The organism is Pseudobutyrivibrio sp. C4 (assembly GCF_900111635.1).
Lineage (GTDB): Bacteria > Bacillota > Clostridia > Lachnospirales > Lachnospiraceae > Pseudobutyrivibrio > Pseudobutyrivibrio ruminis.
In genome coordinates, this window is record NZ_FOHF01000001.1 from 692058 (window position 1) to 749728 (window position 57671).

Annotated in this window: 56 protein-coding genes (2 of these 56 cut by a window edge); 7 read left to right on the forward strand and 49 right to left on the reverse strand. The window is 38.6% G+C overall.

Annotated elements, in window-relative coordinates; translation table 11 throughout:
* The 9 genes from BMY66_RS03265 to BMY66_RS03305 form a co-directional block, all read right to left on the reverse strand.
* Positions 1 to 529 carry the 5' portion of a YitT family protein gene (locus BMY66_RS03265; protein ID WP_044933882.1) on the reverse strand. It extends 323 nt beyond the left edge of the window, so only the first 529 of its 852 coding nucleotides appear in the window; it begins with the start codon at positions 527 to 529; the stop codon falls past the left edge of the window.
* 179 nt (positions 530 to 708) lie between these two features.
* Complete coding sequence (locus BMY66_RS03270; protein WP_090394104.1) at positions 709 to 1176, reverse strand: hypothetical protein; 468 nt, start codon at positions 1174 to 1176, stop codon at positions 709 to 711.
* 11 nt (positions 1177 to 1187) lie between these two features.
* Entirely contained in the window at positions 1188 to 1916 is a 729-nt protein-coding gene (locus BMY66_RS03275; RefSeq protein WP_090394105.1) for a hypothetical protein, read from the reverse strand.
* 17 nt (positions 1917 to 1933) lie between these two features.
* The gene (locus BMY66_RS03280; protein WP_090394106.1) at positions 1934 to 2371 is read right to left on the reverse strand and encodes an FtsB/FtsL family cell division protein; all 438 of its coding nucleotides are present in this window, start codon (positions 2369 to 2371) and stop codon (positions 1934 to 1936) included.
* A gap of 140 nt (positions 2372 to 2511) precedes the next feature.
* Positions 2512 to 4320 (reverse strand): methyl-accepting chemotaxis protein, encoded by a 1809-nt coding sequence (locus BMY66_RS03285; RefSeq protein WP_044933876.1) that lies wholly within the window; start codon positions 4318 to 4320, stop codon positions 2512 to 2514.
* 114 nt (positions 4321 to 4434) lie between these two features.
* Positions 4435 to 7464, reverse strand: a complete 3030-nt coding sequence (locus tag BMY66_RS03290) for a glycoside hydrolase family 3 N-terminal domain-containing protein (RefSeq protein ID WP_090394107.1) — start codon at positions 7462 to 7464, stop codon at positions 4435 to 4437.
* A gap of 121 nt (positions 7465 to 7585) precedes the next feature.
* A complete protein-coding gene (locus BMY66_RS03295; protein WP_090394108.1) occupies positions 7586 to 8881 on the reverse strand; it encodes an ATP-binding protein in 1296 nt (431 codons plus the stop codon).
* 2 nt (positions 8882 to 8883) lie between these two features.
* The gene (locus BMY66_RS03300) at positions 8884 to 9597 is read right to left on the reverse strand and encodes a LytR/AlgR family response regulator transcription factor (RefSeq protein ID WP_090394109.1); all 714 of its coding nucleotides are present in this window, start codon (positions 9595 to 9597) and stop codon (positions 8884 to 8886) included.
* Positions 9598 to 9774: 177 nt separating this feature from the next.
* Complete coding sequence (locus BMY66_RS03305) at positions 9775 to 10677, reverse strand: LysR family transcriptional regulator (RefSeq protein WP_090394110.1); 903 nt, start codon at positions 10675 to 10677, stop codon at positions 9775 to 9777.
* A gap of 199 nt (positions 10678 to 10876) precedes the next feature.
* Between BMY66_RS03305 and BMY66_RS03310 the strand changes: the two genes are divergently transcribed.
* Positions 10877 to 11998 (forward strand): 5-methyltetrahydropteroyltriglutamate--homocysteine S-methyltransferase, encoded by a 1122-nt coding sequence (locus BMY66_RS03310; RefSeq protein ID WP_044933868.1) that lies wholly within the window; start codon positions 10877 to 10879, stop codon positions 11996 to 11998.
* On the opposite strand, the gene BMY66_RS03315 is transcribed toward BMY66_RS03310, so the two are convergent.
* Positions 11995 to 12810 (reverse strand): Cof-type HAD-IIB family hydrolase, encoded by an 816-nt coding sequence (locus tag BMY66_RS03315; protein ID WP_044933866.1) that lies wholly within the window; start codon positions 12808 to 12810, stop codon positions 11995 to 11997. The two genes, BMY66_RS03310 and BMY66_RS03315, sit on opposite strands and share 4 nt — an antisense overlap.
* 110 nt (positions 12811 to 12920) lie before the next feature.
* Here BMY66_RS03315 and BMY66_RS03320 point away from each other — a divergent pair, with 110 nt between their 5' ends.
* Both BMY66_RS03320 and BMY66_RS03325 read left to right on the forward strand, forming a co-directional pair.
* Positions 12921 to 13388 carry a methylglyoxal synthase gene (locus BMY66_RS03320; RefSeq protein WP_044933864.1) on the forward strand — a complete coding sequence of 156 codons (468 nt, stop codon included), beginning with the start codon at positions 12921 to 12923 and terminating at the stop codon, positions 13386 to 13388.
* A gap of 78 nt (positions 13389 to 13466) precedes the next feature.
* Positions 13467 to 14624 (forward strand): MFS transporter, encoded by a 1158-nt coding sequence (locus BMY66_RS03325; RefSeq protein ID WP_044933863.1) that lies wholly within the window; start codon positions 13467 to 13469, stop codon positions 14622 to 14624.
* A gap of 2 nt (positions 14625 to 14626) precedes the next feature.
* Here BMY66_RS03325 and BMY66_RS03330 read toward each other — a convergent pair whose 3' ends face one another.
* The 20 genes from BMY66_RS03330 to BMY66_RS03425 all read right to left on the reverse strand — a co-directional run bounded on the left by BMY66_RS03330 (position 14627) and on the right by BMY66_RS03425 (position 33613).
* Positions 14627 to 15475, reverse strand: a complete 849-nt coding sequence (locus BMY66_RS03330) for a DegV family protein (protein ID WP_044933862.1) — start codon at positions 15473 to 15475, stop codon at positions 14627 to 14629.
* 96 nt (positions 15476 to 15571) lie between these two features.
* Entirely contained in the window at positions 15572 to 16957 is a 1386-nt protein-coding gene (amrA, locus tag BMY66_RS03335) for an AmmeMemoRadiSam system protein A (protein ID WP_044933860.1), read from the reverse strand.
* Positions 16958 to 16972: 15 nt separating this feature from the next.
* On the reverse strand, positions 16973 to 17809 hold the full coding sequence (amrS, locus tag BMY66_RS03340) for an AmmeMemoRadiSam system radical SAM enzyme (protein WP_090394111.1): 837 nt from the start codon (positions 17807 to 17809) through the stop codon (positions 16973 to 16975).
* A gap of 67 nt (positions 17810 to 17876) precedes the next feature.
* Positions 17877 to 18725 (reverse strand): FKBP-type peptidyl-prolyl cis-trans isomerase, encoded by an 849-nt coding sequence (locus tag BMY66_RS03345; protein WP_044933849.1) that lies wholly within the window; start codon positions 18723 to 18725, stop codon positions 17877 to 17879.
* A gap of 72 nt (positions 18726 to 18797) precedes the next feature.
* The gene (locus tag BMY66_RS03350) at positions 18798 to 19022 is read right to left on the reverse strand and encodes a hypothetical protein (protein ID WP_090394112.1); all 225 of its coding nucleotides are present in this window, start codon (positions 19020 to 19022) and stop codon (positions 18798 to 18800) included.
* 151 nt (positions 19023 to 19173) lie between these two features.
* Positions 19174 to 19593 carry a (deoxy)nucleoside triphosphate pyrophosphohydrolase gene (locus BMY66_RS03355; protein WP_090394113.1) on the reverse strand — a complete coding sequence of 140 codons (420 nt, stop codon included), beginning with the start codon at positions 19591 to 19593 and terminating at the stop codon, positions 19174 to 19176.
* Positions 19594 to 19611: 18 nt separating this feature from the next.
* Positions 19612 to 19845, reverse strand: coding sequence for a GlsB/YeaQ/YmgE family stress response membrane protein (locus tag BMY66_RS03360; RefSeq protein WP_074790715.1), 234 nt, complete (start codon positions 19843 to 19845; stop codon positions 19612 to 19614).
* A 103-nt stretch (positions 19846 to 19948) separates the two neighbouring features.
* Positions 19949 to 22378, reverse strand: coding sequence for an AAA family ATPase (locus tag BMY66_RS03365; RefSeq protein WP_090394114.1), 2430 nt, complete (start codon positions 22376 to 22378; stop codon positions 19949 to 19951).
* Complete coding sequence (locus tag BMY66_RS03370) at positions 22368 to 23000, reverse strand: hypothetical protein (RefSeq protein ID WP_090394115.1); 633 nt, start codon at positions 22998 to 23000, stop codon at positions 22368 to 22370. The genes BMY66_RS03365 and BMY66_RS03370 overlap by 11 nt, the downstream gene beginning before the upstream one ends.
* Positions 23001 to 23002: 2 nt before the next feature.
* Positions 23003 to 24577 (reverse strand): hypothetical protein, encoded by a 1575-nt coding sequence (locus BMY66_RS03375; RefSeq protein WP_090394116.1) that lies wholly within the window; start codon positions 24575 to 24577, stop codon positions 23003 to 23005.
* A gap of 191 nt (positions 24578 to 24768) precedes the next feature.
* On the reverse strand, positions 24769 to 26154 hold the full coding sequence (gene dcm, locus BMY66_RS03380) for a DNA (cytosine-5-)-methyltransferase (RefSeq protein WP_090394117.1): 1386 nt from the start codon (positions 26152 to 26154) through the stop codon (positions 24769 to 24771).
* A gap of 69 nt (positions 26155 to 26223) precedes the next feature.
* Positions 26224 to 27696 (reverse strand): Sau3AI family type II restriction endonuclease, encoded by a 1473-nt coding sequence (locus BMY66_RS03385; RefSeq protein ID WP_090394118.1) that lies wholly within the window; start codon positions 27694 to 27696, stop codon positions 26224 to 26226.
* Between the two features lie 13 nt (positions 27697 to 27709).
* Positions 27710 to 28396: a hypothetical protein gene (locus tag BMY66_RS03390; protein WP_090394119.1), complete on the reverse strand. Its 687-nt coding sequence runs from the start codon at positions 28394 to 28396 to the stop codon at positions 27710 to 27712.
* A gap of 20 nt (positions 28397 to 28416) precedes the next feature.
* Entirely contained in the window at positions 28417 to 29358 is a 942-nt protein-coding gene (locus BMY66_RS03395; RefSeq protein WP_242942669.1) for a DMT family transporter, read from the reverse strand.
* Between the two features lie 94 nt (positions 29359 to 29452).
* A complete protein-coding gene (locus BMY66_RS03400; RefSeq protein WP_033153853.1) occupies positions 29453 to 29773 on the reverse strand; it encodes a nucleotide pyrophosphohydrolase in 321 nt (106 codons plus the stop codon).
* Positions 29774 to 29902: 129 nt separating this feature from the next.
* Complete coding sequence (locus BMY66_RS03405) at positions 29903 to 30487, reverse strand: 50S ribosomal protein L25 (RefSeq protein ID WP_044933835.1); 585 nt, start codon at positions 30485 to 30487, stop codon at positions 29903 to 29905.
* A 220-nt stretch (positions 30488 to 30707) separates the two neighbouring features.
* Positions 30708 to 32000, reverse strand: coding sequence for a hypothetical protein (locus BMY66_RS03410; protein WP_090394120.1), 1293 nt, complete (start codon positions 31998 to 32000; stop codon positions 30708 to 30710).
* A 6-nt stretch (positions 32001 to 32006) separates the two neighbouring features.
* Positions 32007 to 32600, reverse strand: coding sequence for an ATP-binding cassette domain-containing protein (locus BMY66_RS03415; RefSeq protein ID WP_090394121.1), 594 nt, complete (start codon positions 32598 to 32600; stop codon positions 32007 to 32009).
* 84 nt (positions 32601 to 32684) lie between these two features.
* Positions 32685 to 33002, reverse strand: coding sequence for a thioredoxin (trxA, locus tag BMY66_RS03420; RefSeq protein WP_090394122.1), 318 nt, complete (start codon positions 33000 to 33002; stop codon positions 32685 to 32687).
* Positions 33003 to 33118: 116 nt separating this feature from the next.
* Positions 33119 to 33613 (reverse strand): helix-turn-helix domain-containing protein, encoded by a 495-nt coding sequence (locus BMY66_RS03425; RefSeq protein ID WP_090394123.1) that lies wholly within the window; start codon positions 33611 to 33613, stop codon positions 33119 to 33121.
* A gap of 165 nt (positions 33614 to 33778) precedes the next feature.
* On the opposite strand from BMY66_RS03425, the gene BMY66_RS03430 reads away from it, so the two are divergent.
* Together BMY66_RS03430 and BMY66_RS03435 are read left to right on the forward strand one after the other, a co-directional pair.
* The gene (locus BMY66_RS03430) at positions 33779 to 33976 is read left to right on the forward strand and encodes a PspC domain-containing protein (RefSeq protein ID WP_090394124.1); all 198 of its coding nucleotides are present in this window, start codon (positions 33779 to 33781) and stop codon (positions 33974 to 33976) included.
* 16 nt (positions 33977 to 33992) lie between these two features.
* On the forward strand, positions 33993 to 34208 hold the full coding sequence (locus BMY66_RS03435; RefSeq protein ID WP_083380679.1) for a hypothetical protein: 216 nt from the start codon (positions 33993 to 33995) through the stop codon (positions 34206 to 34208).
* Positions 34209 to 34263: 55 nt separating this feature from the next.
* On the opposite strand, the gene BMY66_RS03440 is transcribed toward BMY66_RS03435, so the two are convergent.
* From BMY66_RS03440 to BMY66_RS03525, 18 genes are all read right to left on the reverse strand, one after another.
* Entirely contained in the window at positions 34264 to 35073 is an 810-nt protein-coding gene (locus tag BMY66_RS03440) for a beta-keto acid cleavage family enzyme (protein ID WP_090394125.1), read from the reverse strand.
* A gap of 13 nt (positions 35074 to 35086) precedes the next feature.
* Positions 35087 to 35782: a FadR/GntR family transcriptional regulator gene (locus BMY66_RS03445; RefSeq protein ID WP_090394126.1), complete on the reverse strand. Its 696-nt coding sequence runs from the start codon at positions 35780 to 35782 to the stop codon at positions 35087 to 35089.
* 43 nt (positions 35783 to 35825) lie between these two features.
* Positions 35826 to 37103, reverse strand: coding sequence for a TRAP transporter large permease (locus tag BMY66_RS03450; RefSeq protein WP_090394127.1), 1278 nt, complete (start codon positions 37101 to 37103; stop codon positions 35826 to 35828).
* A gap of 2 nt (positions 37104 to 37105) precedes the next feature.
* Positions 37106 to 37594: a TRAP transporter small permease gene (locus BMY66_RS03455; RefSeq protein WP_090394128.1), complete on the reverse strand. Its 489-nt coding sequence runs from the start codon at positions 37592 to 37594 to the stop codon at positions 37106 to 37108.
* 61 nt (positions 37595 to 37655) lie between these two features.
* Positions 37656 to 38714 (reverse strand): DctP family TRAP transporter solute-binding subunit, encoded by a 1059-nt coding sequence (locus BMY66_RS03460; RefSeq protein ID WP_090394129.1) that lies wholly within the window; start codon positions 38712 to 38714, stop codon positions 37656 to 37658.
* A gap of 39 nt (positions 38715 to 38753) precedes the next feature.
* On the reverse strand, positions 38754 to 39431 hold the full coding sequence (locus tag BMY66_RS03465) for an aspartate/glutamate racemase family protein (RefSeq protein ID WP_090394130.1): 678 nt from the start codon (positions 39429 to 39431) through the stop codon (positions 38754 to 38756).
* A gap of 164 nt (positions 39432 to 39595) precedes the next feature.
* A complete protein-coding gene (locus BMY66_RS03470) occupies positions 39596 to 41020 on the reverse strand; it encodes a four-carbon acid sugar kinase family protein (RefSeq protein WP_090394131.1) in 1425 nt (474 codons plus the stop codon).
* A 9-nt stretch (positions 41021 to 41029) separates the two neighbouring features.
* Positions 41030 to 41383, reverse strand: coding sequence for a cupin domain-containing protein (locus BMY66_RS03475; RefSeq protein ID WP_090394132.1), 354 nt, complete (start codon positions 41381 to 41383; stop codon positions 41030 to 41032).
* Between the two features lie 924 nt (positions 41384 to 42307).
* Positions 42308 to 44089 carry an HD-GYP domain-containing protein gene (locus tag BMY66_RS03480; RefSeq protein WP_090394133.1) on the reverse strand — a complete coding sequence of 594 codons (1782 nt, stop codon included), beginning with the start codon at positions 44087 to 44089 and terminating at the stop codon, positions 42308 to 42310.
* 17 nt (positions 44090 to 44106) lie between these two features.
* The gene (locus BMY66_RS03485; RefSeq protein WP_090394134.1) at positions 44107 to 45099 is read right to left on the reverse strand and encodes a histidine kinase N-terminal 7TM domain-containing protein; all 993 of its coding nucleotides are present in this window, start codon (positions 45097 to 45099) and stop codon (positions 44107 to 44109) included.
* Between the two features lie 80 nt (positions 45100 to 45179).
* Positions 45180 to 46490, reverse strand: a complete 1311-nt coding sequence (locus tag BMY66_RS03490; RefSeq protein ID WP_090394135.1) for a sensor histidine kinase — start codon at positions 46488 to 46490, stop codon at positions 45180 to 45182.
* Positions 46483 to 47154 carry a response regulator transcription factor gene (locus BMY66_RS03495; protein ID WP_090394136.1) on the reverse strand — a complete coding sequence of 224 codons (672 nt, stop codon included), beginning with the start codon at positions 47152 to 47154 and terminating at the stop codon, positions 46483 to 46485. The genes BMY66_RS03490 and BMY66_RS03495 overlap by 8 nt, the downstream gene beginning before the upstream one ends.
* 12 nt (positions 47155 to 47166) lie before the next feature.
* Positions 47167 to 47763, reverse strand: coding sequence for a GTP pyrophosphokinase (locus tag BMY66_RS03500; protein ID WP_242839248.1), 597 nt, complete (start codon positions 47761 to 47763; stop codon positions 47167 to 47169).
* Positions 47764 to 47889: 126 nt separating this feature from the next.
* Positions 47890 to 48285, reverse strand: a complete 396-nt coding sequence (locus BMY66_RS03505; protein ID WP_143064495.1) for a hypothetical protein — start codon at positions 48283 to 48285, stop codon at positions 47890 to 47892.
* Positions 48286 to 48309: 24 nt separating this feature from the next.
* Entirely contained in the window at positions 48310 to 49998 is a 1689-nt protein-coding gene (locus BMY66_RS03510) for an amino acid ABC transporter ATP-binding/permease protein (RefSeq protein WP_044933815.1), read from the reverse strand.
* Positions 49998 to 51734, reverse strand: a complete 1737-nt coding sequence (locus BMY66_RS03515) for an ABC transporter ATP-binding protein/permease (RefSeq protein ID WP_090394137.1) — start codon at positions 51732 to 51734, stop codon at positions 49998 to 50000. Before BMY66_RS03515 ends, BMY66_RS03510 begins: the two co-directional genes overlap by 1 nt.
* A gap of 15 nt (positions 51735 to 51749) precedes the next feature.
* Positions 51750 to 53726: an amylo-alpha-1,6-glucosidase gene (locus BMY66_RS03520; protein ID WP_090394138.1), complete on the reverse strand. Its 1977-nt coding sequence runs from the start codon at positions 53724 to 53726 to the stop codon at positions 51750 to 51752.
* Between the two features lie 171 nt (positions 53727 to 53897).
* Entirely contained in the window at positions 53898 to 54440 is a 543-nt protein-coding gene (locus BMY66_RS03525; RefSeq protein WP_074790751.1) for a glutathione peroxidase, read from the reverse strand.
* 180 nt (positions 54441 to 54620) lie between these two features.
* Here BMY66_RS03525 and BMY66_RS03530 point away from each other — a divergent pair, with 180 nt between their 5' ends.
* A complete protein-coding gene (locus tag BMY66_RS03530) occupies positions 54621 to 55769 on the forward strand; it encodes a D-alanyl-D-alanine carboxypeptidase family protein (protein ID WP_177175567.1) in 1149 nt (382 codons plus the stop codon).
* A gap of 95 nt (positions 55770 to 55864) precedes the next feature.
* On the forward strand, positions 55865 to 56593 hold the full coding sequence (locus tag BMY66_RS03535) for an N-acetylmuramoyl-L-alanine amidase family protein (RefSeq protein WP_090394140.1): 729 nt from the start codon (positions 55865 to 55867) through the stop codon (positions 56591 to 56593).
* A 152-nt stretch (positions 56594 to 56745) separates the two neighbouring features.
* On the opposite strand, the gene cysK is transcribed toward BMY66_RS03535, so the two are convergent.
* Positions 56746 to 57671 carry the 3' portion of a cysteine synthase A gene (gene cysK, locus BMY66_RS03540; protein WP_074790757.1) on the reverse strand. The gene runs 7 nt beyond the window's last position, so only the last 926 of its 933 coding nucleotides appear in the window; its start codon lies beyond the right edge, outside the window — the gene reads right to left on this strand; it ends in the stop codon at positions 56746 to 56748.

Sequence of the window (57671 nt, forward strand, 5' to 3'; positions counted from 1 at the left end):
TTATTCCATAAAGCACTAAAGTCTTTTCTGTAAATAAAGCCTGCAATACTAAAATGCAAATATCAAATACCCACATAGCACCTGAAATAGGGGTTCCAAAGAACTTGTTTAGAACTATAGGTGGAATATCCATTCCTCCAGTCGATGCGCCTGTACGAATAACTATTCCCAGGCTGACACCTATTAAAAGTCCACCAAACACAGTGCAAAGCACTATATCATCAGTAGGCCTAAAATAAACTGCAAGTATTTCCGCTATATGAAGTTCTACTGGAAAACAGAAAGTTGAAAGTAATGAATTGGCCGCAAACCTGCGCCCCATCACCTTCCATCCGATAAGGAATAGACATGTGTTTATTACAAATACCACATGAGGGACCTTCCAACCAAGCATATGGTGAAAGAACAATGCTATACCGGTGCCGCCGCCAGTAATTAAGCCAGATGGCTCAATAAAAAAAGCAACTCCCAAGGCATAAATAAAATTTCCAAGTACTACAATCAATGCTGTCTTTAATATCTGCTTCATTTCACACCTGTTTTAATAAAAATAATTAGCGAATATAATCTTCGCAACAGGTTGGATTGTACACCATTTGCGGACATTTGTCAGCACAGCACGGTAACGCATTAGCAGACTAAAGTGCCTATAAAAAAATAAAGCTAGAATGTTACAACTACATGCTAGCTTTATTAATTATCTTCCATTTATTTATCAAACTTCAGGAAGTGCATGCGGCCATCTTCCTTCTTTACCTCGCGCTGAGGCTTCTCTCCTACCTCCGGGTTGAAGAAAACACCCTTGAGGCTGTTTGTGCGAGAACGAATGCAATCTGGACAATAGCGTCCGTAGCGGATGCTGCAGCCACAGCTTTCGCACTGCACATATACAGGGCTCCCCTCTGGAATCTCCAGACGGCCTTGGCGAAGCATGCCATTGATAATATCAACAGGCACATCTGTGTGCTCTGAAATAATGATGGCTGGTGTAGCACCATGCTCATCGATGTATTCCTTGACTCTGCCGAAATCATCTATTTCCTGATTCCCGCACTCAAAACACTCGTAGCGTCCCCCGCCTATATAGCGAATGCGGCCCTTGCATTTCGAACATCTATTAGGTTTTCTCTCAAGAAATTCTTTGGTGAATTTCTCTTGTTCAGCCTTTGTTCCCATTTAAAATCCTCTTATAAATCAAAATCGTTTGTGATGCTCTCGTCAAGAGCTACAGTATCAGCTCCTGCCCCTTCAAGCCCCTCTCTGATAAGTTTCCAGTTCTTTAAAAACCAAACTGTCTGAGCAGGGTGCTTGTATAAAGAAAGCATCTGTGCACCCTCGTACTTGTATGGATATACTAAAGGTATGTTGCTTGGTCTAGCTGTAGTAAAAAACAAAACATTCTTATATAGATGCTTTGTGAGTGCATTTGGAGTAACGCAGTAGAAAATGTTCTCTCCAAAATCGGTAGAGTACCAAAACTTCATGCTAGCTTGATCTACATCCGAAGGCTCCATACCAGTAACCTCGAATTCATTTACACGAAGCGACTTCATTTCAAGGTCCTCTTCGTCATCCTCTTTTGCTTTTTTAACGGCATCCTTCCATTTTTTGGCTTCTACAGGATTCATCAGACCAGCAAAGAATCTGTTTTCTTTTTCCGCCTTTTCTGAATCCTCTTCACTCTCGCTAGGATCCCTGCCTGTCTTTAACCAATAATTAATTGTATTAAGATTGTTTGTAAGTAATTTCACATGTGGTGCATACTGTTTGTCCATTTGCACCATCAGCTTAAGGTAGTATTCAAATTCTTCTCTTGCCGCCTGCAAAGCGTTCTTTCTTTTAAAGTAGAAAGGCAAACCCACAAGAGCAGAAATGCCTACAATAATAACACAAATATTAACTGCAACCCAATTCATAAATCATTTACTCCAAGTTAAATAAATAATATTGAATATCCAATCAGTCCTATCAGCACAATCAAAAGAATAGTATTTATAACGGTAAGACTAGTCAAAGTGGACATGCTTCTCTCCTGCTTTTTAAGTCTGTCCGCATTGTACACTTCTTCGATTTTTGCTGAAAAATCCTTGGTGACACTATCCAATTGCTTTTTCAATGGTGTGCCATAATCTAGAGAATCCTTTAGGTCATTAACCTTTGCCTCTAAAGATTTAAGTAATTTTTCATTACGCTCCTGATTGTCAGCCACCTGCTGTTTAATGTCATTATTATCATGACCAAAAAGCTCCAAGGTCTGCTGCATAGCGTAGATTTCCCCCTGAAGTCTATCAATCTCCCCACGAATGGATTCCTCGTCCATGCTTACATAACGATGCCTAAAAATAGGTTTTCCATTATATTCGTTTTGCATAAACTTCTCCCTTCTATGCGTATTATCCTGAATTTAGTTTACCACTTTTTTACAACAATTTGTATACTAAAAGACAAATTAATACTAAATCTAGAAAAGGCAGCTAGAGTGAACTAGCTGCCTTAAAATATACATATCTATTATAAAGAGAATTGTGCAACGAAATCCTGAAGCTCTTGAGCATTACCTGCAAGACGGTCAGAAGCCTGTGCAACCTCGTATGATGATGCAGTCTGCTCCTGAGATGCAGCTGATACATTTGAAGTCTCATCTGCAACTGAAATACTCATCTGCTCTATGTCATGGATATTCTTTGCGATAGTATCTGTTCCACCGGAAAGCTGTTCTACGATGGCGCTCATTGTATTGGATTCCTCAGAAATAGAGTTAACCATATTTACAATATTATTGAATGTTTCGCCCGCTTCGTTTACAAGCTCAGAACCATTGATAACCTCTTCAGCGCCCTGTTTCATAGCCTCTACAGCCTCTCTAGAATTGTTCATGATAGCTGCAATAAGCTCATTAATCTTCTGGGCTGCCTGATTTGATTCATCAGCAAGCTTTGAAATTTCACTAGCAACAACTGCAAATCCTTTACCCATCTCTCCTGCACGAGCAGCCTCAATTGAAGCGTTTAATGAAAGAAGGTTTGTCTGGCTTGCGATTTCTGCAATTGTTACAACGAATTCATCAATACTCTTTAATCTCTCACCAAGGTCATCTACTACTCTTGCAGAGTTCTCAACTGAATCCTTGATTGTGTTCATCATATCTGTTGCATTAGTCATATCTGCTGCTCCGTTGATAGCAGCTTCATTTGTTGACTTAATCATTTCAGAAGAACGATTAATTGCTTCCTTGAACTCCTTCATGTTTGTAACAAATGAATCTGTCTCTGAGCTAGCATCTGTTACTGCACTAATCTGGCCTGAGCATGAGTTTGCAACATTTGTACAAGAAGTTGCAACCATCTCACTGGCCTCAGCTGACTGTGAAGCAGATGCAGAAAGCTCTTCTGATGCTGATGCAACTGATGATGTTGTATCGGAAATCTGAATCATCAAATCTCGAATATTTTCATGCATCATATCCAAAGCCTCAGATATTGCGCCAATTTCATTATTATGGCTCTTCAGCTTTCGAACCTCTTCCATTGCTTCATTTTCTGTAAAGTCTCTATTAGACATTCGAATCATCTGATTAGCTGCTTTAGTTATAGGCTGTGTGATTTTGCCTCCTGCCAGGAAGGCTGCAACAGCACCTATAATAACAAGGACAAGCATAATTACTACAGTTTCTATGATAGTCTTCATCAGTGCTTCATGAGCATGTGCCTGATACTCAGCAATAACTACATCCAAATCGTCAACCCATACGCCAGTACCCATTACCCAATCAAATGGTTCATAGTAAGCTGTATAGTTAATCTTTGGAAGTTCTTCAGTCTCATTTGGCTTTGCAAACATAAGCTCGGTATAGCCACCGCCCTCTTGCATACCGTTTTCAATCATCATCTGAATATATTTATTTCCAGATGAATCTGTAGCATCCCATCTAGACTGACCTTCTGTATCTCTGCCTAAAAGAACTACATTCACACCTTTTGATGTATCAACCCAGAAATAACCGTTCCCATCATCATATCTAAGCTCGCGAATAATATCAGCCGACTCCTTTTCAGCCTCTGCCAGTGTCATTTCACCATTCTGGTATCTGCCATACATGACCGCACAGATACTCATTGCTTCTTCTGTCTCATGCTTTAATTTAAGCTTATCATCTTCAACAAGTCTCGATCTATAAACTTCAACCTGAGTATTGTTTGTGTTTACAGTATTGATAATAGAAAATACCGAAACAATAGCTGCAGAAAGTATTACAGATGCCATTACAACTCCAACAAGAATTGTCTTTAAACTACCCCTCTTCTTTGCTTCTCCTGCCATAGTAAAAGCCCCTCCTTAGCATAGTGACTACATCACTTACTATAGCATTTAATTTCTGACATTTTTGCGTTTTCACAGATAGTTCACTGATAATTCAAAATGTTGCACACAATATTATTTAGCTTTCTTTGCTGCTCTCTTCTCTGCCTTAGCCTGAAGCTTTGCAAGCTTTTTAGCAGTAGGCTTAAAAAGTCTAAATATCTTGTAAATCTCAAGAAGTATAAGAAGAACAAATAAAACATTTACAACACGCATAATGTGAGTTGTGATTCTTGTGCCATCTTTAATATGACTTCCCGGCATTGCTCCATTCATTGCCTTTGAATTAGCGATAATGTAAAGCATGTGATGCATAGCTTGTCTTGCATAATAGTATGTTGCAGCATCATTTTTATCAAAATCATATCTGGCTGCTGAAGGAAGTGAGGTAAGCTTCACATCTGCTCCTGCCTCTGTCATCTGGTAACCATCCATGAATACACCAGTATTGGCATTATCTGTCATAACAAGACCATCAAAAGCCCACTCATTTCTGAGGATACCTGTGATAAGACCGTAATCGCCACCTGCCCAAGTAGCACCAACTCTGTTGAATGATGTCATCACAGCCTGTGATGCTCTGATTTCCTTAGATGCATTTGCATAAGAGCCATCATCTTGTTTTTCAACATAATTGAGAGTAACGTCTCCTGCCTTCATGCACATTTCAAATGGAAGAAGGTAAATCTCACGGGCACTTTGTTCGTTAAGCCATGTTGCAATACTGTACTGACCATCTCTGTCACCACGATGATTCTCCTGATCATTAAATGCAAAATGCTTGATATATGTGTACATACCCTTTGAAGCTGCACCAATTACCTCATTTGAAGCAACAGTTCCAGAAAGAAAAGCATCCTCTGAATAATACTCACCATTTCTACCTGAGAATGGAGTACGATGAATATTCATTGATGGTGCATACCAACCATCCGCACCGCCAAGTAAGCCTTCATTTCCAATCATAGTGCCGTATTCCATTGCAAGTGATGGATTCCAGCACTGAGCCATTGTCATGGCGCTTGGGAACATTGCACTTGTTCCACCATAAATAAGACCTGAAGCAGTATCTGCATCAATATTGAATGGCTTTTCAATTGATTTGATATACTCGATTCCGTATCCGCTTACACCGATTGCATTGTAGATTTCATCAGCTGAAAGCTCATCCAATAAATCTTCCCAAAGCGGATCGTCGTAATCAAGACCACGCATATCAATGAGTTTAAGTCCATTATCTTTGTCATAAACAATCTCTGTATCAGAAAGAGTTTCTGGATCTACAGTAGTTCCTGATTCAAAACTATCTAACTGTGCTATCAACTCATCAGATGCAGTCTTAGTATATGTATAAGATGCACCGTCATCTCCATTGATTTCATTTCCCCAAGTGCTTATCTGGGCACTTGCTGTACCATCATGAGTTGGGAATGTTCCTACCCAATCGTTTCTAGTAAGGTATGTAGCATCTCCTTTAGCATCATCAAGCTGATTAGTGATTTCTTCACCTGAATAGCTATCCTTTGAATATGTAACAGTATCAACCTCTGTAATATCAGGTGTGTAAACTGATACAAACTCAGATGTAGGTTCATCTGTTGTATCCTCAAGCTTTGTATTAATAATATTGTTTACTGCCTCATGTGCATTCTTTGCTGCAGTAATATAGTAATCACCGGCATCAAATATATAAGTCTTTGCATTATTAGCATCGTATGCCTTTAACTGAGACTTATCGAAGCTAAGTGACATTGTCTGTGACTCGCCTGCTGCAAGCTCATTTGTCTTATCGTATGCTACAAGCTGTACAGAAGCTTTTTCAACGCCATTTTCAATATCGTAATCTGTGTAAGGACTCTGGGCATAGATTTCAACTACATCTTTGCCAGCCACATCACCTGTGTTAGTAACTGTGATTTCAATGTTACAAGTATCTCCATCCCATGATGTCTTCATATCAGACCATTCAAATGTGGTGTAAGACAATCCGTATCCAAATGGATAAACAACCTCTGAATCATAATCAAAGTCTCCTGCATTTTCACGGCCAAGAGTTACATCCTCGTATCTTGTCTCATAATACTTGTATCCAACGTAGATTCCTTCTTCGTAAGTAACATAGTTGTACTTTGTGAGGTCACCGTTTGAATCAGAATACTGATAATCACCAAAGTTCATAGCAGCTGGTGATTCAAGTGGATTTGCAGCAAAAGTATCAACTGTTCTACCTGAAGGATTAACCTGACCTGTTAAAATATAAGGCAATGACTCAATTGCTGTTGCTGAGATTACAGCCTTGATATTTGGATAATCTTTAACAAAATCAAGATCAAGTGCTGCATTTGAATTGCTCACAAGAATAACTCCATCAAAGTTGTCATTCAAATATGAGATGATTTCAAGCTCTGTGCTGTCTGGTTCCAGATATGTCTTTGCCTGATCCTGCGCATTATCAGCATGATTGTACATAGAACGAGGCATATCTCTTCCCTCACCTGCTACTCTCTTTAAGAAGTAAACAGGAACTGTATCTTTGATTGAATTCATTACCTCATCATTGGCTTGAAGTTCAGAAAGTGGTACTTCATTTATCGAAAAATCCTCACCATCACCAAATGATATAGAACCAGCCCCTAAGCCATAGCTTTCAGACTGCTCTTTGTAGTAATCAAAAAGTGTCTTATTGATAGATACATTTGCCGAATCAAAAATATCAGCAAGACTTCTACCACCCATCATACTATCATTTGCTGCTACTGTTGCTGAATTCACACTAAAGAAACTAAATGTAGTATCAGCTGTCTGAGGTAAAAAACCATCCTCATTTTCAAGCAAAATAGTTCCTTCATCAGCAATCCTCTGATGAAGATCTGCCTCTGCAGTCTTAATAGAATCTGCATCGTAATCCGCCTTGTTGTACTGTAAGTCAAGACCTGTAGTATCAACATCCGAATTATCAATTTTTGTGTTAATGCCTCCCAGCATACTATCTACCATTCTTGCATAGTTTGGTAAGATGCTGTTAACCGCTACAATTATAATCGCAAATACGATAATAAGAATTGAGCGGATGCATGTTCCAATAATTTTTCTTCCCTTGCTCATTTGCATTCTCCTTTTCTTGGGGCATACCCCGATTGATAACTTTATCGAGAGAATAACAAAATCATTTAAAAAAATGCAGGCCTTGTCACAGCCTGCACATTTTTTGTCATAATCTGCATCTCTACTCAGAAAAAATAATTCTAAGTAAATACTTATCATTTTCAGTTTTAATAGTTAAATTGCCATCATATTTTTCTACAATAGCCTTGATACTTTGGGTGCCATATCCATGGCTTAGCTTGTCACTTTTAGATGTGATAGGCAGGCCATGCTGCATTTTAATTGTACCCGTGTATGGATTAATGATTTCTACTAAAATAATCCCTTTTTTATTTTGAATCTGCACTGATATCCATCTCTTTGCTCTATCTAAAATCTTTTCATTTGCTTCAATCGCATTGTCTAAGGCATTACCAAGTAAAGTATACAAATCAATTTCATCCATAAACTTGAGCTGCTCCCCATCAGCCATACAGCTCATCCTTATTTTCTTACTATGGCATATCAGCTTTTTTTCAGTCAAAACTGTATCTAGAAGATCGTTACCTGTACGAACTACAGCATCATATATGGCTATGTCGTTTTCCATCTCAGATAGAATGCCTCGTCTTTTCTCATCACTTTCCATATTAGCCAAAGCATTAATCTGATGTTTCATATCATGATAATGCTGATTGACTACCGCCATGGCATCCTTTGAAAACTGATATCTCACCTGGGTATCTTTCCAAAGTTGTTCCTTAATTCTAAATGCTCTTCTTTCTTTTTCATTGATAAGCTGAGCCCTTTGATTTATCAAAATAAATAGACTTGCCAAAATAGCATACACCGCATGAATATGACCAATATTATTAAAACTCGAAATAATGCTTAAAAACCAAACCACAAGCAAAATTACAACTGTGGCAGATGTAGCAGAAAGAGTCTCTATCAAATATTTGCCATCAACTACTGTAGATTTAGCAAACCAAAAATAAGCCATTATAAAAGAGCCTATAAGACAGACGGTATATAGTATTGGTTGATTATCCGGTATTCTGCCATCTGTGCAATAATCAAAGAGTTCTCTTATACAGTAAAAAATATGCTCAATACAATAGCTAATCGCAAACAGATAGATTGCCTCGTGAAAATTTACCTCTGTAGCAAAATATATTCCAAATATCACCGCTATCCATATCGCCATAAACCAAAACAAAAGGAATATATATGTAGATGGAGTTATATCCGAATAATCTGACCCCTCATATCCAAACAGAACAAGCACTCCTGTCATGGCAACGTCAAGAAGAAGCCCCAAACAAACACAAGCCGCACCTATTATCAATGGATATTTCTTTTTATTAAGTACACTACATATTCCCAAAACAGGTATTAGCATTTCCAGAAGATATCCAACATTGAAAGAACTATCCATAGCTATATCTCCATTCCTACATAATCACCAAAGGCTGTAATAAATTCCTTTTTTCTGCTTCGGCTAAGAAAAAGCTCATCTCCTGCCACGGTAACCACATCACCTTTTATTCTATCCACATATTTAAGATTAATAAGATGAGATTGTCCACTTTGAACAAATCCGTATTCTCTTAAATCTTCCGCTATGGCTTTTAAACTTTTACTTCTAGTTTCAAAGATGCCAGATTTACTATGAATAACAATAGTATGCCCAACTACCTCTATATAATAGACATCCTCTGTATCTATTTTTCTTTTGGCTCCATCTTCTGCGACAATTAGTTCCTTGCTCTTTTGATATTTGTCAGCAGTCTTTAAAACCTTGTCCATAGTTCCTTGGAATTGTTCATATACCACCGGCTTCAGTATAAAGTCTAATGCGTTGACCTTGTATCCATCAATGGCATATTGTGCAAGAGCTGTGATAAAAACAATGATTACGCTATCATCAAGCTCTCTAATCTTTTTCGCCGTAGTCATTCCATCCTGATATTTCATATGGATGTCCAAGAAAATCAAATCGTATTCTGAAGTATAATCATCCAAGATATCAATTCCATCAAAAAATGTTCTGACGATGAAATTGTCTGCATGTTCCTTCTCATATCTGGATAAATGCTCTATCAAGCTAGCCTGACATTCTTTTTCGTCTTCAACAATCGCAATTCTAAGCATCTACTATCCCCCTTCTATATTCTAGTGTAAGTATACCATTTATGTCTTCAAATCGACATAATATGCCAAACCAATAGAACTTTGCAAGATATCTGTTAACATACTTATTGATTGATAACATTTTAAAAGAGCCAGTTGCTATGTATTTTATAGGGACTGGCTCTTTCTCCATTTTTCTTAAGATTTAGTATACTTCATAAGCATTTCTATGTAGTTTTTTGTCAGCGTGGTCTGTGGCATATTGCTAGGTAAGATGTAACCGATTTCCATATAATCATCCACCTTTAGTGGCTTCGCAATAATATTAGGTCCATTTAATTCTTCGCTGATTACACCGCTGCATATGGTGTAACCATTAAGGCCTATAAGAAGATTAAATAGCGTCGCTCTATCTCTTACAATTATTTCCTTGTCACTATCAATGGTGCTAAGTATTTCTTCCGAAAAATAAAAGGAGTTGTGGCTTCCCTGCTCGTAGGAAAGGCGAGGATAGTCCTTCAAATCATCTAGCGTCAGCGCTTTCTTCTTGGCAAGTGGACTGTTCTTTCCAATGAAGACATGTGGTTTCGCCTTAAATAAAGAATGAAATACCAGGCCATTGTCACGTAAGGTTTTCTTTATGACAGTTTCGTTGAATTTGTTCAGATACAGAATACCTATTTCACTTCTGAGCCTTGCCACATCCTCGATGATATCGTAGGTCTGTGTCTCTCTCATATGAAACTCATATTTGTCACCGCCATACTGCTTTAGCAGCTCTACAAATGCTTCCACTACAAAGGAATAGTGCTGGGCTGATACGCAAAAACGTTGCTTGCTGTGGCCTGCGCCTGTGTACTTCTCTTCTATAAGATTTGTTTGCTCCAGCACCTGTCTGGCGTATCCTAAGAATTCATCTCCCTCTGGAGTGATCTCGATTCCCTTATTGGAACGGTTGAATATGGTGATGTGGTATTCATTTTCCAGTTCCCTGATTGCAGATGTTAAGCTTGGCTGTGCGATAAACAGCCTTTTTGCTGCTTCTGTAATATTTCCTGTTTCTGCTACTTCTACTACGTATCTAAGCTGTTTTAAAGTCATTTTCTAACCTTCCTAAATATTGCCCCTTAATAACCATCAATAGATTTATTTATAATTATAACTTTCTTAATAGATTTTATCTATGGTCAAACTATCATTTTTTATATTTTACCTACTAATCAACTAGGCCTATAATCCTCAACATAAGTTAATGAACGTTGCGCAATATATTTATAGTAATCAAAAGGAGAATAAGAAAATGAGTAATGTTAAGACACCATACAGATACGATTTTGTAGGAAGCTTTCTACGCCCACAGGCCCTTAAGGATGCAAAGGCTGACTTCTTAGCTGGCAAAATCAGCGAGGATGAGTTCAACAAGGTGGTTGATGAGGAAATCACAAAGGTTGTTGCTAAGCAGAAAGAGCTTGGTTTTCATATAATCACCGATGGCGAGTTCAGAAGATCATTCTGGCACCTTGATTTTATGTGGGGATTCGAGGGAGTTGCCCATGAAAATACAGGCGGCGGAGTTGATTTTGATGGTGAGCTTGCTTTACTTGATGACACTTATCTTGTAGGCAAAATCAAAGCAAAGGCTCATCCATTTGTTGAGTATTATAAATTCTTAAAGCAGTTTGAGGATGAAAATACAGTTGCTAAATATACTATCCCTGCCCCAGCTCAAACATTTCAGCAGATGATTGTTCCTGTAAACTTTGAATCTACCAGAAAATTCTATGCTAACAATGATGAATTGATTCATGATATTGCGGCTGCTTATCAGGATGTTATTAAACAATTCTACGATGCTGGTTGCCGTAATCTTCAGTTTGATGATTGTACTTGGGGTGCTATTGTCGGCACTGCTGCAAAGCAGAGATATGCTAGCCTTGGAATTGATATTGAAGAAGTGAAGCGACAGCTTCTTGAAGTTAATAATCTGGCACTTGAAAACAAGCCTGCAGATATGACAATCACATCACACATCTGCCGAGGAAACTACCACTCTACTTTCTTTACAAGTGGCCCATACGACACAGTTGCTGACTATGTATTTGCAAAAGAAAATGTGGATGCTTTGTTCCTTGAATACGATGATGCTCGCTCTGGTGGATTTGCCCCTCTTGCAAAGGTATCTTCTGATAAGAAGGTGGTGCTGGGGCTTATTACAACAAAGCGTCCTCAGCTTGAAGATAAAGAATCTATCAAAAAACGTATTTACGAAGCAGCAAAATATATTCCACTTGAGCGTCTAGCTTTAAGCCCACAGTGTGGCTTTGCTTCCTGCGAAATTGGCAACAAGCTTACCGAAGAAGAACAGTGGGCTAAGCTGAAGCTAGTAAAAGAAATTGCTGAAGAGGTATGGCAGAACGATTAATTCAGCTCGATGAATTTTTCGATTGCTACTGCTACTCCATCTTCATCATTGGATGGTGCAATAAAATCAGCCCATTCCTTGGTCTCATCCTGTGCATTTGCCATGGCAACAGAAAGACCTGCGTAACGCATCATAGGAATGTCGTTGAAACCATCGCCGCAGGCAATCAGATGCTTGCGATCAATGCCAAGACTTCCTAACAATATTTCTAGAGATGATGCCTTTTCAATTCCTTGTGGCATTATCTCTAGGAAAAATGGCTCTGAGAAGAACACATTAACAGTGCCATTAAACTTTTCATTAAGCTGTGCTTCTACATTTCTAAGAACCTTGTGATCACCCACGCATAAAAACTTAACAGGTGGATCAAGCTGTGCTTCCTCATCCAGGTGGAATACCTGTCTGATTGGAATGTTATTGATTTTTGATTCCAGCTGCACGTACTGATTATTCTCGTCGTTTGAAATGATGCCCTCTGAATCATATGTAAGTGTGGCAACATTGAATTTGTTTGCGCAACGAAGAATATCTGCATAGTACTTTTCAGGAATAGTTTCTCTGCGGACAACCTCTCCTGTCTTGCAGTCGATAATCATACCACCGTTATACGCCAGTATGTATCCTCCTACCTCTTCCAGGTGAAGCTGCTTTGCAATCTTTTTAATGCCTGGTACTGGACGGCCAGATGCAAGTATAATCTTTACCCCTGCCTTTGCAGCTTTCATTATTATTTCTTTGTTTTTGTTACTAACCTCTTTTTTACTATTTAAAAGAGTTCCGTCTAAATCTAGTGCTATTGCTTTATATTTCATAAGGCATATCATAGCAAGCCGATTAGGTTACGTCAAATGGATTTTTCACTTGAGATATCCCTCCTCAAACATTAAAATAGCACTAGCAAAAATAATGACTGGAGGTTTTTATGGAAGATAAAATTACACTTACTATTGGGAAACAAAAAAACATTGCTCTTATCGCACATGATGGAAAGAAGCCACTTCTTATTCAGTGGTGCGAAGACAACAAAGAAATTCTTAAGAATCATTTCTTATGCGGCACAGGAACTACAGCCAGAATGATTTCCGACAAAACAGGACTTCCTGTTAGAGGCTACAACTCAGGCCCTCTCGGCGGTGACCAGCAAATCGGCGCAAAGGTTGTAGAAGGCAGAATCGATTTAATCGTATTCTTCTCTGACCCTCTCACAGCTCAGCCACACGATCCTGATGTAAAGGCTCTGATGCGAATCGCTCAGGTTTACGACATTCCTATCGCAGTCAACAAGGCATCCGCTGATTTCATGATTAAATCAGAGTTTATGGATACACCTTACGACCACGACGTTATCAATTTCCAAAAAAATATTGCTGATCGAGCAAACACACTATAGTACCACCCAAAATAGACACATTCTCTTGATATACTTTTCTAGTATCATTTTATAGTTTTTATTGGGGATGTGTTGAGTATGAGAACTAAAGATCGAAATGATTTTTTATGGTTGGTATTCTTTTTTATAATCTTTATCAATGGATTTGAAGCTGGAGGTTATCAGGCCAGTTTACTAAATATAGGAAATACATACGATTTATCTACAACAACCAAGGGGTTATTTGCCTCTGTAGAGCTTTTTGCCACAATGCTTGCGCCAATACTGCTTGGCGCATGGGCAGATAGAACTAATAAATTGAAATGTATTAAAATCCTGCTTTCCATACAAGTGATAGCAGCTTTACTGATTGGCCTTTTGACATCGAAGGTGCTTTTTGTAGGTGGAGTCTTCTTTTTAGGACTCACTACAAGTGCCCTCCAGTTTATTTCCATTGCAGCTCTTGCTGATTACTATCCTATCAGTTACCACAAAAAAATAGGCTATCTCACATCCATGTATGCATTAGGTGCATTTGTAGCGCCTCTAGTTGTTGCTGCGTATTTGAATATGGGATTCAGTTGGAAAATATTATTTGTCTTTCTATGTGTAGCCAGTGCTGCTGCACTGATAGACATAGTTTCATCTAAAAATGAATTCAGAGAATTAGCAGATACCACTACGGAAGAATTTACGTCCGCTGGTCCATTTATTCTGGCCGGAATCATCATGCTTTGTGTGGTTATGTGTATTTATGTTGGGTATGAAAATGGATTTGCTTTCTTTGTAGATACTCTATTTGCTAATGAATTTAAATCTGCCTTAGGAAAATATGCCTTAAGTCTGTTTTGGATTGTTATGATTCCATCGCGAGTATTAGTAGGCCATAACGCTAAACATGCTTACAAAATACTAATTAGTGCAATAGTAGCAATTCCTTCTATAACCGTACTCATCGCCCAGCTTTCCAGTGATGTGGCAGTGCTTCTGCTTTGCATTCCACTGGGCTTCGCTTGCGGCGCAATCTATCCATGTGTTTTGAATCTTGCCATGCCTTTGTCTGGCAATCACAAGGCTACATCCACAGGCTTAATCACAACAGCCACTGGTATCGGAGGCGTGGTATTCACTGCCCTCACTGGGTATTTAGGAGATATGTATGGCCTCCGCCAGGCTGTTATGATGCTGTCAGCATTTTTCGTCTTATCACTAATATCAGTAATAATATTAAAGATTCGCTGGATTAAAAAAGATTAGTTTTATAACGAAAAATATGCAAGTGCTATTGCGCCTGGGCCTGCGTATGTACCAATTGTAGCGCCGACTACTGTGTACTGAAGTTGATCTTCATGGCCCTCGTAAATAGCCTTTGAATCTTCGACATATTTAGTAAGTACTTCCTGGGAGAAACCTGAATAAGCAAGGCACAATGGCTTGCTAAAATCTATCCCACCAGAATTAGTAACAAATTCTGTCAGCATATTGTGGCTCTTTTTTGAGCCTCTAGCCTTGCCGATAACCTTAACCAAGCCATCCTCGATTGTGATTACAGGCTTAATCATTAGCATATTTCCTGCAAAAGCTGCCGCTGAAGAAAGTCTTCCGCCAAGCTTCAAATACTCCAAAGTATCAAAGGCAGATATTACATGCACACTCTTCATTTCTTCCTGGATGATAGAAATAATTTCATCACAAGATTTTCCTTCGTCTCTAAGCATAACTGCTCTTTGCACTATGATGTACTCAGATATGCAGAATTGCTTTGTATCAACGATGTGTATGTTGTCTGAGTAATCCGCTGCTGCAAGCATGGCACTTTGATAGCATCCAGAAACTCCAGATGATAAGCAGAAATAAATAAGCTCATCCCCAGCTTCATCAGCCTTCTCAAACTCCTGCGCATAAACATAAGGTGAAATCTGGCTTGTCTTAGGCACTTCATCAGTTTCGATTAGTTTATGATAAAAATCCTCTGCGGAAAGTGTAACACCATCTAAATACTCTTCATCCCCAAATCTTACATTTATGGGTAATACTGTCACTCCCCATTCCTTAGCTACATCCTGCGAGATATCACTAGCGGAATCTGTGATTATTCTTATTGCCATTCTATTGTGTCCTTTCCTAATTACCTAAAAAATTAAATATATCTTAATTCAGTTATTTTAATTATTTGCAATTAGGAATGCAAGCCTTTTTTCTTATCACTTGTGTCTTATAACCTCAAATCGCTGAAGCTGAACTGGTTCGTCCATGCCGATACCGCCCTTTTGGCGGGCGATAGAAATTTGCTGTGCGACAGAGTCTACCCCATCCAAATCTGGAAGCAATAGGCCTCTACGATTTCCGTTGCTTACAATTACACCGTAGCGTTTCACATCTAGTTCATTTGGTGAAGATATAGGTTCTGGCTCACTTAGTACATCCACGTTGATTTCCAAATCAGGCAACTCCTCTGGGCTGATTGGATTAAAGCGCGTGTCTCTGGTGGAGGCGCTGATGGCATTTTGAATAATCTCTGCTGCCACGCACTCGGTGGTAGGAAGGATTGTTCCAATGCAGCCTCTCAGACGACCAGCCTTGTGGATGGATACAAATGCTCCGGCTTGCTTTGATACCAGCTCTTTAGGTAAATCATCTGGCATATCTAGCACCTTGCCCCGTAATATATAGCTTTCCAGGGATTTCTTGGCAAGCTTTACATATTCGTCAGCCGGCTCCTGTGAATCCCGTAAATGAGCGTTCAGCTTTGCCAGATAAGTATCTCTAAAACGACGATTCTCATCCTCTCCCGTCACATAAAAAGATGCAATTCCATAGCCAACACCTGTCACATCCTGATGAGAATATACATGGGCATCTACAGCCTTTCCGTCCAAAGCGCCAGCCATTATGACGAATGAACGATGACCACACTCTGCTGCTTTCTCGCAGAAATCCTCTTTAAATTCAAACATCTCCTCAAAAGCTGCACGGCCGGCCACGTCCATAATCCTCTGGTCATAGACAGGTCCCTCTTTGGCGAATCCATAAGGCCCATAGTCCTGAAGCTTGTGAGATAAATCTCCACTGGCAACGAAAACTACCTTGCGATTAACCTCATCCACAGCCTCCTGTATCATCTGACCCAAACGATAGTGATCCAGCAAACCAAGGCCTGAAAGGCCTATGCGCACAATCTGCCCCTTGGCATATTTCTTCCTTATAAACCAAAGAGGAACCATGGTGCCATGGTCAAGCTCTGGATCACGCTCACCTAGTGTGCCTGCTGGAAAGCTGGCGTCATAGGCGATTTCGTTGATTCTATCTACAAGCTCTGTGTCATATTCTTCCTGAAAAGATACCTCCGGTGCGTTGAATCTGGCGAATGAACCTTTCGCTCCCTTTCCCGGAGAAATATGGAAATAGTCCGAATACATGATGCTGTGTGGACTAGTGATGATGATTGTATCCGGTTCAAGCTTCGCTATTTCATCTGCCACCTTTTCATAGGCATCGATAGTCTCCTGAACCTGTGCCTCGCCACCTCGGCCTACAGCCGGCACAATCATCGGTGGATGTGGAACCATAAATGCTGCAAGAATTGCCATAGTCTAACCCCTCCCTTAACAGTTTCCTGTGTAAACATATTTCAAATGTTGCTTTGCTATATCTTTTAAATGATAGATAGTCTCCACTGGCGTAGCGCCTCTATCTACCATATGAAATCTTGGGAAAAATCTGGAAATGTGCAAAGGAATCTCTGGATTCACTGAAGCTATCCAACTGCTTAGCTTATCCATCTCCTCATCTGAGTCATTCTCCCCTGGAATAATCAGCGTTGTCAGCTCCACATGACAATGCTTCGCCGCCTCCTGGATAAAGTCCATTACCATCTGCCTGTTCCCCTTTAACACGTCCTCATAATAATGGTCTGTGAAACCCTTCAAATCGATGTTCATGGCATCTACATAGGAGAACAACTCCTTCACCGTAGCTACATCGGCCATTCCGTTTGATACTAAAACAGTTTTCAGGCCCTTTGCCGAAAGAAGCTTTGCTGTATCTATAATATATTCGTACGAGATCAATGGCTCATTGTAAGTAAAAGCCACCCCAATATTTCCATTTGCACGCTGCTCATCAGCTATCTGGGCCAGCGTCTCAGGCAATACGAACCTTGCCTCTCTCTTACTATCATCCACTTCATCGCCCCATGAAATGTGATAGTTCTGGCAAAATGGGCATCGCAAATTGCAGCCATAGCTTCCCACAGATAGAATATAGCTGCCCGGATAAAATCGATTCAACGGCTTCTTCTCAATCGGGTCCATAGCAATCGCCGTGAGCATCCCATAATTCTCCGGCACGATTATGCCCTCCCTGCAGGTTCTCACCTGACAGAAACCATATTTACCTTCTGAAATGTTGCAATGCCTGTAGCATAGGTTACATACTGCCATAACTCCCCCCTTTGGCTCCAATTATTCTTAGAAAAAAAGCGGTGCATAAGCACCGCTCTGCTATATACTATTTTACCTCTACAAGCTCAATTGTAAAGTTGAGTTCTTTGCCAGCCATCTCGTGGTTTGCATCAAGAGTGATGTTTGTATCATCCTTTGCAACAACCTTTACTGGGAATGGTCTGCCATATGGATCCTGTAAGTATACCTGCTGGTCTACTTCTAAGTTTTCTGAACCAGGAAGCTGTGCGATTTCAATTGTGAAAACAGCCTCCTCGTCACGCTGACCATAAGCTTCCTCTGGCATAAGGTGAATATCAACCTTCTCGCCAACTTCCATGTTTGCAACAGCCTTGTCGAAGCCCTTAATCATCATGCCTGCGCCACAAACAAACTCAAGTGGCTCGCCTCTGTCGTATGATGAATCAAACTGTGTACCATCGTTGAATGTACCTCTGTAGTGTGTACGGCATGTCTTGCCTACATTCTTGCCCTCGAACGCTGGCTCAGAATGGCATCCGCCACAACCAGAGTGGCCGCCACAGCTATGTCCTTCCTCGTGATCACCACATGTGTGACCCTCGCCATGGTGATTGCAATTTACACCAGAGTTGATAAGCTCACCCTTAAGGTATGCCTCAACTGCTGCATCTGTATCTCCTGAAGCACCCGCGCAAAGCTCAATTCCGCACTCGCTAAGAGCTGCCTGTGCTCCGCCACCGATACCGCCGCAGATAAGTACGTCGATTGAATTGTTACTAAGAAGACCAGCTAAAGCACCGTGGCCCTGTCCGTCAGAACCGATAACCTCTGATGAAACAACCTTGCCATCTTCTACTTCGTAAATCTTAAACTGCTCAGTGTGTCCGAAGTGCTGAAACACCTGACCATTTTCATATGTAACTGCTATTCTCATTTTATACTCCTTTTAAAAACAAAATCCTTGCTATTATAACTTTAAAAGGAGTATTAAGCAAATGACTACGCTTTAATGCTTTTCATTTGCTCCCTTCCGAATCTGGCCCGCCTCGTCAAAATACACTAGGTCACCTTCGTTGATATCTCTTTTATACAAATCAGCATCAGGAACTTCGCGCTCAATTTGGTTGCCGGCCTCATCTTCTAATATCACAAGGACCTGCGGTACATAACCTGCAGGTCGCTCTTCACATCCATAATCAGCTTCAAATATTTTCTTAATTTGGTAAGTCATATCTATTCTCTTTTGTTGAAAACTTAATCAATCTATAGTATTATTCAATATAAGAAAAGGCGCTACCGATAGACGGACAGCCCTTTGGTTAATTAATTACTTATAAGATAGGAAGTAATCGAACCTTGGCCGGGGCGATTACTTCTTTTTCTTATGGTCTTTTCTCTAGCTTCAATTGCTTTCCAACTTTTTCAATCAACGTAATATCCGCTGGCAACCAATCCACGTCGCCAAGTTGCTCTTTAGTTAGCCACTTAGCTGCTTCGTGTTCCTTGAGAACCAAATCACCATTTACAATTTCAGACCAGAAGCAATCCATTGATAAATGGAATGTTGGGTAGTCATACTCAATAGTGTCAATCAACTCACCAACACTAATTTCAGTGTCTAACTCCTCCATAATCTCACGCTTAAGAGCTTGCTGTGGAGTCTCACCTTCTTCGATTTTTCCGCCTGGAAATTCCCAACCATCTTTGTATTCACCGTATCCTCTTTGGGTGGCAAATATAATAGGCTGGCCTTTCTCATTTTCAGCTTTTATTACTGCCGCAACTACACGTACTGTTTTCATTTGAATCCCTTTTCGATACTAGAATAATCTTCTGCCCAACCAAATACAGATACATGCACCTACAACAGATACAATAAGACTTCCGAATTGCCCGCTGGCAGATAGCCCTAGAATATCAAATGCAAATCCACCTACAAATCCACCTGCAATACCGAGGATTATATTCTTAATCCATCCAGACTTTTCTCCCATAATAAAGCTGGCGATAAAGCCTGCTAATGCTCCAAATAATAGTCCCATTATTAAACTCATAAATTATAACCTCCGAATGATAATTCTGATATGGATTCATTATATCATTCTATATAAGAAAAGGGCTACCGATAGTCGGACAGCCCTTTTCTTAATTACTTTTTTAGCCACTTATCTTGCTATCAATAAATCTCTGCTCATCAATTTCATCATAAATAATACTTGCACCATTAAGTTTATATTTTACTAGCTTACATATTTTTTCATCGCATGTAGCAAAGAATAATTGTTCTATTGAATCATCTGATTCTTCAAGTTGATACTTTATCATATCCAAAAAAGCAAGCATATTTACATCATCCATAAATGAGGATAAGTCATCCAAAAAATAGACTTTAAAAGGTTCTTTGTCCTTTCTAGTCATAATTATTGAAAAGAAACATGCCAGCATAAATACACTAAGCTGACCATTGCTCAATACATTTACTATACTATTCTTTTTTTCATCCTCCATGATAATGCAACTTTTTTGACTCTCTTCCTCATCTCGTCTTATATTAATCTCTTTTATATTCTTAACGAGACTAAGTTTGCTGTAAAGCTCAAACAACGTTGGGCCTACATTTTTATATTCATCGATTTCAAGATTTGTTATAGTAGTACGAATATCATTTTGTTTGTTGATTGCCAGCTCTTTTAGATTGTTCAAAGACTTAATCTTCTCTTCTGCTTCATTACATTCCTTTCTTTCAGCTTCTAAATCGGCATTAACCTTTTTATATTTATCACTATTCAGCATCTGTGATAGTATTACCATCTTATCAACTAAAACATTTTTACTGGTATCTATATAATCATCCAAGATATAGGGTTTAATCTTAACTTTTATACTATTATAATCGTCATGTGAATCACTATTATAGTTAACCAAGCTTAATAAATCTTTAATATCATCACTGAATTTTGTGACATCTTCATTTGACATTACTTGTGTCCCAATATCGTTAATTTTATTTTCAATAAATTGCTGATTGCCCCAAACTTCGGTATTGTCAATTTTATAGTAATCTTTTAATCTATCAATCCATTCCCTGTAATTATATATCTTTTTATCTAGATCTTTCATAATTGCCATACGGTGAATATCATCATCTATGCTGACATTAAGTGCAAGTTGTGCTTTTTCTATCAACTGAGTATATAAATTCCCCAATTCATTTTCTTTATTAGAAAGTTCTCTAGTTTTTTCTAGAACTATTCCATTATTTGCTATTATATATGACTCTGCTTGCTGTAATATTTTTTCACTTGGTAGATTGTTAAATGTATTAGAACCACACACAGGACAAAGAACTATTTTTCCATCGTGCACCTGTTTGTCTCGATATTGAAGAAGGATTTCTTTCCCTTCTACCATTTTTGACAATTGTTTTAATAAGTCATTTCCTTCTGTTATATTCTTTATATCATCATTCAGCCCAGCAATTTCTGCTTTTAATCGAATTATATTCTCCTTTGCATCTTCCCATAATGCCCTAGAAAAAATCCCTTGTCTATAATTTGCAATCTGCTCTCCTAGATTTAAAATATTATCCCTATCAATCTTAATCTCCTTTTTGGATTTAATAATACCAGCTTGCTCAACAAGAACCATTTCACCTTCATCAGCCAACAGTCCATACTTATTAGCTTGTAGAATAGTTTCTTTGTTATCTGTATTGAAAGCATTAACTAACTCTAATTTGTTTAAAATATCTATGTTTTTATTATTCTTTTGCAAGCAATCAAGCAATTTATTAATTTCAGAATACGCACACCCTGCAATCTTATTTTTTTGTTCCTCTAGTTCCTCAATATTTAAGCTTTTAATTTCTATTTTTTCACTGCCATAAGATAATACATGTGGATACTCCTTATTTGTTAAATCTTTCTGTAATTCCTGCAACTTCTCATTATTGTTAGTTATTGTTATTAAAAGCTTATCTCGCTTCGCTTCAGTTTCACTGATAATCTTTTTTATGTCAGAGACGAATAATTCCATGTTATCCGCAACTTTTTTCTCTTTTGAAAAATCTCTTATAAAGTCTTCGAACAATGATGATAAGTTTTCTCTCTTTTTATTCTGTATTCCGATAGTTTTTTGTATATCGCAAAAATGATAATTATAAAAACTGTTATTTATATTATTTGATAGCCAATCCCCATTCTTATTTGCAATACCATCAACTATTACAGTAGACTTACCATCCGGTAATAGAGTATCTTTTTGTTGCTTTCTAATAATTGTATGTATTTCTGCTTTATCAATTATTTGTAATTCTACTATCACATAGTCCTGATTCCCAGCATATTTATTCTTTAATATTCCATCAATATTCTTTTTTCTTTCGTCTCCATTTGTAGCTCTTGTCATTAAAGATTCATTCAGTCGTCCAATAGATCCTGTTAAGCACCATTCAATAGCGTCAAGGATAGTAGTTTTACCCCATCCATTTGCTGCAGACAATAATACAAATTTTCCCTCTCCTATATAAAATTCTCTTTTTTCATGAATACCTCTGAAATTTTCAATAACTATCCTTTTAATCTTCATCTTCTAACCACTCCATAATTAATTTATGCTGTTCGTCCCCAAATTTTCTTTGACCTCTTTTTGTATTATTCTCATCATATAAAAAACTCATTTTTTCAGGGTTTGGCATTAATGCTTTTAAATGCTCTAACAATACATTATTCTCATTTCCACCTCTGTATTTTTTGTTATAAAACGGCAATTTCAGTGCCTCTTTTTCATCTATCTGTATCTTGCCATCTTCATTAATATAATTTAAGTATATTTTTCTAGTAACATTTAACATTGTATCCATACTACTTTGAACACTGTATTCTTCTATGCTTGTTTCATATTTATCTAGCACTATCAAAATAGCATTGTACTTAAACTTGTATAAAGACTCTCTATTATTTGACCCAAAATTAAAAAACATACTTAGTCTTCTATCCCACTCTTCACATATATCTATTATTGATTTGTTATTTTCATTGTATACAATCACAAAAAGCTCATCCCCATGTTTGCTGATATATATATCATGTAAGCCTGCCAATAATGTATTATCTTTATTTTTGAAAATAGACAAATCAAATTGTTTATTCTCATAAAAAAGGCTTTTATATTCTTTGTTTTCAAAGATTTCATTTAGTGCTAAATTCATAATCATACATCCTTTACACATTTTTCGTTAAAAATACATTTACGACAATCTTCGTTTATTTTCCAATCTCCTCTATCAACTTTTATGCACTCTAAACATTCATAATAAAAAGAATTATCTCTGTCTTCTATTACTGCCGGATTAACACTCTCCGGTATATCTTTATCTATTATTTCAGCCGGAGAATAACTATATGTATGCCAGCCATGTATAGATGTATCACCAGCCATATACCATTTATGGGGTTTGTACTTGTACATTCTTTCATATACATTCCATCGATCCCATTTAGGAGAAGTGGGATTAACACCACCTGTTATAACACTTTTCTGGATATAATCATCCTCAAACCTAATGCATATATATCTACTTTCTGTACTTTCAATATACGTTTCAATTTGGAGCATCGAGTCGCTTTCTTTAATAGAGTCCTTGCTTGCAGCTACCATTTTGTAGTCAATAATATTAAGTATTATTTTCCACAAGACTTTTAAGAACACCTTAAATCGTTCATATAACCTGTTAATTTCTCCAATTCGCTCCAACTCATCTCTGCCGTTCCAATCCAATTCTGTTATTTCTTTTTCAGCAGAAATCGTGTTTATTAAAGATATTTGCCCTTCTGTCGTCCGGCACATATTTCCAAGCCAATTTTTTGTATTGTTACACAAATACTCTAAGCATTTCTCCTGCCATGATTGCATTACCCTATTGCTCTCTATAATCTCGTTATAAACACTGGAAACCCATGCCTCGATACTCATTTTAATGATACAGTTAATATCTGTTTGAATATTTTGCTTAACTATATTAATAAAATCTATTCTACTAATACTCTTTTTTTCTATTACGCCTTTATGACTAGTTCCGGACTTCATCGCATAGTTGTACCTTTGAAGCATTATTTTATATGCTATACCAAACAAAATAGACTCTTTTGCTTCCCGGTTTAGATTATTAAATAATAGAGATTCGTAATATGGCTTGAATTCATTACATAGCTTTCGTGAGAGCTCATTCATAAACGAATAAAGCTCTGGGCGAGTAATAATAGAATATTTTTCTTTAAACTTTTCCCATTTCAAGTCATTTCCAAAGGACTTTATAATGCAGGATACTCGCTCATCTTTTTTATAATCTAATTCTTTTATCTTTAAAAGATTATCAATAGTAGAACATGCAGCATTATCTTTAATCCAATCTTCTGCATCTGTATCCGATGGTACACCTAATGGTATACCATTGTTAAAACAATCTAATACCGCACTCACCTCATATTCTTTTATGGCTGTCATTTTCAAATAATCCGCATACAATTCTCGGTATACTTCTTTTTGCAAATTAGTCGTAATACCACTTGAATAATATTTCGCCTGTACTAAACAATATTTACCTGTATCTTTTATAACGACAACATCTTCGCCATATTCTATTATCACTTCTTTTGTATCGTTCTCTAACAATGCATCAATAGCTACGAGATTCTGATAAATATAACCTTTAACTGGAGGTGCAGCGTCTCTATTACTTTCGCAATATCCTAGTTTAATCAAAGGATAATAATCTTTTCTATCCATTTTCCCCTCTAATATGTTATTTATTCTATATCGTATATACGATATCACCACCATTAAATAATACTGTGTAAATCTCTACAATTCAACAGTATTCAACGCATTTTTCTAAATTTTGCATACAAAAAGGCCAAACCTTAGCCGGTTTGACCTTCAATTTTTCTATCGCATATACGATATCACGTTTTATGAACTTATTCAGCCTCAATTATCTCCGCAAGCTGAGGCTCCATCTGTGCAATCAAGTTTACTACAAGAGCATTTCCCATCATGAATCTACGCTTATTGAGAGGCATTTCTACCTTCTCACCGTCAACTAAGCATTCCTTAGTCCAGTCTGATGGGAAGCCCTGGATGTGCTCCATCTCTATTGGAGTTAAGAGTCTGATTTTGCTAGTCTTCTTATCTCTTACAATGTGAGTAGTTCTGCTAAATCCACCTTCGCTTGTAAGCATTGTTCTAGCTGGTTTATCATACTCATCAATCATTGGGATAGCTCCCTCTGAAAAGATGTATTCATGACCTGTAGATGCTTTTCTAGGAAGCTTTTTAGCACCCTTCAAATACTGCCAAGTCTTACGTGACTCATCAGGAAGCTTTCCATGTGTTTCATCACTGTGAGTAACATCTGGGCTTGTATAATAGAGCTTCTTCTCTGGAATAAAAAACTCTTCTGGTACATCGCCATCTTCCATAATGTCACCTAAAGTAATCTGCTTACCATGATAGTCAGGAGTTGTCTTTACCGTATATACCATACCATCCTTCATTACTCCTGTATTTTCAAATGGGAAGCTGAATCCTTCTGAAAGCTCTCCTATACCACTTGGCAATTCAGTGATTCTAATCTTCTTGTAGTCTTCCTCTACAATAGGGAAAGACTTAGCAAAAAAACCTTCTGTATATATTGTCTTACCCATGCTGGCTCTATGCATTTCAACACCAAACATACGATTATACTTAGTAGCTTTTTTCATTGTCTCTGCATACTTTGTATCTTCACGATATGCAAAAATGAAAGTTCTACGACGACGCTGCTGATAGCCATACTCTGCTGCATTTATTACACGCCACTCAACTGTATAACCCAAATCTCTGAAGCAAGCTAAAATGATACCGAAATCTCTACCACGCTGACTTGCTGGACTCTTGATAAGACGATCTACATTCTCGAGTAATACAAATGGAGCCTGTTTAGCCTCCAATGTATCTCTGATATCCCACCAAAGGACACCCTTCTTTCCTTCAAGACCTTTTGAGGTAGCAAGTGATGATGCTACTGAGTAATCCTGACAAGGGAAACCTCCTACAAGCAATGCATGCTCTGGAATATCATTCTTATCTACAGCATTGATATCACAATTTGTAGTGTCATTGCCTTTTAAATCAAGACATGTGCCAAATCGATTTACATAACAATCATGTGCCCACTGTGTTTTCTTGTCAGCTGGCTCCCATTGACTGAACCATACTGTTTCCCACTTTTCAGGCTTGCTTGTGTCCTCGACAGCCTTTATATCATTCAATCCGCAGCGGAATCCTCCAACACCTGCGAATAATTCACAAACCGTTTTCTTCATTAATTCAAACTCCTTATATTACATACTCAAACATTATATCAGTAATGAGGAGCTTGATCAAGCATAACTTTATTCATCCCCTAATAATTTTCTGAGCTGTTTAAGCAAATATGTATTATTTATCCAGAAACTTTGTGTGGTCATGTACTCTCCATTAGGCAATACATTTGCATCACGTTCAACGTTTCCATATTCCTCTCCATTATTAAATCTGTATGCAGCCTTAGTAGCATGAGGTCTCACATGAATAATCTCTGTCTCACTCTTGTTTGGTAGATTGTTTGAAAAACTTATCTTACCTTTAGAATCCTCGTGCTTAGTAAACTCTACTCCATATGAAATAACGTGCTTGTAGCGTTCCCACTCATCGCGCACAACTACATTCAAGTCATGATATGGCATGTTCCAAAGCATGCAACCTTTAACTCTGTAAACATCTCCGTCTTTCTTCCAAACAAAGAAAAACAGACGTGTCTCATCAAAGTAATCATGCAAAGTAGAATCTTCATATTCCTCTTGTACCAAGTCCATAAACTTGAATGGAGGGAATGACATGTTTTCAACGATTTTATTGTTCTCTTCTACTCTAATGGTTTTTACTTTGATATTAGCTTTTTCAAATTCTTCGGCGTGCTCATCTCTTATTCCTAAGATTTTCCATGCCAAGTCATTCCACTGAGCTTTATTATTGTTGTACTCTCTTCCGAATTTCTCACATAATTCTTTATCTGACATTCCTACGTATTTACGAACTATATCAGTGATGATTTCTTCAAAAGATTTCTCTCTCAAAAGGGATGCATCTTTGAGAATTGAATTATCAGAAATTGTTCCCGCAATATAGTGATTAAGAACATATGTCATATAAGAATTCTTAAAACAAAATGCTCTCTTTCTAGCAGGAGTCTTATCTCCATAATATTGAGGCACAGTACTCTTTTCAGCTGTTGCGCCCTTTGTACAGGCACCAAGATACATTGTATCTCCTTCTGAAAGCTCGTGAGCACGCCCTTGCTGAATCAAATCTACAATATAGTTGTAATCACGCTTAATGATTTCTATATCAGCTTCTGGAGGTGTAAATAGCCTCACATACTTAATAGGATAAAACAGATTACTCTCTAGTAATTTATTTCTCCAATAGTAGATTAATAGAATCAGGCGCATCTTTTCCCATGCATGAGATTTGTAAAAGTCTGACTCAATAGGGCCATCATAATTAATCATTGTGAGAACTAATCTCTCACCTGCGCGAAGTTCTCCTTTTTTTGTAATCTCAAAAGGTGATGTTTTCAATTCAACACCAGCTTCAGGGAAATCTGCCTCTTGATTAGAATTTGCCTTATACCCAAAATAAACTTCCTCAAGCAGATTACCTAATCCACCTTTACGGAATTTATTTGCGTATGCCTGAACAGACGCCTTATCCTCTGTGTTCTTTGTTTCAAGAACCTCCATGAAGGTTGAATCTTCTAATCGCTTCGCATATTCTTCTATACTTTCTGGGCTAGCTGGGTCATAGCCTAGTTTTTCGTCGTACATATAAAACCCCTAACTATATTCTGGCATATCCATCTTCCGAAATAAGATAGATAGCCGATGCTATTTGCTTTAATAACCTCTTTTGTATTACTGCATTCACTGGCTTTTCGGCTAAAAAACCAGAGTATACCATTCTTATATCATCATCCAAAGTCTCTTCTGCTCTAGCATTACCGTTATCTATTCTGCTTCTCATTTCATTTGCATAAGACTTTAATCTACTTACAGGAAAACCATGCTTAGCGACCTCTGCCAAAAGCTTCTTTTTCTCAACAAGCATAGCTTCAATAATGGTAAAATCACTCTCTTTGATTTCACTAATATTTTTTCTTAACCAGTTGTCCCCATCTTTCTGACATTTAACATTTGGCCATATCAGCATGTAATATTCTGTCAGCAGAGAATCGTTTATGAACCATCCATCCACTAACCTATTCTTCTGAATAGAATCAATCTCGAATGCAAAAGTTGGAATCATGGCGTTGCTATAATAGAAAGATGCTTTTTCGTCTATTAAAAGTGTTCTGCCATCAACGTTAATTTTTACATCTATACCTTGTAACTGGCTTTCTTTATCAACAAGCCTTTCATAATCTATTAAGTCACCATTCTTATCATGTAACTTAGAATAAAAATTATGATCCATGAAATTTCCAAGCATTTTTTCAGCTTGCATATCGGCTTTTCTAAATGATTCCATTTTTCACCCCAAATACATTATTAAGACTTCATCTTCCCACTATTAACAATATAAATACCCGCACTTACAAGTGCCAGCGCCACCAATGATTTCCATGAAATGTTTCCCCACTCTCTCAGGAAAATAGCTGATAGCAACGCGCCAAAGATTGGATTCGTAAATCCGTATACTGTGACTGTAGAAACTGGATTGTACTTCAGCAAAAGTCCCCACACTGAGTAGGCAACTGATGAAACCAATGCTAGGTATACTATCAAAAGTATTCCCTGTCCTGATGATTGGTGAAGTCTGCCTCCGCCTGCCAGGCCAACTAAAATCATCACTATACCACCGATGATAAACTGATAGCCGCTAAGTGTTACCGGGTTCTCGTGCTGAGAATACTCCTTTATAAGCACCGAAGAAATTGCATAGGATACAGATGCAATAAGGATGAATCCCTCACCATTAAAAGCGATGCCAGTTCCGATGCTACCGCTGCTCAAACTTACAAGGATTACTCCGATTGCTCCAAGAATGCATCCTGTCAATTTGCTGACTGTCATGTGCTCCTGCTTTTTCACCAAGCATGCCAGCAGGATTGCAAAAAATGTGCTCATTCCATTAATGATTGATGCGTTAACTCCTGAAGCATGTGCCAGGCCTATATAAAAGAAAAAGTACTGCAGTATCGTTTGGAAAATGCTAAGAGTGCATATCATTTTCCATGAGCTTGCCTTTGGTACTAATACCTTCTTCTGTGAAATACTTCCAAAGATTACCGCCAACACTCCTGCAAGCGAAAATCTAATTCCTGCAAATAAAATCTGTGACATTGAATCTGCTGCATCCACTCCGAAAATACGATACCCGATTTTGATGCTAGGGAATGCGCTGCCCCACAGCAAGCAACAGACTATAGCTAAAGCACAAACAACATATTTATTACTAAGTGATACTTTATTTTTCTTGATTGATTCCAATTAACAATTTCTCTCTTTAATCATTATTTCTTTTCAAATACTCTTCCCCAGCTTATGTTAAAAAGATGACTGCACAAAAAGTGCAGCCTTATTCTTATAATTCCGTATATTTCTTATTGCTTCCCCTAGACTTCTCCACAGGATACTTTGCCTCGTTCTTATCCATCTTCGCATTTACGATTTCATCCTCGTCAAGGCCAAGCTTATCAAGCATGTTTCTGCAATACACGATTACATCTGCAAGCTCTTCCTTCACATGGTTGATGTCGTAATCATCGTCGCTCCACTGGAAGCATTCAAGCAATTCATTTGCCTCGATGGAAATAGACTTTGCCAAGTTTGCTGGTGAATGGAACTGGTCCCAATCACGATCTATTGTCATTTTTCTTATACGATCTATAGTTTCCTGTGTCATAACATATCCCTTTTCTTGTGTTTTCTAACAATGCTAGTATAGCACAGTGGTACTTTTATGGCACTTTATTTTCTTATCCATCCCTACAAAAAAGGAGCCTCCAACGGAGACTCCCTAAAATCATATCTTTTATGAAGCTGCCTGCTCAGAATCCTCATCCTCAGCATCAGCAACCTGGTTCTTTGAAGCAATAACCTCAACAACTACCTGGTCAGCGTTTGTGGTTACATCAACTTTCTTGTTCTTTGAAATAGCAAGATCTGCAACAGTTACTGTATCACCAAGTCTCAGTGAGCTGCAGTCTATTTCAATCTTCTCAACTACATCTTCGGCCTTTGCTTTGTAAGCTACCTCTGATACTAGCTGCTCTAAAACACCTTCTGTAACAGCTTCCTTGTTTTCAAGAACAACTTCTGCTGTTGCGTGGATAACCTCGCCTTTAACAAGCTCCTGGAAATCCATCTCTACAATCTGATGCTTAGCTGCATCATAGTGTAGTTCTTTAAGTAACACATTGTACTTCTTTCCTTCCAAATCCAAAGTCATCTGAGTGTGTCCGCTCTTTCTAAGAGCCTCAGCTTCTTTAACCTCGAACTGGAGTGGGATTGATTGTTCGATATCCTTACCGAACAGGTTACCTGTAACGTAGCCTTCTCTTCTCAACCTCTTTGCCTTCTTTTCCATGTCACGTCTTTGTACTCTGTAAGTATCCATTTGTCTCTTCCTCCTAAAATACAAATATTTGAGCAGGGAAATTTGCGGAATGTCGATATTCAATTGGCGTTTCGTTTGTTTCTCGTGTTCGACTCTGTTATAGTCCTCTTTTATTTAATAGTCAAGTGTTACTTGTTACTTCTCCTTTTACATCCTTTAAATAGCATCTTATTTGACGCACGTCAAATAAGATGCTATTTTTATCCATCCTTTATTAAATTTAGTCGTACTCTTCCTCCAAATGTCTAAACTCTGTGCCAAATACACTTTCGTAAACCAATATGGTTACCGCATCGCCCTCTTCGTATTGGCTGTATGTATTTGACCAGACCTTATACTCTTCGTATAGTCCATCATCATCTATAACTTGAAATATGTAGGTGGTGCCTCCTCTTCTACTACTATAACTGTGTTTGCTACGTAATTCTGCAGTAATTACTGTTGGCTCTCTGCAAAGCATAATAGAACCACAGTACACAATCTGCCCTGAAAGCATCAATATCACAAACAGAATTAAAAGCTGCCTTACCATATTTATCCTGATTGGCATCGTATTTCTTCCATAAAAAATATTTTTTATGATTGACATTACTAGCCAAAAAGCAAACGTAAAAACTAAAATAGCTACATTCATATAGCCCAATTCGTATATATGATAATTATTACAAGCGTAACGAGCACGCATATACAATAATACGATTCCAATTATCGGTGTAGCCAAGAAGAAATCTGGATTGAACCAAAACTTTCTTTTGCAATTGACTTTGTCCGGAAACTCGTCGTTCCATTGAAACAACATAGCATCTTGCCAGAAAATGATTCTTGCAGCCACCCATATAAAGGCCACCATACACACTTTCCACAATAGATTTGTAGGAACAATCTCCCCACCTTGAATAAAAAAGAAATATATCAAAGCTGCTATATTAAACAAATAGCGTGAAATCATAACATAGTATCTAGCAATCAATGAAGGTGGTTTAAAATACATTTTTTCTCGTTTTTCCTGCTTTTCCTCCTTCTTTGAAGCACTCTTATTCACCGGTCTCTTGTTACATCTTTTTTGCAAATACTCAATTAGTTCATGTTTATTGGACGTTAAATCTGCAGTTGAGCACGACCAGCACTCTCCTTGATAATAGATTTCAAGGGCTTTCGCATTTTTTACCTTGCTATCTTTCTTTAAAGAAAAATACTCTATCAAATTAGAATCACCATCAGCTGTTTTTGTAAATATTTGCTTAATAGTGATGTAACTTCCTTCTATGATTATCCGGTCATATAAAGCAGAAGCAGCTCCATATGTAAACAATAATATAACTCCTAAAAATATTAAAAAACCGATTATATGCCATATATTGTCAGTAATGCAGTATACACGTCTTTCTTCCGAGGACAGCACATCTACTATACAAATTGCCGCAAAAGCATAAACTGCTAAAGAAAAAAATATATAAGTAAATCTATATTTCCAATTATATTTGATTTCTATTTTATCATCCGTCAAATTCATCTATTCCTACAAGCAAACCTTTCTAGCAAAATCCAGCCCCTCAGCATCTTCCTGGGCAATTATAAGCGGTCTGCTACCCTTTATATCTAGCAGATAATCTATGGTCTTCTGCTTGGTATCAGCATCCATTCCCTCAAATGGAGAATCCAGCACTATAAAATCTGCTGGCGTGAACAAAGCCTTTACCAGCTCCACCAACCTACGCTCTGGAACAGATAGTTCCGACACTGGGATGCACTGTCTGTCAGGCTCTATAAAGCGGGTCAGCTCCTCTATGGCTCTTCCTTTGCTGGCCCATCTGTGAGCCTTTTTTACATTCCAGATGGCATCCTTCTTCAGATTCAGCTGGCCATCCTGGGAAACATATGCACTTTGCAATGTAGGATACTTGTAATCTCCCATCCTACACACTTTTCCCTCATCCGGTTTCTCCATCCCCATAAAGATTTTGAGAGCTGTAGTCTTGCCTGACCCCTTAGGCCCAACAAATGCATAGCATCTGCCATCTTCTATTTCCACATTAAGATTCTCCAGAACCTTGTTACCATCATATGATTTGCTAATGTTTTCTAGTATGATTGTCATTTTGTTTAACCCCATCTCATTATTCTCGACCTAACTTACTAAATTTTACCACAAATCAGTATCAGTAACGAATGTCTATGTGATGTATTCATCAAACGATTAGAGGACCTTATTCAATTTTTCCTCAAGAGCAGCCTTTGGCATTGCGCCAAGGGCGCTGTCTACTAGCTTACCATCTTTGACGATTGCAAAAAATGGAATGCTTCTCACATTGAATTGACTAGCTAGTTCTGGCTGCTCATCTACATTGACCTTGCCAACTTTTGCTCTTCCATCATATTCTTCTGAAATCTTTTTCACTGCTGGCCCCATCATTTTGCATGGCATGCACCAGTTTGCGTAAAAGTCTATAAGAACAGGCTTGTCACTGTTTAATACTTCCGAATTAAAGTTATCTAATGTAAATACATATTCCATAATCGTACCTCACTATTCTAATCATCTTTCTTTTAATCAGCTGATAAGAACATTATATGTGGTACGGAAATTATATCAAGTACGCAAAAATAACTTACCTAGTCAGAAAAACCTGACTAATTAAGCTTATCTTTATTAATTTTTCCCTCGGAAATCATTTTTGATACCCAAAGCTTGAGCGATTCCACAGTCAAATCGATTTGCTCAAGTTGCTTTTGAATCGCAAGAAAATCATCAATTTCATCATCAGAGATTATACCGTCGGCAGTGATATCAATGAAACGCTCTTTCTGATTGTTGAGAGAATTCAACGCGGACAACATACCAAGTACAATCTCAGGCAGAGATGACATCTTCACCTCAGGGACTGTTTCCTGGCCGATTTTACACTGATGAGTGCAGTAATAGTTGCATAAATCCTGGCGCTTGTATGCGTTTGCCAAATCCACAACATCTTCCGGATAGATTGCAACCTTACCAGTTTCGATTTTTTCAAGACGACTTTCTGTCATCGAACCTATCAATTCGCTAGCCTGAACTCTTGTAAGTCCAGCTTCCTCACGAGCCTTGAAATATACACTTTTGTCTTCTCTAATTGATTTTCTTCCCATCAGTATCATCCTCCTATTTAAAATCATTATATCTATTTTGCTAAAAAAGAAAAATAGCATATATTGATTTGCCAAAATAGTGATATATTAGTAAGAAATATAAATGTAAAATCTAAGTAAGAAATCAAACAAACCACTTATTTATAGAAAGGGAAGGTACTTAATATGAACGGAAAAAGATTATACAAAAGCAACAATAAAAAGATTTGTGGCGTTTGCGCCGGAATCGCAGAATACTTTGATGTAGATCCAACACTTGTAAGATTGATTTGGGCAGCAGTTACACTTGCAGGTGGAAGCGGAATTATCATCTACATCGTTGCAGCTCTTGTAATGGATGATAATCCAGTAGACGTTGTATAACAAAGGAGGCATTGTTATGTCAGTTTTATTTGGAATTTTATTTTTCATGGTTTTTGGAAAGATGATTGGTTTAGCTTTTAGAGCTACATGGGGCATTTTTAAAATAATGCTTTATATTGTTTTCCTACCATTGTTTTTGTTAGCACTTGTATTTGGTGGATTGATGTATTTGGCTTTGCCAATACTAATCGCAGTAGGTGTGATTTCACTGATTGCAGGTGCAGTTGATTAACTACAAAATCTTTATTGAACTAAAAAAGGCACTGTAACCAGTGCCCTTTTTACTATCATATTTTAAACATTTCTCTTACTTCAGCTGGAGTCATAGGCTCCATACCTTTTTCTTTTACTAAATCTACTGCAGCTTTAACAATTTCTGCATTTGTCTTTGCCACTTTGTTCCATGACAAATGGTGTGAGTCTTCAAATCCAACTCTGAGAGAATGTGCACCATTATCCAGTGCATACCCCATCATATCCCAATCTTTTCTATGTGCTTGGGTATATCCCCAACGAACATCATCTTCATCAAATAATTCATATAGATATGATTTCATATGATGAAATGCTTCTTTTGTAGCAGGCATTTCGCCTCCGTGACCAAACACCAATGCAAAGCAAATAGGTTTTGTAAAATTAAACTTTTTATCTAACTCCTTAACCGTATTTACCATACCTAATTCAAACACCTCAATCTCCGGTCTTTTATTATTCTTGAGGATTTTATCAACGCAGTACTCCACATCGTTTATTGGGTTTTGGTAAACCGCTTCTCCCAGATTGACTGAGCCAACATTTAAACTTGTTGCCTCAACATATGAAGCATAACATGGTTGGCATCTTTCTTCTATGGTCAAATCTGACACTCCACCAGTGGAGATTTCTATCACAATGTCACAGGCTTCTTTAATGTATTCAACAGTCTCCTGCAAAAGTGACATATCAGGTGTGAGCCTTCCATGCTCATCTCTAACATGTAAATGAACCATCGATGCTCCCAACTTATAGCATTCTATTACATCATCTGCTATAGCTCTAGCATCATAACTAGTATCAGCCGCATCCACAGGTGCAACAGAAATCATAACTTTATTCATTTGATACCTCGCGTTATTTCCAGTATTTGTAATGATTCATAACTGTCTCTACTACCTTATCTGCCTCCTTCTTTTCAACTACCTCTAACATTTGACGGTGCAAACTTATAAATTCATCTGTTTGCCCATCAGATATTATTTTTTCAATCGTGGCTCTTCTTGAAGGGAGCGTAAGACGAGTTATATAATCGGTAATCGTTATTAATTGTGGATTGTTTGCCTTTTCTACTAGAATAGAATGAAATTTTCTGTCTAGTTCCAAAAGGGCATCGATATCAGGATTTTCCTCACAAAGCTCTGCCTCCATTTGTAACAATACTTTTCTCACATCATTGAATTTTTCGTCCTTATTGATTTCATTGATGATATATTGCAGAGTCCCTATATCAATTACGAACCTTAAATCCACAAAATCATGCCAACTATTCTTCTTAAGAATAATGCTATAAAGCATAGGGTCTAACATCTTGTGATTATAGTTTTCAGATACGAAAGTCCCATCTGCGCGCTTTATATATAATATTCCATTAGCCTCTAACTTTTTTATTGCCTCACGCACCGAATTTCTTCCTGCTCCGAAACGCTTACACAATTCAGGTTCAGTTGGAATTTTATCTCCAGGGTTGAGTCGTCCCTCTATAATGTCGGAAATAATACCATCCAAAACCATATCTACTACAGATACTTTATTGTTCTCATTCATCCCCATTAATTAATACTCCTATGCTTTTTTTTATAGTATACTTCTTTAGCTATTTCATCAGCAAGCCTGGCGCGGTTATTAACCATGGGCATGCAATGAAAAGAATTATGCATAATAGCGTTGCGAATAAAAATGGAGCCAGTTTAGGTAACACTTCTCCAACCTTTAGATTCATCAAATCGCATGCTACATATATACACATTCCAACAGGTGGTGTAACTAGACCAACTCCTATTACTACAGTAATTAACACACTCATTACTATTGGATCAATTCCTACATTTGTTGCAATTGGATATAGTATAGGCATAAACAATGTCAAAGTAGCAATTGACTCCATGAACATTGTAACAATGAAGAATATTAGAAGAATCATAATAAGGATGATAGTTGGATTTGTTGTAAATCCAAGCATCTTACCTGCAAGCCACTTATCAAATCCTGCAGTAGTAAGCATTACTGTATAAAGCTTTGCAGCTGCTATTACAATAAAGATTTTTCCACTAGTCTTTACTGTTTCTACCATTGCAAATTTTATATCTTCCCATTTAAGTTCTTTGTAAATAATTCCCCCTGCAAAAAGACCATATACAACTGCTATTACACCAGCCTCAGTTGGACTAACGATTCCAGTTATAATTGTTCCTACAATGATAATTGGCATTAATAAAGCTGGTAAACTTCCTATAAATCCCTTTCCTACTTCTTTAATCGAAAACTTTCCAGGTTCCTTTGGTACGCCCTCTTTTTTAGCAATAAAATATGACACTACCATCTGTGCAAGACCTAGAATAATTCCTGGTAAAATTCCTCCTAAGAACAACTTTCCCGTTGATATACCACAGATTCCCGCTATTACAACCATAGGAATTGAAGGAGGAATGATAATACCTATTGTTGAAGAAATTGCTGTTACAGATGTTGTAAATTTCTTTGAATATCCTTTTTTCACCATCTCAGGCATGAACATTCCAGAAACACCAGCTGTGTCTGCTACAGCAGATCCTGATATTCCTGCGAATATCATTGAAGACAATACATTTACATGTGCTAAACCTCCTGTAATATGACCAACTATTGAATAGCAGAAATCCATCAAACGTTTTGAAATACCACCCTTGCTCATGGTAAACCCAGCAAAGGTATATAGAGGAATAGCTAATAATGTAAAGCTGTTCATTCCCTCAAAGGCTCTCTGGGAGACTGTAACAATGTTACCTCCGCCCATAAAAAGTATGCCACCAATTGCTGATAAGCCAAGCGCCATTGCAATAGGCACACCCATAAATAACAAAACAAAAAATGATATTAACAGCCAAGCAATCATGCCTATTCTCCCCCCTTTTCATTATCTAGTATCACAATAATAATGTTTATCACTGAAGCCACCGCACATATTATTCCAGCAATTGGAAACATTATATATACCTGTCCCATTGTAAAAGAAGGCATTGTAGAAATAGCTTGTTTTGCTTTGGATGCTAGCATCCATCCGCTATATGCAATTGCTAAGTAGAATAATGTAATAAAAATTCCTCTGATAACCTTAACAACTTTTGTCGCCAGCTTATTATTTGCAACTAAGGAATCTAGCACTTCTACTTTTAAGTGTGTTCCTGTAACTGTAATTTGAGCACCAATTAAAAGCATTGCCCAAACATTTAGGTACTGGCTTGATTCCATATACCACTTGAATCCGCCAATCCCTGGTATATAACGTAAAACAACATTAACAAAAAGTATGATTATCATAGCAGCTGTCATTACCGAAGAAATGACAATTGATACCTTTTCCATCCACTCTTTCGCTTTTATCATGACATTACTCCTTTTATATAGGGCAGCTATTGCTGCCCTACATTTATACGTAATCTATTAATTATCTTGATGCCTTCCAAGACTCCAACTCTGTTAATAAATCACCGTATGTTGAAGCGTTGTCTGTAAGAACTGATTCTGTAGCTTCTGCGAATGGTTCGAGATCTGGATAATTAATCTTCATTCCTGCTGCTTCTAGTTCTGCTACCAAGTCTTCTGTCTGCTGTTTGTTTAACTCTCTATCATAATCTGCAGAAGATTTTGCCGCTGCCTCAACAATTTCCTGTTCCTCTGCTGATAATTTCTGCCATGTGCTTTCAGCAATTGTGAAGCACATACCTGAGTAAATATGATTTGTAACTGATAAATATTCCTGTACCTCGTACAAATTGTTATTGTAAATTACTGGAATAGGATTTTCCTGTGCATCATATGTACCCTGCTGTAATGCCTGATATAATTCAGCAAATGACAAAGGCTGAGGGTTAGCACCAAGGGCTGTCATTGTAGACATAATAACAGGATTCTCTGGTGTACGAATTAGTAATCCTTTCATATCATCTGGTGATTCGATAGGCCCCTTACTATTTGTAACACAACGGAAACCATTACAATAATGAGCCAGTACTCTCATGTTCTGATCTATAAGTCCAGCTTCTGCCTCTGCTTCTATGTCACTATCCATAAATGCCCAGGCTTCATCAAAATCTTCAAACTGGAATGGCAATGCTGAGATTCCCATCAATGGCTCATATGTTGCAAAGTTCGATGCATCAGTGATAATAACATCTACTGTACCTGAATCCAACGAAATTGAATTTATTAAATCTGCATCTCCACCAAGCTGTCCTGATGGATATAATTCAACTGTAACAGCTCCTCCTGTTTTTTCTTCAACTTCTTCCTTAAACTGAGTAGCCGCTTTAGCTCTAGGATCCTCCTCGTTTGTTGAGAATCCTAATTTAATTGTTACTTGTGGCATATCACCACTTGCTTCACTTTCGGATGTAGTTGTATCACTTGTTCCTGCTTCTGCAGTAGTGCTAGAATTTGAACCACAAGCCATTAAAGATAACCCCATTGTTGCAACAACTATTAAAGATAATAATTTTTTATGCATAACTTTTCTCCTTTATTTAACCCCATTCATTTCACACTGTTACTCTGCTATACAACCTTTTTTTATCAGCGCCTTCTTCAATTCTTTTGCTCCAAAACGAGGACTTGAAACTACTTTAACCCCCAATAAGTTTTCAATGTATTCCTCGCAGTATGCCATGCTCCCCTGTGCAAAAACAATTACGTCAACCTTGTCTACTATTTGTTTAGCTGAATCAGCCATTCTTTGTTTAAACTCTTCTTGATTTAAACCAAAAGCTCCTTCTACCAAGCAGTCCACCAGCTCAACATGTTTTCCACATTCACGGCTCATTCTTTTGATAGTATTCTTTGTAGGTTCTAATGTTGTTGGCAGCGTTGCCATAACACCTACTCGAGTACCACTTCTCACCGCATCTCGACACATTTCTTCATCTACCCTTACAATAGGGACTCCAATATAATTAGCTACATCCTGTGCGCTATCTGCAACCTCTCCAACTGATGAGCACAGATTAATAATTGCATCGCATCCCTCTTGTGCTGCCTGCATATACATTGTTATAAGTCTAGCAGCTGCATTTGTTGTTACATACCCTGCATCTCGAGTATCTGCAAGAATCGATGGGTCTTGAATGCTATACAGTTCCACATCCTCACCTAATTGCTTTTTTACCTCTTCTTCTACGAGTTCAATTAGCTCTGGCGTAGTACTTGTATATACCAGTCCTACTTTCATTGATTATTATTCTCCTTTCTTTTTAACTTGCTATTGAACATCCTATGTTTGCTTAATTCAATTCTTACACATTATCATATTTGTGTAAATTAGCAAAAACAAATAAGAAAACATCCTATGTTTTGTTAATTGATTACAAAACATAGGATGTTACATCTTTACTATTAAATTAAAGTTGACACTGCTTCTTTTAAAGTGTTTTCTGCCCCAACATTTCCAGGGAAAATCACGTATGGGATATCTGCAAATTTTGATTCTTCGCCAGTCTTCCACACAGGAACACCTGGCTGTATTTGCCCCATCACTATAGCCTTTTTTACTTGTAATGCCTTGATTCCTACATCACTTGAAGTAATTCCTCCCTTTGCAACAATAAATGATGGTTTTACTGTCAATCGGCCAACACAATCCTTTAACGCCTCACTTATTTTTACTGATCTAAGCAAGGCCTCCTCCGGGGTATCATTATTCACTTTAAGTAAAGTTCTCTTTGTAGAAACGCACACAGTAATCCCTTTTTTCAAGAGTTCTTCTTCCTTACATAGGATGTTGTCTACCTCTTTCTCAAGTGCTCCTGATTCTAAGACTAAATCTGAATCCATCTCTATGAATTCAATACCTTTTATTCCCTTTAATTTTTCCAATTGTGCAGTAGTCTTTTTTGTATGACTTCCTACAACTATTATCCCACCAGCAGAATTATCGGATACGCGAAGCTCCTCTCTAGTGAGTATTGGTTTGTCACTTACATTACCAATAGCTTTAACTAGTGCAGCTGCGCATCGTATAACAAAATGTTTCCCCTTTTTCATTGCTCGATACAACGCAATTGCAAAAACTTCTACATCCTCATCACTTATCGCATTAACAATTATTTTGTTAAAATCTTTAGAATCCATAAGTATCGCTTCTATTTCATCGTACTTACAGTTTTTCAATTGTTCCAAAGAAATAGATTTACATGAATTTGCAGTGAATGCTCCTTTTGTCTTTTCTTCCACATATTCACATAAATTGCTCTTTGCATATCCAAAAGTTTCATCCTTAGCGAATTCGGTTTGTGCTGCTGGTACAAGCTCATTACCATATTTTACATAATGAACATCGTTAATTGTGAACCGTCCGCCCTCTTTGAAATAAGGACATATAATTTCTCCATCAATGGCTACGCCATTTTCCTCTGAAACTTCTTTTAGCAATTGTGTTTCTAAAGGATAATGACCTCTTAAAGTAGAATCTCCACGAGATATAATTATATAATCACAGTTGAATTCCTTTGCTACTTTATTGACATTTTCCGCAATTTCTATATGAGCTTTCCTTGTTTGTTCCTCTGTAAATCCGCGTGAATTTGTCAGTATGAAGAAAAGACGATTATTCTCTGAGAACCCCTCACGAATGCTTTCTATACTCCAGTTTGTATAAACTGAAACATCATGAACCGTTTGAACTCCAGTCGGATCATCATCCAAAACGACTATTTTTATATTTGCTGACAAAAACTCATCTACCAATAGTTTATCAATTGTCGTTCTATCAGGATTTGTAAAAGAGTCCAAAATATCAGCACTTATTATTTTTTCATTCATACACTTCTCCTATTCAAAAAGAACCTGTGCAATTAAAACCAACGGTTCTTTTCCTGTTTGAGCTATCTCATGAGTATCTCCAGGTTGAGCAACTATTATATCTCCTGCCTCAAGCTCTTGAGTAACACCATTAATAATATGTTTGGCTCTTCCTGAGATTATAACCATACTTTCCATCTCACCCTCATGAGTATGTTTACCTATAGTAACTCCAGGATTAAGAGTATGACGTACATAAGCTCTACCCTTATTAAGCATTTCGTCCGAACCTTCAAGAAGGCGTTCCATCATAACAGTACCTTCGCCTCCCATACAATGCTCAATAGGAGTAGGTGAAATACTATTTCGCTTTCGTATTATCATCCCACCTTACCTCACTATATTAAATTATTAGCAAGCAATGGATGTTCTTTTCTTCAGTATAAACATCCTACGTTTATACTTCAACTATATTTTTTATATTTACTCACGTATCAATAGCAAAGCTTTACTGCCTGACAAAAACTATATCTTATAGATAGTAGTTATTTCCTGATTTCTTACTCTCTGGAATCTCTTTTCCTCCTAAGATAGTAAGTTTGCTCCACTTTCTTACTATCTAGATTTGATTTTTCATTTCAGATAGTAAGATTTGTACGCTTTCTTACTATCTAGATTTGATTTTTCGTTTCAGATAGTAAGTTTTGCCTACTTTCTTACTATCTAAAATCAAATTTTTCTCCCAGATAGTAAGCCCGGCCATTTTTCCTACTGCCTATATTCAAAATTTCTCCCCAGGCAGTAGCCACAGCCAATTCCACTACTGCCTAATATCAAAATCTCCTCTCAGGCAGTAGCCACGATCAATTCCACTACTGCCTAAATTCAAAATCTCTCCCCAGGCAGTAGCGTCAGCCAGTTCCACTACTGCCTAAATTCAAAAATCCTCTCTCAGGCAGTAGACCCAGCCTATTCCATTACTGCCTAAATTCGAAAGTCCTCTCTCAGGCAGTAGCCACGATCAATTCCACTACTGCCTAAATTCAAAATCTCGCCTCAGGCAGTAGCCACGGCCAATTCCACTACTGCCTAATATCAAAAATCTCTCTCAGGCAGTAGCGTCAGCCTATTCCACTACTGCCTAATATCAAAATCTTCTCTCAGGCAGTAGTCCCGGCCCGCACAGCCCGCGCAGCCCAAAACAAACCCGCACAGCCCGGCCTCAAGCCCAAAACAAGCCCCGCCCCACAAAATAGAGCCAGTGCAAAAGCACTGGCTCTACAATTCCAATCTCACTCCAAAATAATCCTACCTTACCGCCTTCATATCTCCTCTATCCAGCACCCTGACAAATATCTCCGCCAGAGCTGGGTCGAACTGGGTGCCGGCGCATCTAAGGATTTCAGCTCGAACTGTCTCATCGTCCAGACGCTTTCTGTACACACGGTCCGATGTCATAGCGTCATAGCAGTCAGCCAGGCAAATTATTCTGGCAACAAGTGGAATCTCCGTCTCCTTCAGACCATCAGGATACCCTTTTCCGTCGAATCTTTCATGATGATATCTGATTCCATCCTTCAAATCCTGTATTGTTGAATCCATACCATCCATAATGGCCGATCCAATTTCTACATGCTTCTTTATGATTTCATATTCCTCATCGTTTAGCCTCTCAGTTTTGTTAAGGACACTATCAGGAACACCAATTTTTCCAATATCGTGCATGTTGCCAATGTATTTAATGCGCTCAATATCTTCCTCGGTAAAGTCATAATCAGCAGCCATTTCCCTTGCCAGGATAGATGCATAATATCCCACTCTTTCTGAATGACCACCTGTGTATTCATCCTTTGCATCAATTGTGCCAGCGATAGTTTTTATCGTATTTACGGTAGCCATTGCCTGCTCTGCTTCTCGTCGTTTTGTCTCTGCAGTCCAATCCACAAGAATCTGCACCACGGTTGTAATCATCAAACATACCAAACCAATGCATGCAAATAATCCAAAGGCATGATTTTCAGTAGTATAGAATGCAATTATCTCCATTCCACATGTAGCAAGCATCAAATCCATGCCCACTGCTACTACCTGATATTCTTTTATCCTGCCTATTCGGACATCGTTGACTATTGTGCACATACTCATCAAAAGGCTCAACACCATTATCAGGTGGGCTACTGGTAAACTCTTGAAAAGCTCTACCAATCCTGCAAAATGCAAGGTGAAGTTTAAGGCTATTACAATCGTGCCCACTAACTCCGCTATAAAATAGAATTTGTGATAATACTTATGCTGAACTTCATCGAAATACATGCAAGCCAGCACTCCCACTAGCTCCATTGATGAATAAGAAAAATACTGAATCATAGTTGTCTTCGCAAAAATCAGCTGACGTATCATTGATTCTGCAAACATCCAAATAGCGATGTCTATCATAAGCAAGCTCAGATAAAACACCAATCTATGATTCAGATTAGTCTTTGAAAAAATAAGTGAAAGCGCAAGAAGAATTATTCCAAGCGATAAAATCATTTCGGCTGCAAGATTTACCGGGATATTCTGATAGATTACATTGAACCAGACGTTATTTCCATCGCCTAGTTTTATTTCATTTATGATGCCATACACCTTTGCGCGGATTTTGATTGTGATTTTCTTTGATGCATCTTCCGAAGATAGTTTGGTAACCACATATGCACTAGGAATATAGTAGGACATAAATGGAATGGATTCTGTGGAATACTCTGACCTGAGCTCGCCATCTATGTAAACATAAACATCCTCGATGTTTGCGCGAAACATAAGGCTACTGTTGTCCTGCAGATTATCTGGCAATGTATTTGTAATTACATAAACTTCTTCTCCATTAAAATCAGTCAAAAATGGAAGCTGTATAATCCCCTTGGTGCCATCTTCCATTTCCAAAATCCAATCCTGATTGAAATCCTGGGCTGCAAAAGAGCCCACTGGTGCCTCGTGAGCCACGTCCGTGGAAAAAATAGCAACAACATCCATAAAAAGCGACATTGCTATAATGGAGTAAACACACCATTCCACTAGATTTTCAATCAAGGATTTTTTATGATCCATACAATACCTTCCCGCAACTATCCGTTCTTCCTGGTAAACTTAATCAAGTATCCTATTGCTTTCTTTCCCTTGTGAAGCCTTGAAAACTCTAAGTAATAATCTTCTTCCTGCATGGTGAATTCCTTGCCAGCCATACTATCCTCAGCGCCCGATTCAACGTACTTCATCAAATCCTGTCTAAGGAAGGTGTTAAACCTGCCACCATTTCCAGGAATCTTTTCTTCCTTCTCCCACTGTTTAAGCTCGGGGAAAAGGTTAAAAGCATTCTCATTACAGTCCATAAATAAAAGCTTATTTGACAGAACAATTAGGCCTGTATCCTTCAGCTCTCCCTCCAGGATTTCCGGGTTGGTTTCAATTGCATAGTTGGCAATTTTTACCACCGGAATCAGAATTCCAAAGATACCAATCGTATAGATAAAAGGCATCAATTCAACCTTCATATGAATCAGTCGTTCAACTGCATATGCACTGAACATCAGGAAGTATAAAAAGATTAGAATGTCCACATCTCTTGCGCTAACGACATTCTTTTTTCTGCTATATTTAAAAGAAATTGCAATTGAAATAATGAAATAAAATGCCAGAGATATCAGGTACAAGGTGTGAGCAAATCCGTATGTTTTAATTAAATAACCACCATAAGGTCCATAATGGAATTCCACTGTTTTGTAGAAAATATCAAGCTGGCCTGCCGTACAGGCAGATAAAAATAGAACTATCTGTATCAAATACAAAACGATTTTTGTCTTTGTATATAAATGAATTTTGCAGATATCGCAGATATTAAAAAAGAAAAGCATTGGCGCAAACAGACCTATAATGTAGATCAATTCATTGCTAAGCAGCGCCTCATTCAAAGATGTGGAGCTGGCCAGAGCATAGTAACCTGCGTCACCTATAACAGTAACAAAGGCTACAAGAATCGCGTTTGTGCCAAGCTTTCTTTCATTAGATATTATCCATATTAATATGGCTAGCGAACAGATAAAACAAACCAGATAATACATACCCATCCCTCTTATCTATTCTCCCTATCAATCATTATGCCATATAACGTAAGATATTTTAACCAGTTTCTTGAAAATACTTAAAAAATACAAGTAAACGTGATGATGCCATCGCGCCAGTTTACTTTGATATCACCGTGATAGCGCTCCATAAGCCCCTGAGCAATAGACAAACCAACGCCATAGCCTTCCTTGTCGATATTATGGGCTTCATCACCTCTGTAAAATCTATCAAAGAATCGGTGGTAATCAATGCCTGCTCCAGATTCATAGCTGTTTGAAACTCGTAAGTAGATGTGCTTATGCTTTTTGTCACTGCCAAGTCCAACAGTTACTTTTCCCTTTGGATCACAGTATTTTATGGCATTGTCGATAAGCAGTGTTGTAATCTGACGGATGTCTCCCTCATGAGCTAGAAGCTTTACATCAGAAGCTATGCTAAGCTCCATTGTCTTTTCATCGGAAATAGCTACCGCCTCAAATGACTTTGCAGTGTCAGTGACGATGGCCGAGAAATCTGTCTCTACTCTATCCTCTTTACTGTCCTTTTCGCTTGCTCGTGTAACTAGAACAAGGTTTTGAATAAGGCCAGTCAGTCTATCTACCTGGCGCATGGTAGACTGAGTCCATTCGTTTTCAACGCCCATGATTTCAAGCATTTCTGTATTTGCCTTGATAACCGCAAGTGGTGTTTTCAGCTCGTGGCTGGCATTTGTAATAAATGATTTTTGCAGCTCTGCATTCTTGATTTCAGGCTGAATAATCTTACCAGCCCAGGATTTGATAACAACTGCAGAAATCACCATACCAAATCCAATCAGGATACAAGCCAGTAATACAAGTCGACGATTGATAGCAACCTGAGTGCTACAATCCAAAACTACAACGATTGTGCCACCGGCATCTCTTGCGGCAACCATATAATAATAGTCATCGTAGCTTCCAAACTTGAACCAGCGCTTCATGACTGTGTTGGCATATGTCACTGCCTGATCCGCTTCCACTGCTGCAGTGTGGGATGTAATTACCTTTTCCACCTCACCAGACTCAGTGTAAGTCACAGCAAAATATCTGGTTGAATAATAGAATTCATCAGATTTGTAATCGCTATCCACTCCAAAAAGCTTTTCAAGCTGATACACTAAATCGTTGTTATTATCGATTGTATCTTTGTTATCGTTAGCATCATCTGATTCGATACTCTCATACTGCATAGGCAAGATACCATCATTTTCAACAATATACATAATGTTATCTTTGATTTGTCCACGAGTCATCAGTGAGTTGATAACATAAATGCAGCCTGCAATAAAGCTCATTACAATAAAGAATGACACCATTGCAGTTATTATGAACTTATTCTTTAATGCTCGAATTGATTTTTCACTCATTCACTACCACCTGGAAAGAACCGCCCTTTTCACCTTTAATAGTTACTCCAGAATTAATGTACTCCAGCTTGCCCTGTAAGAAGTTTACATAAAGCCAAACTGTGTCTTCCTCAACATCTGTTTCATCATTCCAAACATGCTCTATTAGATAGTTTGTGTCCACTGGATGTTCCTGATTTAAAAGAAGTGCCTGCATCAACGAGAATTCCTTTAATGACAGACGAACTGTGTTGGCACAAATAAGCTCTAAGCTCTCAGCCTTAAGTGTGATATCTCCAAAAGAAAGCTCCTTTGCTGCGTATTGGCTGCCTCGTCTTGTCATGGCCTTTACTCTAGCCATCAGCTCCTTCATGGCAAAAGGCTTGGTAAGATAATCATCTGCTCCTGCATCCAACCCTTCTACTCTGTCATCTACCTCTGCCTTTGCTGTAAGCATCAGCACTGGTGTAACAATGTTTCTTCTTCTGATTTCCTTTAATACTTCAAGTCCATCCATCTTTGGCATCATGATGTCTAGGATGATGCCATCATAGCCATTGCTAAGTGCAAGCTCTAAAGCCTGTGCTCCATCAATGGCACTGTCTACTACAAATCCCTGCATTTCCAGCATGGATGTAATAACCTTATTTAAATCAAGTGTATCTTCAGCAAGTAATATTTTCATAAATTTCCTCTCTTATTCGTCAATGCTTTCTGAGCGAATCAAATCTCTGATGGTCTGCATAGACATATCAGTAGACGCCAACTCATCGGCACATCTTTTTAGCTCTGCGCTAATAAGTGCATCGCTTTTGGATACCTTTTTCTTGTAGCGCATATGATGCTCTAACGCAGCCCAAGTATCCATAGAAATAGTTCTTAACTGTATCTCTACAAAATATTTATTATCGTATTTCAGAATCATGTGCAAGCTTCTGTAGCCGTTTGGCTTAGCTTGTTTGATGTAATCCTTTTCCTCGATTACTTCCACCTTATCAAGTGTTCTAAGGTGGTCGCGGACAGAATAAACATCGCTGATAAAGGCACATACTACTCTGATTCCGATAGCATCATGAATCTGTTCCAATGCTGATTCTGTAGTCTCAGGAAGATTCTGCCTTCTGCATTTTTCACGCATGCTTTCCTCGTCCTTAATACGAGCCAGACAATGTTCCACCGGATCACTGCCAAATTCCTTTATCATATCCTCCCTCAGCTCATCAATTGAACCAAGGATTATATTCATAACATTTTCCATCTCACTGCGATGGTTGCCATATATACTTTCTTCCAAAACTTTCTCCTATTTCTTATTGAATCCTAAACAAATTTAGTTTCAATGATAATTATTCCACATAAAAAGAGTTTACCAAAAAACCTTGGTAAACTCTCTTAAATTTTTCTAAAATTTATCTGAACTTTACTCGATGACTGCGTCAATCAATACAAAATATTTACCCTCGCCCTTTGTATATGTGGCAAAAGTACCAACTACTGTGATTGCCTCACCGTCGTCCGGGTACTCCTCGTCCTCAGGAAGCAGGTACTCAATTCCCTCAGTGCAGCACCCCAAAGCGTCGTAAACAATACAAGAATGTGTGCCACCATGAGTGGTGTTGCTGTCCCCATCCATTCGCACAAGCTGCCCCTTGTAGTTGGATGGATTTGCAAGCATGTCTGCCACATAGGAATAAACCATTGTAGATGACATTGTGGTTAAATCCACATCCACGTCTCCTACTTCAGAGCTCTTTCCACATCCTACGAAGCTAATGATTATGGTAAATACTAATAATAAACTAAGATATTTCTTCATAAGCCATAGTTTAACATATAATTTTTAAAAATCTATTACGGAATCCGCCACACCCATAGTGGATTTTCTGTGAGAAATTAACACTACCGTTTTGTCCTTGGCCTCTTCCTTGAGAGATTTCAGGATAATTCCTTCATTCAATGAATCTAACGAGCTGGTTGGCTCGTCCAAAAGAAGCATGTTACCGCCATGCAAGAACGCACGTGCAATGCCGATTCTCTGTTTTTCTCCACCTGAAAGTGTAGAGCCAAGCTCTCCCACCTTTGTGTCATAGCCTTCTGGCAGACTCATAATAAACTCATGAATGCTGGCTTTCTTCGCTGCTTCCATAATCTCTTCTATGGTTGCATCCGGCTTTGCCACCGCGATATTCTTTGCAATGGTATCCTGGCTAATCCATGTTTCCTGTGTGACAAAGGATTGGTTCTTTCTGAGGGACGCCGTGTTCACATCACCTATCTGGATAGGCCCCTCAGTTTTGTCGTAGTAATAAATCTGCCCCTTATCAGGCTTCCAAAATCCCATTAAAAGTCTAAGCAATGTGGATTTGCCGCAGCCGCTTGGACCATGGATTCCGAGGATTTGTCCCTTTGGAATATCGATGGTTCTGTCCTTGATGACCTCCACATCCTCATAGGCAAATGAAACATTGTTTACTGTGGCGATATTGCCCTTTGAGTTGGCAACCATTTCCAAATCCACCCCATCAGTCTCTTCCTCTACAAGAGGCTTTTCATCAAGAAGTGCTAGGACTCGCTCGCCACTGGCAAGAGTCTGATTCAGATTGTTTGACAATGATGCAAGGGCAACCACTGGCCCAAATGAACTCATCATACCAACAACAGCTATCATCACCTGTTCAAATGAGACACGGCCTTTGTTGTAGGCAACAACCATTACCGCCAAAATGATTAATGAAAACGCCTGTATAGACAGATTTGTAAGTAGCTTCTGATTCTTTTCGTAGTCCACCAAATCAGATTTGATTTCAGCCAGATTATCTGATTTTGCATTTAATCTGTTTAGCTGCTTATGACCATTTTTGAATTGAATGGTATCATCGATGCCATATAAAGCACCTAGGATAAAGCTGTTCATCTTGCCAAACTTGTTTCTGAATTTAAGCCCTGCCTCGGCAGAACTCATCTCGTTAGAAACAGGAATCATTCCACCTACAGTCAGGTAAGCAATAGCAGCAATAATACCTGCCACTGGATACTGTAGCCACAAAAATCCTGACATAAACAATGACACTATTATCGCAATTGCGATAGGTGAAATGGTGTGAGCAAAGAACACCTCCAAAAGCTCTATATCAGTGGTAATCATGGTAATAAGATTACCCTTTTCTTTTGTTTCTAGCTTGGCTGGGCACAGCACACGAAGCTTATCAAAAACCTTGTGTCTGATGATGGCCAGAATTCTAAAGGCAATGTAGTGATTGCAATACTGCTCTCCATAATGAAGCAGACCTCTAAGTATTGCAACTACTACAATAAGCTGGAAAAACTTTGGCAAGGTACGAACAAGTACCGGGTTCTCCAGACTGTTGATTACCATCACTATGCCCTCAGCTCCAAGCACTGTTACAAAAATGGCGCATAAATGCCCAAGGCTTCCCAGCAAAATTCCAAGAATCATAATAAATATCAGTGGTTTCACCAGGCCAATTAGACGTGCCATGATTTTTAATCCAGATGTTTGATTCTTCATTACATGGCACCTCCTGCATAGTTTTCCAAAGCATGCTGCTTCTTGTAAAGAGTAGCGTAGGCTCCATTTTTCTTAATCAGCTGACTATGAGTTCCAGATTCTACAACACTTCCCCCATCCAGCATAAATATTTGATCAGACTTCACAACATTTGCCAGACGATGTGATATAAGGATAACCGTCTTTCCAAGCTCTTTCGAAAGCTTGCGGATGATACTCATTATGATTTCTTCTGATTCCATATCGATATTGCTGGTAGCTTCATCAAAAATATAAATTGGTGAGTTTTTAAGCAAGGCTCTTGCTATACATAGGCGCTGCTTTTGACCGCCTGAAATATTGGCTCCGCCTTCTGCCAATTCAAACTCCAGTCCGCCTAAAGGCGCAAGCTCATCCCAAAGATTTAGAAGCTTTAGAATGTTTACAAGCTTTGTATCATTAGCCTTTGGCTTACCCAAATGAAGATTGTCACGAACTGTTCCGTGGAAAATATAGCTATTCAAAGAAACTGCTGTCATGGCAGACATAAGTGATGCTTCGGAAATATTCTTGAGCTCCTTGCCTGCAACAGTAATTGATCCCTTGTAGTTTCTGTTTTGCTGTCTTAGGAGGCTGGCGATTGTGGACTTTCCTGAGCCTGACACACCTACAATTGAAACAAGCTGTCCCGCCTGAATATCCATGGAGATATCCTTTAATGTCTCCTCTTTATTGTAAGCAAATGACACCCCCTTAAATCGAATGTCGTATGGTCCCTCTGAAATTAAATACTTCCCTGCCTCAGGCTCTGGCAAATCTAAGAACTCGAATATCTTGTCTGCCGCCTTCATTCCATTCATACCAATGTGGAAGTATGAGCCAAGGAGTCTCATTGGAAGGAAAAACTCTGCCGATAAAAGCAAAAACATAATGGCGCTAACGAGAGTCATATTTCCATCTAGGAACTCACTGATTGTGGTGATGATTCCCACTGCTGCTCCTGCATAGGCAACAATATCCATAACGATGGTACTGTTGAGCTGCATAGAAAGAACCTTCATGGTGATTTTTCTAAAACGCTCTGACTCTACATCCATCTCCTCCGCTGCCTGTCCATCAGACTCATAAATCTTTAGAGTGGTAAGACCATGAAGCTTTTCAAGGAATGTATCTCCCAGGCCATAGTATACTTTGAAGTATTTGTCCAAAAGCTTTCTGGCAACCTTCATAACTATCATTATAACAATTGGAATAAGTGGAACTGCGACAAGTAGAACAACTGCCGCTCTCAAATTGTATTGAAATAGAATTCCAAATAATGTGAGGGGAGCAAGTAACGCATATACGAATTGGCTGATATACTTTCCAAAGTATATCTCCAGCTGCTCAACGCCCTCTCCCATCATCTGGGTAATCTGCGCAGAGGATACCTTGCTACGGTAGCTGCTTCCAAGACGAAGAAGCTTGCTGTAGATTTCCTCTCGCATCGTTTTTTTTACATCTACACTGGCTTCAAAAGAAGCTTCAGTGTAGAGTCTGTCAAAAACTAATCTAGAAAAAATGCAAAACAAGGCAACTGCAAGATAAATCACCAGGTGCTTTGTGTCTAATTTGCCGGCGTATGTGCCGCCAATTATTCTGGCAAAGCAACCTACTATGATAATCTGAGCAACAAGACCAAGCCACTGCCATAGAATTGACATGAACACGTGGCGTGTGCCTTGCTTCATCATTTTTAGTAATCTTGTTTTAATCATATTCTTCCCTCAAAACTATTTTTTAAGGAGTGCATATGCTCTAAGTATTTCACCAACAGACCAAGCCTGCGCAAAACATCCCTTTGGCTGATATGGCTTTTCACTGTTAAAGTTCTCTGAGTAATTGCCAATACATTCTGTTACAAGATGCTTTTCTACTGGCTCAAACATAGCCTTTGCCTCTTCGATAGCCTGTGCGCTATGTCCGCCAACCTTAAGATATGCCTCAATAAATGCACCTAGCATGAAGCCCCAGGCTGTGCCTTCCTCCAATGATTTGATACCAACACCAACATACAGATTGTCTTTTACGACCTTTACTACAGACTTTTCCTTTTCAACGTCAAGCATTGTAAATGGAAGGCTGATAGCAAAAAGCTGATCAGGGCAGAGCGCTGTATCCTTCTCCTCTTCGCTGATGGAATTGTATAGGTAGCCGCCATCTTCGTACCAGAAATCTGTGTTGAATGCCTCCTTAACCCAGATAGCAAGCTGGCTGCAACCACCTGCGTACGCCAGATAGTTCTCTGGCTTGTTGTGAGTTCTTCTGGCGATTCCTCGTGAGATTTCCTCCATTGTCATAAGTGCATTGTACCAAAGAGCATTAATATCAACAGGCTTGCACTTGCCTACCTGCATCAAAGCATCATCATCCATCTTGATAGAATATGATGTGCCCTTTCTGTACGCTCCCATGATTTCCTGAAGATGAGGATAAATTTCATCCTCAACAAACTTCCACGCCTCATCATTATCAACGTATTTCAGATAATTATATACTGCATAGAAATACCAAAGTGACGCATCCGCTGTATTGTTTGAAGGTGTGCCTCCCTCCTCTGGGAACTCATTAGGAAGCAAACCATTTTTGATATACTTTGCATATGTAAGAAGAATTGATTTGGCATCATCAAAGTGACCTGTCTCCAGGCAAATGCCTGTGAACGCCACCATTGCATCTCTACCACGGTCTGTGAGCCATGGATAGCCTGCAATAATACTCTTTTTATTAGAAGACTTTCTCTTTACGATAAACTGATTTGCCGCAACTGTAAGAACCTGTGCAAGCTCATCATCCTCATCAAATCCAGCAGTTTCAATAAGCTCCTGAACTCTATTCTTCTCTTTTTCAGCCTCTACAAAAGCTGTGTCTCTATCAATATCTTCAAAATCTGGCCAGTTAACCTTCTTGCGACCAGTGCTAGATTTCACATCCACTGAACAAACAAATGAAGCCTTTGAAACTCCACCTGCCGCAACTTCCATAACAAAATCATATGGCTTAATATGACAATCCAAACCATCCTTGCCATCATCAAGCTCATGCTGAAGCTCCATATTTTCATCGTACACGTTGTTGCGCTTTACCATCTCACAGCCTGCAGAAATAAGAGAAATTCTCACATCTGAATTACTAACTGGGCTATAGTAAAAGCCAACATTGCCATTATTCTCGTTACGAATCTCCTGGAAAACTTCCTCTGGCAACTCAAATCTCAAATCATTGATAGTCATATGAGCTGAGTGCTTTCGATAATTCATAAGAGGTGTGATAACTACACCTGCTGCTGGACCATTATTCTCCAACGTATATGCGATAGTACACTGATTCTTTTCATGAACCAAAGTAATTGTCTTTGTGAGACGCATACCACCCGCCTCATAAATAAAGGTAACATTACCATCATACTTAAACTGGCTCAGGTGCATATTACCCTGATTAAACTCGCTAGTATAAGGACCCTTATGCTGAGCAGTCGTCAAATCATAAATCCTGCTACCACACACAAGACGCTCATTTGTCTTTGAAAACGCAAGCACTCTATCCACAGGTGCCTGCAAGCTAGCAATCAAATAGCCCTGATGAATTCTAGAGTGTGCACCGATAATGCTACTGCTTCCATATCCACCAAGGCCATTTGTCAAAAGCCATTCTCTATTTAAATTATTCTTATAATTATTAAGCTTATCTAAAACAAATTCAAAATTCATTTATTATTCTCCATCGTACACGCAAAAGTTTACATCTACATTATACACAAAAATCCCCCCATTTCTTCATTAAATTTGCAAAAAAACTATTGTAATTGACAAAAATAAAAGGACTAGGCATGGGCGTGCCTAGTCCTAACAAAAAGGGAGAAATAATACGAATATATTAGACTAAATCAAAGAAGCTACACACTTCTCGACTTCTTTCATGTCAGCTGTTGGCTCGAAACGGGCAACTACATTACCCTGACGGTCAACGATGAACTTTGTAAAGTTCCATTTGATTTCTGGATTGTTCTTGTAATCCTTGTCAATCTTCTTGAGCATTGCGCTCATAGCAAGTGCCTTAGCACCCTTACCAAATCCTTCAAAGCCCTTCTGAGACTTAAGATACTTGAAAAGCTCGATAGCTGTTTCACCATTTACATCAGCCTTCTTCATCTGAGGGAACTGTGTGTTGTAGTGAAGCTGGCAGAACTCGTGAATTTCCTCGTCGTTGCCAGGTGTCTGACCTGCAAACTGGTTGCAAGGAACGTCTACGATTTCGAAGCCCTGAGCGTGGTACTGCTCATAGATGCTTTCGATGTCCTTGTACTGTGGTGTGAAACCGCATCCTGTAGCTGTGTTGACAATCATGACAACCTTTCCCTGATAATCGCTCATAGCCTGCTGCTCGCCATTTGTCTTTTCAACTGTAAGATCATAAAATCCCATTACTTTTCCTCCTTAACAGAAAAACATGTTCATATTTCTTTTTAATTTAATTGTGTGCAATTGATTATGATTGAATTGTACGCAATTAAATTTTATTTGTCAACACCTTTTTTCAAATTTTATTTTTTTCTTTGTTCTGATAAAATAAAAATAACAATTATATATGGAGGAAATATTAATTTGAACCTAAAAAATTTAAAAAAGATTATTACTAAGACTGCCTTGTCCCTAGCCTTGGCGCTGACTATTAGTTTTACAGTGCCTATGGCATCACTTCAGGCTGAGGCCGCTTATTATTCTGTTACACCTATATCTGCAGTGCTTTTGTCCTGCAATGGTACTGAAGTATTTGCTGATGCAGATACCACCACTTTCGTAAAAACTCTCGCAGTTAATACACCTGTCCAGGTTACAGGCCAGACATCAAATGGCTTTTGGCAGGTTAGCCTTGATGGCGGAATTTACTATATTTCTCAGCAGGCTCTTTCTGCTGCAGCAAATACTACTGCTGTTCGATTTACTTCTTATGATGTAAATGCAGCCCTTGTTGCTAATGCAGCTTCAGGCAAAATCATTTATAGCCAGGGAGCAAATGACAAGCTTGAGCCAGCCAGCACCACAAAGATTATGACTGCTCTTCTTGTTATGGAAGCTATCGAGGCTGGACAGCTCACTTTGGATACACCTGTTTTGACTTCTGCAACAGCAGTTGCTTCTCTTCCATCTGATGCAAGCCACGTGGAGCCAAGACTTCAGGCCGGAGAAATCCTTACAGTGGATCAGCTTCTTACAGCAATGATGGTAAGCTCTGATTGCCAAGCCTGCAATATTCTTGCTGAGGCAGTTGCTGGTTCAGTATCAAACTTCGTAGCACTTATGAATGCTAGAGCAACTCAGCTTGGTTGTGTAAATACAAACTTTACTAATCCATCTGGCTATCCAGATAAAAACATGTACACAAACGCTTACTCACTGTATTTGATTACAGCTAACGCTTACGCTCATCCATTATTCAAGCAGTATTTTGGTATGGCAAGCGCTGTGCTTCCAGCCACAAACATGTGCGCTGTACCTAGAACACTTGTTAATACTGACGCTCTCGTGATTCCAGGCTCCGCTTATTACAACCCATACGTGGTAGGCGGTAAAACAGGAACAGCCAACCGCGCTGGCCAGTGTCTTGTGACTGTTGCTTCAAGAGAAGGCAAGACAATTATCACTGTTGTACTTGGTGGAAAGAACCGCACAATGTACGATGGAACCGTAAAATCATCACGTTATTATGAAACTAATCGTTTAATAGAACTTGGCTTTGCAAATTACTGGTAAAAAAGCCTTAAAATATACAGAATTTACATAGTTTTTTCACATCAGTATCCGATAATCATTATAGAGAGATTTTTGGAAGGGAGTGTGATTTACAAATGAAACCAATTAGAAAGCTCTTACGAAAATATGTTGTAGTAATGCTCCTAGTTGCAATGGTTTGTCCTTCTATGACTGTAGATGCAAAACAACCTGTTAAAGAGACATCTACCCAGAAAGTAATTGTGATTGATCCTGGCTGTCAGATGAATGCCAACAATCGAAAGGAACCAATTGGGCCTGGAGCTTTCAAAACAACTGCACGTGCCACAACTGGTGTGGATGGAGCCGAAACAGGAATTCACGAATATGAGCTGAATCTGCAGATTGCCTTGAAGACATCTTCTCTTCTTAGCAAGCAGGGCTACACCGTACTCCTTACCAGAAATGAAAACGATGTAAATCTTAGCAGTGGCGACCGTGCAATGATTGCCAACACTGCAAATGCCGATGCATTTATAGTAATTCAGACTGGGGAAAACAATGGAGTTTCTGTTGTATGTCAGTCAGAAGATAATCCATACAACTATGGAAATTATAATGATGCTAGACTATTATCAGATGCAATCCTAGGCTCTGTTATCCAGGAAGCTGAGTGTGATAACTCAGGCGTCACCGAAGACGATGACAAACCTATCATCAACTGGTGTGCATCTCCTACCGCCATCGTAGAAGTTGGCGACCTCACAAATGTGGATGAGGAAACAAAGTTGGTAACAGATGAATATCAACTTGAACTCGCCCAAGGCATTGCCAATGGCGTTGATAGCTACTTTACACAGAAGTAAATGGTAATTTTACTTCAATTATTGATACAAACTAAAACAAGCCACTCTGTAGGCATCAAGCTCTACTATTTCTCAAGCGAGACGTGTTGTCGAGCGGAGAAATCAGTAGGCTTGTAGCCGTAACAGAGTGGCTTTCTCAGTCTATATTTTGTTTATTCTGTAAATAGAGGTGTTGAATAATATCTATCACCTGAATCAGGAAGTAAAGCTACGATTGTCTTGCCCTTATTCTCTGGCTTCTTAGCGAGCTCAATTGCTCCGTGGAGAGCTGCTCCTGAAGAAATACCAACTGAGATTCCTTCCTTCTTTGCAAGAAGCTTTGCTGCTGCAAATGCATCTGCACTGTCTGCTACGAAAATCTCATCGTAAATCTCTGTATTTAATACGTCTGGAACAAATCCTGCGCCGATACCCTGAATCTTGTGTGCACCTGCACGTCCCTCTGAAAGAACAGGTGAATCCTTTGGCTCAAGTGCAACAATCTTAACATCTGACTTCTGTGACTTAAGGTACTCACCTACACCTGTGACTGTTCCACCAGTACCTACACCAGCGATGAAGATATCAACATTTCCATCTGTGTCTTCCCAGATTTCTGGACCTGTAGTTGTTCTGTGAGCTGTTGCATTTGCTGGATTTACAAACTGACCAGGGATAAAGCTTCCCTCGATTTCAGCTGCAAGCTCCTCAGCCTTTGCGATAGCCCCCTTCATACCCTTTGAGCCTTCTGTAAGAACGATTTCAGCGCCATATGCCTTAAGGATATTTCTACGCTCAACTGACATTGTCTCTGGCATTGTAAGGATTGCACGGTATCCCTTTGATGCTGCGATTGCTGCAAGACCGATACCTGTGTTTCCTGAAGTTGGCTCGATGATTACTGAACCTTCCTTGAGGAGACCTCTCTCCTCTGCATCCTCGATCATAGCTTTTGCTACTCTATCCTTTACTGATCCAGCTGGATTGAAATACTCAAGCTTTACAAGAACTGTAGCCTCAAGCCCAAGCTCCTTTTCAATATTAACCACCTCAACAAGTGGAGTCTTTCCAATTAACTCAATAGCTCCCTTATAAATCT

What these genes read in the sequence shown, in the direction of transcription:
- BMY66_RS03355 (WP_090394113.1), bottom strand. Translation starts at nt 19,593, where the DNA reads ATGAAAACAGTACGTGTAGTTGCGGCAGTAATAAAAGCTGAAAATGAG.
- BMY66_RS03505 (WP_143064495.1), bottom strand. Translation starts at nt 48,285, where the DNA reads ATGAAGAAATATCTTAGTTTATTATTAGTATTTACCATAATCATTAGC.
- BMY66_RS03295 (WP_090394108.1), bottom strand. Translation starts at nt 8,881, where the DNA reads ATGGATAGTTCTTTCAATGTTGGATATCTTCTGGAAATGCTAATACCT.
- BMY66_RS03345 (WP_044933849.1), bottom strand. Translation starts at nt 18,725, where the DNA reads ATGAGAATAGCAGTTACATATGAAAATGGTCAGGTGTTTCAGCACTTC.
- BMY66_RS03285 (WP_044933876.1), bottom strand. Translation starts at nt 4,320, where the DNA reads ATGGCAGGAGAAGCAAAGAAGAGGGGTAGTTTAAAGACAATTCTTGTT.
- BMY66_RS03410 (WP_090394120.1), bottom strand. Translation starts at nt 32,000, where the DNA reads ATGAATTTGACGGATGATAAAATAGAAATCAAATATAATTGGAAATAT.
- BMY66_RS03300 (WP_090394109.1), bottom strand. Translation starts at nt 9,597, where the DNA reads ATGCTTAGAATTGCGATTGTTGAAGACGAAAAAGAATGTCAGGCTAGC.
- BMY66_RS03415 (WP_090394121.1), bottom strand. Translation starts at nt 32,600, where the DNA reads ATGGGGTTAAACAAAATGACAATCATACTAGAAAACATTAGCAAATCA.
- BMY66_RS03365 (WP_090394114.1), bottom strand. Translation starts at nt 22,378, where the DNA reads ATGAAGATTAAAAGGATAGTTATTGAAAATTTCAGAGGTATTCATGAA.
- BMY66_RS03270 (WP_090394104.1), bottom strand. Translation starts at nt 1,176, where the DNA reads ATGGGAACAAAGGCTGAACAAGAGAAATTCACCAAAGAATTTCTTGAG.
- BMY66_RS03400 (WP_033153853.1), bottom strand. Translation starts at nt 29,773, where the DNA reads ATGACACAGGAAACTATAGATCGTATAAGAAAAATGACAATAGATCGT.
- BMY66_RS03490 (WP_090394135.1), bottom strand. Translation starts at nt 46,490, where the DNA reads ATGAGTGAAAAATCAATTCGAGCATTAAAGAATAAGTTCATAATAACT.
- BMY66_RS03310 (WP_044933868.1), top strand. Translation starts at nt 10,877, where the DNA reads ATGAGTAATGTTAAGACACCATACAGATACGATTTTGTAGGAAGCTTT.
- BMY66_RS03280 (WP_090394106.1), bottom strand. Translation starts at nt 2,371, where the DNA reads ATGCAAAACGAATATAATGGAAAACCTATTTTTAGGCATCGTTATGTA.
- BMY66_RS03315 (WP_044933866.1), bottom strand. Translation starts at nt 12,810, where the DNA reads ATGAAATATAAAGCAATAGCACTAGATTTAGACGGAACTCTTTTAAAT.
- BMY66_RS03495 (WP_090394136.1), bottom strand. Translation starts at nt 47,154, where the DNA reads ATGAAAATATTACTTGCTGAAGATACACTTGATTTAAATAAGGTTATT.
- BMY66_RS03425 (WP_090394123.1), bottom strand. Translation starts at nt 33,613, where the DNA reads ATGGGAAGAAAATCAATTAGAGAAGACAAAAGTGTATATTTCAAGGCT.
- BMY66_RS03485 (WP_090394134.1), bottom strand. Translation starts at nt 45,099, where the DNA reads ATGTATTATCTGGTTTGTTTTATCTGTTCGCTAGCCATATTAATATGG.
- BMY66_RS03480 (WP_090394133.1), bottom strand. Translation starts at nt 44,089, where the DNA reads ATGGATCATAAAAAATCCTTGATTGAAAATCTAGTGGAATGGTGTGTT.
- BMY66_RS03435 (WP_083380679.1), top strand. Translation starts at nt 33,993, where the DNA reads ATGTCAGTTTTATTTGGAATTTTATTTTTCATGGTTTTTGGAAAGATG.
- BMY66_RS03470 (WP_090394131.1), bottom strand. Translation starts at nt 41,020, where the DNA reads ATGAATGAAAAAATAATAAGTGCTGATATTTTGGACTCTTTTACAAAT.
- BMY66_RS03475 (WP_090394132.1), bottom strand. Translation starts at nt 41,383, where the DNA reads ATGATAATACGAAAGCGAAATAGTATTTCACCTACTCCTATTGAGCAT.
- BMY66_RS03390 (WP_090394119.1), bottom strand. Translation starts at nt 28,396, where the DNA reads ATGGAATCATTTAGAAAAGCCGATATGCAAGCTGAAAAAATGCTTGGA.
- BMY66_RS03330 (WP_044933862.1), bottom strand. Translation starts at nt 15,475, where the DNA reads ATGGCAATAAGAATAATCACAGATTCCGCTAGTGATATCTCGCAGGAT.
- BMY66_RS03375 (WP_090394116.1), bottom strand. Translation starts at nt 24,577, where the DNA reads ATGGATAGAAAAGATTATTATCCTTTGATTAAACTAGGATATTGCGAA.
- BMY66_RS03405 (WP_044933835.1), bottom strand. Translation starts at nt 30,487, where the DNA reads ATGGATACTTACAGAGTACAAAGACGTGACATGGAAAAGAAGGCAAAG.
- BMY66_RS03360 (WP_074790715.1), bottom strand. Translation starts at nt 19,845, where the DNA reads ATGAGTTTAATAATGGGACTATTATTTGGAGCATTAGCAGGCTTTATC.
- BMY66_RS03430 (WP_090394124.1), top strand. Translation starts at nt 33,779, where the DNA reads ATGAACGGAAAAAGATTATACAAAAGCAACAATAAAAAGATTTGTGGC.
- BMY66_RS03445 (WP_090394126.1), bottom strand. Translation starts at nt 35,782, where the DNA reads ATGGGGATGAATGAGAACAATAAAGTATCTGTAGTAGATATGGTTTTG.
- BMY66_RS03275 (WP_090394105.1), bottom strand. Translation starts at nt 1,916, where the DNA reads ATGAATTGGGTTGCAGTTAATATTTGTGTTATTATTGTAGGCATTTCT.
- BMY66_RS03520 (WP_090394138.1), bottom strand. Translation starts at nt 53,726, where the DNA reads ATGAATTTTGAATTTGTTTTAGATAAGCTTAATAATTATAAGAATAAT.
- BMY66_RS03465 (WP_090394130.1), bottom strand. Translation starts at nt 39,431, where the DNA reads ATGAAAGTAGGACTGGTATATACAAGTACTACGCCAGAGCTAATTGAA.
- BMY66_RS03460 (WP_090394129.1), bottom strand. Translation starts at nt 38,714, where the DNA reads ATGCATAAAAAATTATTATCTTTAATAGTTGTTGCAACAATGGGGTTA.
- BMY66_RS03450 (WP_090394127.1), bottom strand. Translation starts at nt 37,103, where the DNA reads ATGATTGCTTGGCTGTTAATATCATTTTTTGTTTTGTTATTTATGGGT.
- BMY66_RS03290 (WP_090394107.1), bottom strand. Translation starts at nt 7,464, where the DNA reads ATGAGCAAGGGAAGAAAAATTATTGGAACATGCATCCGCTCAATTCTT.
- BMY66_RS03325 (WP_044933863.1), top strand. Translation starts at nt 13,467, where the DNA reads ATGAGAACTAAAGATCGAAATGATTTTTTATGGTTGGTATTCTTTTTT.
- BMY66_RS03440 (WP_090394125.1), bottom strand. Translation starts at nt 35,073, where the DNA reads ATGAATAAAGTTATGATTTCTGTTGCACCTGTGGATGCGGCTGATACT.
- amrS (WP_090394111.1), bottom strand. Translation starts at nt 17,809, where the DNA reads ATGGCAGTATGTAACCTATGCTACAGGCATTGCAACATTTCAGAAGGT.
- BMY66_RS03370 (WP_090394115.1), bottom strand. Translation starts at nt 23,000, where the DNA reads ATGAATTTAGCACTAAATGAAATCTTTGAAAACAAAGAATATAAAAGC.
- BMY66_RS03515 (WP_090394137.1), bottom strand. Translation starts at nt 51,734, where the DNA reads ATGATTAAAACAAGATTACTAAAAATGATGAAGCAAGGCACACGCCAC.
- BMY66_RS03350 (WP_090394112.1), bottom strand. Translation starts at nt 19,022, where the DNA reads ATGACTTACCAAATTAAGAAAATATTTGAAGCTGATTATGGATGTGAA.
- trxA (WP_090394122.1), bottom strand. Translation starts at nt 33,002, where the DNA reads ATGGAATATGTATTTACATTAGATAACTTTAATTCGGAAGTATTAAAC.
- BMY66_RS03385 (WP_090394118.1), bottom strand. Translation starts at nt 27,696, where the DNA reads ATGTACGACGAAAAACTAGGCTATGACCCAGCTAGCCCAGAAAGTATA.
- BMY66_RS03525 (WP_074790751.1), bottom strand. Translation starts at nt 54,440, where the DNA reads ATGGGATTTTATGATCTTACAGTTGAAAAGACAAATGGCGAGCAGCAG.
- BMY66_RS03510 (WP_044933815.1), bottom strand. Translation starts at nt 49,998, where the DNA reads ATGAAGAATCAAACATCTGGATTAAAAATCATGGCACGTCTAATTGGC.
- BMY66_RS03455 (WP_090394128.1), bottom strand. Translation starts at nt 37,594, where the DNA reads ATGATAAAAGCGAAAGAGTGGATGGAAAAGGTATCAATTGTCATTTCT.
- BMY66_RS03305 (WP_090394110.1), bottom strand. Translation starts at nt 10,677, where the DNA reads ATGACTTTAAAACAGCTTAGATACGTAGTAGAAGTAGCAGAAACAGGA.
- dcm (WP_090394117.1), bottom strand. Translation starts at nt 26,154, where the DNA reads ATGAAGAAAACGGTTTGTGAATTATTCGCAGGTGTTGGAGGATTCCGC.
- BMY66_RS03535 (WP_090394140.1), top strand. Translation starts at nt 55,865, where the DNA reads ATGAAACCAATTAGAAAGCTCTTACGAAAATATGTTGTAGTAATGCTC.
- BMY66_RS03320 (WP_044933864.1), top strand. Translation starts at nt 12,921, where the DNA reads ATGGAAGATAAAATTACACTTACTATTGGGAAACAAAAAAACATTGCT.
- amrA (WP_044933860.1), bottom strand. Translation starts at nt 16,957, where the DNA reads ATGGCAATTCTTGCAGCATTTATGGTTCCACATCCACCGATGATTGTG.